Consider the following 43,414-nt stretch of genomic DNA (forward strand, 5'->3'; position numbering starts at 1 on the left):
TCCAACGGTGGTGGTGGCTAATCATCCGTTAGGCTGTGTTGAAGGGGTGATTCTTGCTGAACTCTTGCTGATGATGCGGGAGGATGTTCAAATCCTTGCCAACCAATATCTCAAAACCGTTCCAGAGTTAGATACGCTCTTTATTGGTGTGGATGTGTTTGATTCCCAGCAGGCAGCAAAGTCCAACATGAAGGCGCTACGTGATGCAAACAAGCATCTCGCTCAAGGAGGGTTACTCTTAGTTTTTCCTGCTGGTGAGGTATCGCAACTTGTTGATAGAAAGCAAAAACGCTTAGAAGATAAAGAGTGGAGCCGTTCTGTCAGCGCTCTGATCCGAAGACATAAAGCGCATGCACTTCCTGTGTTTATCGACGGGAAGAACTCACAACGCTTTTATCTTGCCGGCAAGATTCACCCTCTCTTGCGCACGCTGATGTTAGGGCGTGAATTGCTCAATAAGAAGCAGCAAGCGATTCCGATTGCCATTGGTCAGCCAATCACATTCAAAGAAGTACAACATTTGACGGATGAACAGCTGGTCAGCTATTTGCGTTTAAACACGTATTTACTCAGCGCTGAACCACCGCTTCACCACCAAATGGATCACGACACCAATCCCCCTCTCGCCGCGATTGCAGAGCCATTAGAAAAGCAAAAGTGGTTATTGGATCTGGCGATGCTCCCAGAAGATGCTTTATTGCTTCGCCAAGGTAATTTTAGTGTCTATTGCACCACTGCCAAATACATTCCTTCGATTCTGCATGAGATCGGCAGGCAACGAGAGATCAACTTTCGCGCCGTTGGGGAAGGGACGGGTTATGCGATCGACATCGATCGTTTTGATCACCATTATCATCATCTGTTTGTCTGGGATGATGAAAACCAGCACCTGGTTGGGGCATATCGCCTCGGTTTAGTGGATAAACTGCTGGAAAAATCTGGATTGGATGGGCTCTATTCGCGCACATTATTCGACTATGATGCGCCCTTTCTTACCCAGTTAGGCCAGTCGATTGAGATGGGACGCTCTGTGATCACCTCCCCCTACCAGCGCAGCATGAATGCACTTTTGCTCCTGTGGAAGGGAATTGCGACCTTTGTCTCTCAACATCCGCAATACACGCATTTGTTTGGGCCGGTCAGCATCAGCAACGATTACAGCCCCACCGCAAGGCAACTGCTCGCTCAATCCATGACACTGCACCATTATGATGCTGCCAGCGCCGAGCTCGTCAAACCACTTAACCCCATTCCCGATCATCATCCCAAATGGAACACCAACATGCTAACGGCTCTTGGTGATTTGCAACTGCTGTCTCGAGTGATTTCTCGTATTGATGAAGGCAAAGGGGTGCCCGTTTTGCTAAGACAATACTTAGGGCTGAATGGCAAATTGGTGTGTTTTAATATCGACCCTGCATTTAACAATGCGTTGGATGGCATGATTGTGGTTGATCTGCGTGATGTGCCTGAAAAAACGCTAGGCAAATACATGACGCCAGCTAAAGCGCGGCACTACCTCTCACTTCATCAAGCATGAATTGATGGCTTTTGGTCACGTATGCATTGCCATGTCGTGACCTAAGCAGCAGTTTTACAATCAGAGTAATCCTCTTAAAGTACGAGCGCCAGGCGGCCAAACAACTGAACAGATCGGTCAAATCACCGATACTCCGTGCATACTTTGTTCAATATGACAGATATTCGTCTCATCACAGCCCATTAGACTGGTTTTTATTCTATTGACGAAAAAATCATCTAATTTGAATCTGTTGGCAAACAACAACACAAACGAGGACGTCATGCCGACAATCAAGCCCAACCGATCTTTTCTGAAACGTGCGATTATCGCTTCCACTGCCCTGCTCTCTTTTTCACTTTTTGCTGCAGAAGAAGTGTATCGCTTAAAACTGGCTGAAACTTGGGGACCGAATACACCGATCCTTGGTGACGCATCGAAAAACATGGCTAAGCTCGCTGAAGAAATGTCAAACGGTCGCCTACAGATTCGCATCGATTCGGCCAACAAACACAAAGCACCATTGGGGGTGTTTGATATGGTCAAGTCTGGTCAATATGATCTTGGCCACTCCAGCTCTTATTACTGGAAGGGGAAAGTGCCCAACACGCTCTATTTCTCTTCGATGCCCTTTGGCATGATCACCACAGAGCAGTACGCGTGGTTCTATTACGGTGGTGGCATGGAACTGATGCAAAAAGTTTATGCTCCGCACAATTTGCTCTCATTTCCTGGCGGAAACTCAGATATCCAAATGGGTGGCTGGTTTAAGAAAGAGATCAATTCCGTTGAAGATCTGAAAGGGCTAAAAATGCGTATCCCCGGTTTTGCGGGTGAAGTGCTGGCACGCGTTGGCGCTAAACCGACCAATATTGCGCCGGGAGAACTCTATACATCACTCGAACGTGGCACCATTGACGCATTGGAGTGGGTGGGTCCGGCGTTTGACTTGCGTATGGGTTTTCACAAAATCGCCCCCTACTACTATACCGCGTGGCATGAGCCGGGCTCAGAAACGCAGTTTTTAGTGAATAAGAAGACCTGGGAGACATTACCCAAAGATCTGCAAGTGATCCTAGAAACCGCCTTCCGCGTGGCGGCGTTTGATATGTACAACCAAGCGATCGACGCCAATGCCAATAGCTGGGCTACCATGCAAAGCGAATACCCAGACATCAAGGTGCGTGATTTTCCGCCAGCGGTGTTACAAGCCATGCGACAAGCAACCAATGAGTTGCTAGAGGAAGAGGCCGCCAAAGATCCACTCGCGAAAGAGATCATCACTTCACAAGAAAACTACCTGAAGAAAGTGCGAGCTTGGACGGCGATCTCCGCCAAAGCATATCTCGACACCAACCCGCAGTAGTTCACTCACCTAGCCCAAAAGAAGCACCATGTGTGCTTCTTTTCTTCACTGTGTTCTGTCAAAAAATTACAGCCAAACAAAAATAGTGACCTTTATCACAATATCCTACAAAGCCACCCAAAACCCAATTGTGACAAAAGTCACTCAAAATCTTAATTAGAGCTCAAAAAGAAGATTTTAATGATCATCATCACAATTTATTTTTATTTCAAATCCAACAAAACAAGATATAGATCACCAATAAAAGGTTTGACAAATAACCAAAGTGCAATTTGTTATTAACTTTCAACTCAATAAAGTGAGAAAACTCACGTAAAAAACGCTTGCGAATGGAAAAATTAGGAGGGGGATCACGAAAAACCCGCTATCAGTTCTAATGGAAAAAGATGTGGTAGATTGATTGAGAACTAAGCAATCAAACGGTTTTGGCGAACCGTTACTACAACATTCATCAGAACATCAAACGGGGAGTTCGTATGATATCACCAGATGCAAAGATCAAGATACAACATTTTGGTCGTTTCTTGTCTAACATGGTTATGCCCAACATCGGGGCATTTATTGCGTGGGGCTTTATTACCGCCCTATTTATTCCAACTGGCTGGCTGCCAAATGAAACGCTGGCAGCCATGGTTGGACCAATGATCACTTATCTACTGCCACTGCTCATCGGTTATACCGGTGGTAAGCTTGTCGGTGGAGATCGAGGGGCGGTTGTCGGTGCGATTACCACAATGGGTGTGATTGTCGGCACTGACATCCCGATGTTCATGGGGGCGATGATGGTCGGCCCTATGGGTGGTTGGGCGATCAAACGATTCGACAATTACTTTGATGGCAAAGTCAAAAGTGGCTTTGAGATGTTAGTGAACAACTTCTCGGCCGGCATTATTGGCATGCTTTGTGCGATTCTCGCCTTCTTCTTTATCGGGCCATTTGTCAAAGTCCTTTCTGGCGGGTTAGCGGCTGGCGTCAACTTCCTTGTCTCTGCGCATCTCCTTCCTTTGACCTCTGTTTTTGTTGAGCCTGCGAAGATCTTGTTCCTCAACAATGCCATTAACCACGGTATTTTTTCTCCACTGGGCATCCAACAGGCTTCAGAAGCTGGCCAATCGATTTTCTTCCTCATTGAAGCAAACCCTGGTCCTGGGCTCGGCATTCTTCTCGCCTATATGGTGTTTGGTAAAGGTACAGCACGCCAGACGGCAGGTGGTGCTTCGATCATCCATTTCTTTGGTGGGATCCACGAAATCTATTTCCCTTATATTTTGATGAATCCACGCCTGATCCTTGCCGCAATCGCGGGTGGTATGACAGGGGTATTTGTCCTGACGGTATTCAATGCTGGGATTGTTTCACCCGCCTCTCCAGGTTCTATTTTCGCGATTCTCCTAATGACGCAAAAAGCCTCTATCCTCGGCGTATTAGCGTCCATTGCTTCAGCAACCGGTGTCTCTTTTGCTGTCGCTGCATTACTGATGAAAACACAAACATCGACAGAAGAAGAAGGCGACGAAGCCGCATTGGAAAAAGCCACTTCACAGGTGAAGAACATGGAATCGGCGTCAAAAGGGCGTGCTAATGTCACTAACCAAAACAAAAGTGATGTAGACCTAGCAACCGTGCACAGCATTATTGTGGCGTGTGATGCAGGAATGGGCTCCAGTGCCATGGGGGCGAGCATGCTTCGTAAAAAAATTCAGGATGCGGGGCTCAACATCCATGTAACTAACCTTGCGATTAACAGCTTACCAGAGAGCGCCGACATAGTGATTACGCATAAAGATCTTACGGATCGTGCACGTCAGCACGCACCGAATGCTTACCACATTTCACTAACCAACTTCCTAGACAGTGAAATGTACAATCAACTCGTAACTAAGCTGTTTGCAGCGCAACAGCAATCGGCAGCAAATGATGACAACATCGTCAAAGTGTCTGTATTGGCAGCCAACGACGGTACATTTGACGTGCAACCACCCTCAGTCTTTCAGATCCAGCGTGAAAACATTCACCTAGGCCTGAAAGCGAGTAGCAAAGAAGAAGCCATTCGTTTCGCTGGCAACAAACTGGTTGAGCTTGGCTACGCAGAACCTGAGTATGTCGAGGCGATGTTTGAACGCGAAGCCCTCGTCCCCACCTATCTTGGCGAATCCATTGCTGTGCCACATGGCACTGTGGAAGCGAAAGATCGCGTGAAAAAAACAGGCATTGTCATTTGCCAATACCCATCGGGTATCCAATTTACTGACGACAAAGACGATGTGGCCAAACTTGTCATTGGTATTGCTGCCAAGAACGATGAGCACATCCAAGTCATTACCACTATTACCAACGCACTTGATGAACCAGAAGCGATTGAGAGACTCACCAGCACTGATGATATCGAAGAAATTCTAAATATCCTCGGTGGAAAACAAGCCGCTTAATTCGTTCAACTTTTTGCTCCTGAGCAAAATCGAGGTCAACTGCTCCCCTATACGGTTGACCTCACCCTAAGTTCATCATGCATTTTAAATTGGTAGGTAAGTATTATGAAAAACGCAGTACATTTTGGTGCCGGTAACATTGGTCGCGGCTTTATTGGTAAATTATTGGCCGATGCCAACGTTTCAGTGACGTTCGCTGATGTCGATGCTCCTTTGGTTGATCAGTTAAGTCACAAGCAAGAGTACAAAGTCAAAGTGGTCGGCAGTAAATGCCAAATTGATACCGTTACCCATATCACCGCCGTTAATTCGGCCAGTGAAGAGGTGATTGATCGCATTGTCCAGACGGATTTAGTCACCACTGCAGTGGGACCGAATGTGTTGGATATCATAGCCAAAACCATTGCCCAAGGGATTGCAAAACGCTTTGCCGCTGGCAATCTGGCACCACTTAATATTATTGCTTGCGAAAATATGGTTCGTGGTACTACCCACTTAAAAGGAGAAGTGTACAAACATCTCGATGCATCCTTACACGCCCAAACTGACGAGCTCGTTGGCTTTGTCGACTCAGCAGTGGATCGCATTGTGCCCCCAGCAGAAGCCGCTAACGATGATCCTCTGGAAGTCACCGTTGAAAGCTTCAGTGAATGGATTGTCGATGAGCAGCAATTTAAAGGCGAAGTGCCATCCATTGCCGGGATGGAAAAGACCCATAACCTCATGGCTTTTGTAGAACGCAAACTGTTTACCTTAAATACTGGGCATTGCATTACGGCGTACTTAGGTTGCTTACAAGGCCACCGAACTATTCGAGAAGCGATTGAAAACCCTGTCATTCGTGACCAAGTCAAACAGGCGATGATGGAAAGTGGTGAAGTGCTGATTCGTCGCTACGGTTTTGAGCGTGAGATGCACCAAGCCTACATAGAGAAGATCTTGGGGCGTTTTGCCAACCCATTCTTAGTGGATGAAGTGGACCGCGTTGGTCGCCAACCTATTCGCAAACTTGGTATGAATGATAGATTAATCAAACCATTACTGGGTACAATTGAGTTCGACACGGCAAATCAGCATCTCTTAAAAGGCATCGCTGCCGCGTTAAAATATCAAAATGACAGTGATCCACAGGCCGTGGAATTACAGCGCTCACTGCAGCAAGTTGGCGTGAAAAAAACGCTGGCAAAATACACAAGTCTTGCAGAGGACAGTGTTGAGGTTGCAAAGATTGAAACTCTTTACAACCAACTTTAATCAGTAGGGGAGCTATGCTCCCCTCAAATATAAAAAAGATATATTGATTCAGTTTATGGCAGAGCATACAAACGAAAGTGACATCATTGAACGATTAAATCACGCCCCCAGTGTACGCGGTTTTTTTGTTGAGACCGTCGACATCCTTACCGAGGCCGTCGATGGCTTGGTACAACGAATTTTTCGCAAAGATAATTTTGCCGTGCAATCTGTCGTTGGGCCGCTTTTGCAGGACTCGGGTCCATTAGGTGATGTTTCTGTACGCTTAAAACTACTCTTTGGTTTAGGCGTGTTATCAGATCATCACTACCACGATATTGAAGACATTATTAAGCTCAAAAACAAACTCAACAGCGATAGCACAGAATACGAGTTTACCGATCCCCAAATACTCGAACCGATTAAGAAACTTCATCTAGTGCAGAAAATGGGCATGGTGCAACTTGAAGTCGATAACCCTGATGACGATATCGAGCTGAGTTTTTATCAGCTTCAACTGCAAAGAAAGCAACAAATCATCCGCTCTGGTCTCTCACTCGCCATTGTCGAAATCTGTCATGCATTGGGCAAGGACAGCCCATTTTAGTCTTGCCTCTTTTAAAACTGACTTTCCTTTACACCTCTGCGTTAAAACAAAAAAAGCCGAGGTGACAACACCTCGGCTCATCGCATTCTTTCAAAACGATTATTCTACCGTAACCGCTTTCGCTAGGTTGCGAGGTTGGTCAACGTCCGTTCCTTTGATCAACGCCACGTAGTACGAGAGCAATTGCATTGGAATGGTGTAGTAGATTGCTGCGGTGATTTCACTCACGTGAGGCATAGTGATGATCTTCATAGTTTCATCGCCCTCGAACCCTGCGTCCGAATCCGCAAATACATACAAAAGACCACCGCGTGCACGCACTTCTTCCACGTTAGATTTTAACTTCTCGAGAAGATCGTTACTTGGCGCGACCACCACCACAGGCATGTCTGCATCAATCAATGCGAGAGGACCGTGTTTAAGCTCACCCGCCGCGTACGCTTCAGCGTGAATGTAAGAGATCTCTTTCAGTTTCAAAGACGCTTCCATCGCGATGGGATAGAACTCACCACGACCAAGGAACAAGGTATGGTGCTTATCTGCAAAATCTGTCGCCAAGGCTTCAATGTCTTTTTCAAAAGAGAGTGCTGCGTTGATTTGCTTAGGCAACGCGTGCAACGCTTCTATGATCTCTTTTTCCTTTTCTTTACTGATACGGCCTTGCTGTTTACCCAGCGCCGTCACCAGCATAAGTAGAGCTGCCAATTGGGTTGTAAACGCCTTGGTAGAAGCGACACCAATCTCTACCCCAGCACGAGTCATAAAGGCAAAGTCAGATTCACGAACCAAAGATGACCCCGCCACGTTACAGATGGTCATGGCCGCCATATATCCTTTCTCTTTTGCTAGGCGCAACGCAGCAAGAGTATCCGCCGTTTCACCCGATTGAGATAAAGTAATAAGCAGGCTGTTTGGACGAGTCACAAACTTGCGGTAGCGGAATTCTGAAGCGATTTCCACATCACAGCTCACGCCTGCAATGTCTTCGAACCAATAACGCGCTGTCATGCCCGCATTGTAAGACGTGCCACATGCGACGATCTGAACATGCTCAACTTTGCTTAAAATCTCGGCTGCATTAACACCAATGGCTTCGGTCACCACGGAATCTGCGGTAATACGCCCTTCCATGGTGTTGATCAGTGCCGTCGGCTGCTCGTAAATTTCTTTTTGCATGAAGTGACGGTATTGGCCTTTATCACCCGCATCATGCTCAGCGTTTGATTCGGCAATCTCACGCTCAACACGCTCACCCGATGCATCATATACCGCAACCTCACGGCGCGTAATTTCTGCAACGTCTCCTTCTTCTAGGTACATAAAGCGGCGAGTTACGTTAAGCAGCGCCAGTTGGTCGGAAGCAAGGAAGTTTTCACCAACACCAAAACCAATCACAATCGGACTACCAGAACGAGCCACCACGATGCGAGAAGGATCTTTACGATCCAATACCACAGTGCCGTAAGCACCTTCCAATTGTTTAACGGTTTTTTGTACGGCTTCAAGTAATGACGCTGCGGTACGCAATTCCCACTCAACCAAGTGAGCAATCACTTCAGTATCCGTTTGAGATTCAAACACATAGCCACGAGATTGCAACAACTCACGTAGCGTTTCATGGTTTTCAATAATGCCGTTGTGTACCACGCTGATGTCACCCGACTGATGTGGGTGCGCGTTGATCTCAGAAGGCTCTCCATGAGTCGCCCAACGCGTGTGCGCGATCCCTGTCCCGCCAACAACCTCGGCTTGCTCCACAGCATCCGCCAATTCTTGTACTTTACCCAAGCGGCGAATTCGAGTTAGGTTGGATTGGCTATCAACCACTGCAACACCCGCAGAGTCATAACCGCGGTATTCTAAACGACGTAGACCTTCAACCAAGATCTCTGCGACATCACGCTGTGCAACAGCACCAACGATTCCACACATGTTTTATCTCCATTTTTATTTTTTGCTTCCTCGTACTTCGCAAGCAAAAGTCGTTACGAGGAAAAAGATTAGGCACAGATGACGCGCACGCCATTGGCTTCCATTTCGGCTTTGTGTTCTGGCAGCAAGTCATTGTTGGTGATCAGAATATCGATCATTTCCCACGCCAGTTCGAGATTCGGGATTTTGCGCCCCACCTTGTCGGACTCAACCATGACAATCACTTCTCGTGAGACTTCCGCCATCACTTTACTCAGGCCGACAAGTTCATTAAATGTGGTGGTCCCACGGGTCAGGTCAACACCATCTGCGCCGATGAATAGCTGGTCAAAGTCGTACGATCGCAACACCGATTCGGCCACTTTGCCTTGGAAGGATTCAGAATGGTTGTCCCAAGTTCCGCCAGTCATTAAAAGCGTAGGTTCACTTTCCAGCTCGTTCAACGCGTTGGCTACGTGCAATGAGTTGGTCATCACCACCAAACCACGTTTGCTGTTGAGTTGCTGAATAAGCGCCCCGGTTGTGCTACCGCTGTCGATCACGATACGGTTGTGGTCTCGAATCAGCTCCGCGGCTTTCTCTGCGAGTTTTAGCTTTCGATCCGAAACGTTTTGACTCATTTCTTCATGAATCACTTCTTTGGGGATCGCAATCGCGCCACCGTAGCGGCGCAACAATTGGCCATTCTTTTCTAATGACGCCAAATCCTTTCGAATCGTGACTTCTGAGGTATCAAATTTATGAGAGAGCTCGTCAACACTGACCTCTCCTTTCTCATTAACCAATTTAGAAATACTGTGTCTTCTCAGCTGAGTGTTTCGTTTCGACATTTAATTTTTAACTTTAAGTTTCGAATTGAAAGAAATTATAGTTGAAGTGAAACTTTCTAGTCCATTTATTTCGATCCAAAAAATTAATAAATAGCGCTGAAACCTTGTCCTAAGACAATTCTTAGACAGTGATATTGACTGAATTCAGTGGTAGAATTCGCCTCCGAAAAGAAAATTTATTACAGAATTGACCGTTATTTTTTTGCAACTTTCTTCATATAAAGTGGAGAAAGTCACAAAAATAGAGAATTTTGAATTATTGAGTTGGTCATAAAATGACTAAACTTGATGAAAGACTTTCAACCCTGATGTCATTAAGTTTTTTGTAGATAGGCCCGCTGAGAAGCTAAAAAAGTGGGACATGTAAAGGCATTAGGCTACACACACCGACTTTCAAATTGTAACTATATTGACCGGAGAGTATCTTCCATGAAAAAGACCAAAATCGTATGTACGATTGGCCCAAAAACTGAGTCTGTAGAGAAACTGACTGAACTAGTCAACTCAGGTATGAACGTAATGCGCCTGAACTTTTCTCACGGTGACTACGTAGAGCACGGCACTCGTATCGCGAACTTCCGCAAAGTAATGGAAAACACAGGTAAGCAACTTGCTATCCTACTAGACACTAAAGGTCCTGAAATCCGCACTATCAAACTAGAAAACGGCGACGACGTTGATCTAGTAGCTGGTCAAGAGTTCACTTTCACGACTGATACTTCTGTTGTTGGTAACAAAGACATCGTAGCAGTAACTTACCCAGGTTTTGCTGCGGATCTATCTGCTGGTAACACTATCCTAGTTGACGATGGTCTAATCGAGATGGAAGTTATCGCAACGACTGCGACTGAAGTTAAATGTAAGGTACTGAACAACGGTGCTCTAGGCGAAAACAAAGGTGTTAACCTACCAGGCGTTTCTGTAAACCTACCTGCACTATCTGAAAAAGACAAAAACGACCTTAAATTTGGTTGTGAGCAAGGCGTTGACTTCGTTGCTGCATCTTTCATCCGTAAAGCATCTGACGTGAAAGAAATCCGTGAAGTTCTAGCAGCAAACGGCGGCGCGAACATTCAGATCATTTCTAAGATTGAAAACCAAGAAGGTGTTGATAACTTCGACGAAATCCTAGAGCTTTCTGACGGTATCATGGTTGCTCGTGGTGACCTAGGTGTAGAAATCCCTGCAGAAGAAGTCATCTTCGCACAGAAGATGATGATCGAAAAATGTAACCGCGCACGTAAAGTGGTTATCACTGCAACTCAAATGCTAGATTCTATGATCAAGAACCCACGTCCAACTCGTGCAGAAGCGGGTGACGTTGCGAACGCAATCATGGATGGTACTGATGCAGTCATGCTTTCTGGCGAAACAGCGAAAGGTAAATACCCTGTTGAAGCGGTAACTATCATGGCGCAAATCGCTAACCGTACTGATTCTGTACTAAAAGCAGAGCTAGGCTCTCGTCTAGACAGCCCACGCCTACGTATCACTGAAGCGGTATGTAAAGGTGCAGTAGACACAGCTGAGAAACTAGCAGCACCACTGATCATCGTTGCAACTGAAGGTGGTAAGTCTGCACGTTCTGTACGTAAGTACTTCCCAACTGCAAACATTCTTGCGCTAACGACCAACAAGAAGACAGCAGCTCAACTTGTACTGACTAAAGGTGTTACACCTGTTGTTGTTGATTCAATCGACAACACGGATGCGTTCTACGTAACCGGTAAAGAGCTTGCTCTTGAATCTGGCCTAGGTAGCAAAGGCGACATCGTTGTGATGGTATCTGGTGCTCTTGTTGCATCTGGTACAACGAATACTGCGTCAGTACACGTACTATAAGAATTCGTTACAATTTGTAAAAAATAAAAAGAGGGCCTCGGTCCTCTTTTTTTATGAAACGGCTTGCGATAACAATCAGTACGCTATATTATCAACCAGAATTGCGTACCGTTAAAATAATCACATTCTTACTATACAGAATATATTGTTATCAATGAGGTTTTCTTGTGTCTAGCCCGACCCTAACTGACAAAGTATCAAAAATGATCTGCCAGGATATTCTTCATGGCGAGCTGAAACCAGGACAAAAATTAGTCGTCGCGGATCTAAAAGACAAGTACAACGTTGGGGCATCACCAATCCGCGAAGCACTCGTGCAGCTCTCTTGGAGCAAATACGTCAAACTTGAACCACAAAAAGGCTGTTGGGTTGCCCCTGTCTGCGAAAACGAACTGCGCGATCTTTATGAAAGCCTACGCGTCGTGGCTCCTGTTTTGCTGAAAAAAGCAATCGCTTGCGGAAATGAAAACTGGGAACTTGAAGTACTAACGGCTTATCACAAACTTTCCCGCGCCCAGAATTTAGACACCACACCAGATTGGACAGAATGGGAAGAGCGCCACAACCATTTCCACACCACGTTACTTGCAGGCGCTGAAGCAAGAAACATGTTTGATTTCTTTAGAGATCTCGCCAATCAAATTAAACGTTACCGCTATTTTGCTCTCTCCCAACACCAAGGTAATAAGCACTCTCTGTTTGATATTGAAGAGCATGAGATGATCATGAAACTTGCTTTGGCAAAAAATTCTGAAGAAGCGGCGCGCCTTTTAGACAGCCATCTTGATAGTTCGATGAAAATGATTGAAACCGCTATCCAAGCCGCTTAGTTTCATTTTGCAGAAACAAAAAATCGGGGATATTCCCCGATTTTTTTGCGTGATGCCCAAACAACTTGAAGCTGCTTTTTCAAGTTGATGCGTTTGCATCTACCAGCCAAAGAACTCTTTGTGATGCGTGTTGAGCAAAAGGATCAACAATAAGAAGTAAATTGCGCTCAATTTAAATCCAAGTACCACTAGGGTTCCAATGGTCAATCTAACTAAAAAATGATTTAACATACTCTGCCTCTGGCGCCCGAACTGAATATTTCCTTATAAACACGCAACGCGCGACGTTTCCGTTCAAGACAAGGGCAAACTGCACTGGACCGTTCTTACTGTTTATCGCCACCAAACATGACGGCAATCACAGCAAACTCACTTAGGGGTGACAGTTTACTTAATAACCATTTTAGTTCAATTTTGCTCACATATTAGACTTTAGTCTAACTGTATATATCTCGTTACAATTCCATAGTAGCGGATTAAGCGAGATCTTCATCGTTGTAGCAGAGGGAGACTTTATTGCGACCTGAGCTTTTAGAGTCGTACAAAGCAATATCAGCACATTTGTAACTGAGGGTGCTGTTGGAGGTGAGTTCGGTGTAGCCCACGCTAATCGTGACATCGACTTGTTTGGAAATCGACACCGCGACACGCAGACGATTTAGCACTACTTCCGCAGCTGAAACGGTGGTATGTGGCATGATGATGGCAAACTCTTCACCACCAACACGCGCTAAGACATCGGTGTTTCTCAAGCCATTTTGAAGAATCTTAGCCACTTCGCGTATCACGCGATCACCTTCATCATGGCCTTGCTCATCATTCACTCGCTTGAAATAATCGATATCAACTAAGGCTAAGCACGCCATAGGGGTCGCTGGATAGCGCTCGATCAAACTGGTATGTTGAGAAAGCTGCTGTTCAAACTTACGTCGGTTCCAGATTTGTGTCAGTTCATCACGCTCACTTAAATTTCTCAAACGCTCTTCAAGTTCTTTGCGCGCACTGATATCCACCAGCGAAGTAATGTAGTAGCTCACTTGATTGAGAGAGTTTTTCACCGCCTGAATACGCATAATCACCGTGATGATATGGTTGAGTTTGGTTTGGCAACGGATCTCCCCTTCCCATACCTCGTTCTTTTGCAACTCGCCCCATGCTTTGATCACAGTTTCTAATTCATCATTCAAAAAGATCAGTTGTTGAGCGCTTTTTCCTTCAATCTCATCTCCCTGATGACCAAACATCACTTCAAATTCATGATTCACGAGAATGATGCGGTGAGAGGTGTCTGAAATCATCACAGCGGTCATGCCATTCAAAGCCGCTCTGGCCAATTTACTTTCCAAATTGCGCTGGCGATAGTGCAGAACAATCGTCAGAGAAGGCAGCGCCACAACCAAGATCAAACACAGCACAAAGAGTGCTTCACGCGTAAGATCATTCACGGCAATTTTCGAGCGTTCCATTAACTGCTGCTGATCCATATCGATCAGCAAGTAGAGCTCCCTGTCTTGGCCAAAGCGAACACCGTTATGAACCACTAAATCGTGCTCATCATAGCTGTAACCCGCTTTCTGGTGTCTAAACTGCAGCCAAGCTTGCGGATATTGATCGCTAAAACGGAAGGCCGCGCGCTCTGGCAGTAGGTCACCAAACTGCTTTTCTTCTTCCTCACTGATGACGAAGTAACCACGATCGTTGACGATTTCAATGTCAAAATCTTTGACGGGTGAGTAATTCAACCGATCAGCGATGTAATCCACATTCAGATTTAGCGCCAAATACCCTTTGCGCTCACCGCGTATCGTGACTGGAGTAAATATAGAAATAACAGGCACATAAGGTTTAATTAACTGCTCATCTCGCGTGTCTAGCGTGATTCCCCATGCTCCAATCTCGCTATTTTCGAGTGCCTTGGCATAGATAAAATAGGTTTCGTTTGCGTCGTTTTGCATCTTCGCCGCAGGGAAAAAGTAATTACTGCTGACGTCGTAATTGAGACGCAACTGCTCCATCCCTTCCGTGTCCAACAAGCGGATTTCGGTATACCACTTTTGGTTGACCACCACAGATTCCCACAAAGACATTAGTGCCTTTTCCGATTGAGGGTTGGGATCAACGACGAAATCCGTCAAGGTTTGGTTATAGGTCAGTAGTTGTAATACCGAGGCGACTTGATCATACAAGTTGTTGTATTCACGCTCGGTGTAGGAGAGCTGATTGAGCGCCTCTTTCGCGGTGTTTTCAATATTCGCCTTGAGCAGATCTTGGTATTTATCCTGATAGTAGATAGCAATGAGTGCAGCGAAAAACGCGCTGGTAAGAACGAGAATGCCAAGCAGCTTTCTGATTTTCACTCGCTAAACCTACCTATGATATGGGGAAAAAGACCGCGCGAGTATAGCACAGTTCATTATCTCTTTAACCAACGCATCGGCCTACAGAGTGGTGGTGAAGTCACATAATTAAATGGCCACACTAGGTGGCCATATCTCTGTAAATTCAACAAACTAGGCTTTAAGAGCACGCTCTCCGCGAGCAATGCCGACCACACCGCTGCGAGCAACTTCGATCACTTCCGTGACTTCAGAAATGGCCTGAATGAAAGCATCCAGTTTTTCACTGGTTCCTGCAAGTTGTACCGTGTACTGCGAGGCCGTAACGTCGACAATCTGACCTCGGAAAATATCCGCAGTACGCTTCACTTCTGCACGAGCAAAACCACTGGCTTTCACTTTCACCATCATCAGTTCACGTTCGATATGATCGAACTCCGTCACCTCTTGTACTTTCAGCACATCAATCAGTTTATGTAACTGCTTTTGAATTTGCTCTAACTGCATCTCGTCGGTCATCGTGGTAATGTTCAAACGAGACAAGGTTTCATCGTCCGTTGGTGAAACGGTCAAGGATTCAATGTTATAGCCACGCTGAGAGAACAGCCCTACCACACGAGACAAGGCACCCGGTTGGTTTTCCATTAACAACGAAATAATGTGTCTCATATTAAGTTCTCTCCGTTTTGCTTAGCCACATTTTGTCCATGCCTTCGCCTTTGATTTGCATCGGGTAGACGTGCTCAGTTTCATCCACATTGATATCGACAAACACCAAGCGATCTTTCATGTCGAGGGCGCGTTTCAGCTCTGACTCGAGTTGATCGGGGGTTTCAATACGAATACCTACATGGCCATAAGCTTCTGCAATGGCTGCAAAATCGGGAACCGAACTCATGTATGAGTTAGAGTGGCGACCTTGATAGATAATGTCTTGCCACTGCTTCACCATTCCAAGGAAACGGTTATTCAAGTTAATAATTTTGACCGGAATGTCATATTGCATCGCAGTCGACAGTTCTTGAATGTTCATTTGGATACTGCCATCTCCCGTCACCACCACCACTTCTTCTTCTGGCATGGCGAATTTCACCCCCATACCAGCGGGCAGACCAAAGCCCATGGTGCCTAAACCACCAGAATTGATCCAACGGCGCGGTTTGTTGAACGGGTAGTAAAGCGCGGCAAACATTTGATGCTGGCCGACATCTGACGCAACGTAAGCATCCCCATTGGTCAGCTTATGCAGTGTCTCGATCACTTGTTGTGGCTTGATGCGCTCCGAAGAGGTATCGTAGGCGAGGCAATCGCGTGATTTCCAGCCTTCAATTTCATCCCACCAGCTCGCTAAGGCTTGTGTATCGTTTTCAGCACCTTGCTCTTCAAGAAGTGTCACCATGGTCTCAAGCACTTGCTCCGCTGACCCCACGATGGGTAGGTCAACTTTGACGTTTTTCGAGATCGAAGAAGGGTCGATGTCGATGTGCATGATCTTCGCATTAGGACAGTATTTTTCTAAGTTGTTGGTGGTACGGTCATCAAAACGTACCCCGACACCAAAAATAAGATCGGCGTTATGCATCGCCATATTGGCTTCATATTTACCATGCATGCCAAGCATGCCTAGAGCGTTTTTGTGAGTTCCCGGGAAAGCTCCAAGCCCCATTAGTGTGCTGACAACGGGCACATTTAGTGTTTCAGCCAGCTTGAGGATCGACTCATGCGCACCTGAGATAATCGCCCCACCACCGATATAAAGAACGGGCTTCTTAGCTTCAAGTAATGCCTTTAGCGCTTTCTTGATTTGGCCTTTATGGCCCGAAGTGGTTGGTTTGTATGACCGCATGCTGATTGACTTAGGATATTCATAAGGCAGTTTGATCTGCGGGTTCATCACATCTTTTGGCAAGTCGATCACCACAGGACCAGGGCGACCTGTCGTGGCAATGTAAAATGCTTTCTTGATGGTCTCAGGAATGTCTTCCGCACGCTTAACGAGGAAACTATGTTTAACCACAGGGCGAGAAACACCAACGATATCGCACTCTTGGAAAGCATCATTACCAATTAAGCTATTTGGTACGTTTCCTGAAATAACGATCATCGGGATGGAATCCATGTAAGCCGTGGCAATTCCGGTGATGGTGTTCGTTGCGCCAGGTCCTGAACAGACTAGGACAACGCCGGGTTTGCCTGTGGCACGAGCATAACCATCAGCCATGTGGGTCGCGGCTTGTTCATGACGAACTAATACATGTTTGATTTGTTCAGTTTTGGCGTGAAGAGCATCATAAATATCCAGTACTGAACCACCGGGATAACCAAAAATTTGCTCTACGTTTTCTTCGATCAGAGATTGAACAACCATCTCTGCGCCTGACAACATTGCTGTCATAGTGCTTCTCCTTAGCCAGTTTCCATTAAATAAGGTCAATCTAATGGGCTGGTTTTACATAGTTTAGGGCTTATTTGTAGCCTAATTCGAAAAAACTTCATTTTTGCTATGTCCTGCCTTTGTCATAACAAAGAGCAAGGTAACGCAACAAATGTAACTTTTTATTATCAGCAGGTCTAATGAGAGATAGATCGAAATTTAAACAAGATGCTATTTATTAGCACTTAATAAGGAATAGATCGCGGCCAAAGGCCGTTAAACAGGATGATCACCATATTTCTTCGTTAAAAAAGAACAAAAATTCACAGCTCACTCAGTTCTCACGGTGAGAATTCTGTTTTAGACAAGACAAGGCAACGCCTGCTTTATGGGCGTCAAAGACGAAAAAACCTCACTGGCGTTTCACACTCAGTGAGGTTCATCAAGGATCAATGTGACGTCAATGTTCGACAGAAAAGCTTATTTCTCTTTCTTTTCTGAATACATTTCTTCGATTTCGTCTTGATACTTGTCGTTGATCACCTTACGGCGCAATTTCTGCGTTGGCGTCAACTCACCTTCATCCATAGAAAACGCTTTCGGTAGCAACTTGAACTTCTTCACTTGTTCAAATTTCGCCAGCTCTTTCTGCAGATCGTTAACGCGCTTCTCCAGCATTTCCACAACTTGGTGATGCTTAATCAATTCAACGCGATCGTGATACTTAATATTGAGCTCTTTGGCGTACTCTTCCAAAGAGTCAAAACAAGGCACAATCAACGCTGAAACGAATTTGCGTGTATCGGCAATCACCGCGATTTGCTCAATGAAATGATCTTTACCAATCGCACCTTCAATCATCTGAGGAGCAATGTATTTGCCTCCAGACGTTTTCATCAGCTCTTTGATACGATCGGTAATGAACAGGTTGCCGTGCTCATCAATATGACCCGCGTCGCCCGTTTTGAGAAAACCGTGTTCATCAAACGTTTTCTCCGTTTCTTCTGGGAGCTTGTAGTAACCACGCATCACCATCGGACCACGAACCAAAATTTCGTTGTTTTCGCCAATTTTTACTTGTGCGCCCGGCATCGCCATGCCGATAGAGTCGGGGTTAAAGCACTTGTCATCCCAGCATGAAATCGTTGCTGTGGTTTCAGTCATGCCGTAGCCCAGCTTTACGTTGATACCGATCGCATGGAAGAAACGGCCAATGGTTTCATCCAGTTTTGCACCACCACATGGCATAAAGTTGATGTTGCCTCCCAGCAGGGCACGCAGTTTTGACAACACCAGCTTATCCGCCAACGCATGGGCTTTTTTCAGCATCAATGAAGGCTGGCGACCTTCTTGGTGGCACACGGACATCTTCGCCCCCATGTTCACCGCCCAGGTGAACATGATTTTGCGCATCAGCGGTGCGCGAGACACTTTCTCATGGATGGCAGAGAAGATTTTCTCGTAAAAACGCGGTACGGCACACATCACCGTTGGCTTGATATCACTCAGAGCGTCACGAACTTGCATGGTATCTTGCAAATAACAGTTTGTACCGCCTTTATACAGAACGTAAAAGGTCCACGCGCGCTCAAAAACGTGTGACAACGGCAAGAAACAAAGCGAAACGTCGTTTTCTGTCAGGCTTAAGCGTCGATCATGCCCCTCTAATTGAGCGGCAATGTTGGCGTAATCTAACATCACCCCTTTCGGCTGCCCCGTGGTGCCTGAGGTATAGATTAATGTCAGCAAATCCTCAAAGTTTGCTTGTTCTAAACGTCGTTCAAGCTCAGCGCGAGCCTCTTGTTGACCTTGTTGAATGAAGGCTTTCCAATGGATCGCAAAGTGATGTTCGCCTAAATCAATATCGTCTGACATGGCGACAATCAAGTTCAGTTGCTCACACTCATCGAAGATTTTCACTGCGGCATCAAATTGTGGCTGTTCACCCACGAACAAGACTTTAACGTCGGCATTTTGCACAATATAAGCCGCTTGAGCTGCCGTATTGGTTGGGTAAATCGGAACCGTGACTGCACGTAATTGTAGGGCCGCAAAATCGGCCACCGTCCACTGCGGCATGTTATTAGAAAAGATAGCGATCTTATCTTGGACTTCAATGCCCTGCGCAAGCAACGCTAGGGATAATTCATCAATTTGCTGACCAAATTGCTTCCAGCTAATACCTTGCCAAACTGCACCAACTTTATGCTTGAGCGCAACTCGCTCCGCACCTTGTGCAATCTGCTTACGAATTCGTTTTACGATGTGAAAATCTAAATTGGCCATGTCTCTTACCTTTGGCTTACACATGTAAGCTCTATTTGCGGGCACAGTGTAGCGGTGGGAACAAAAAACGCAACTGATGAGGGTCAAACTTATGCTCAATTAGAGAGAATCATCAATAACAAGATAAAAAAATGCCCTCACGGCCAAGGCTCAATGAGGGCATTCAACTTGTAACAGGCCGTGTCGGTTATACCGCTGCAACCACTTCGCCACATGTCACCATCAGCAGATCACGCAGCCAAATGTGGCCTTTGTCTTTTTCTGATGACTCGTGCCAGCTTAAGAAACCGCTGATTTCACGATTTTCAAACGGGAAGTCAAGAATCTGTAGCTGCGCGTTGTTTGCCGCATTTTCCACAATCCAGCGAGGCGCGATCGTCACAAGCTCAGATTGACCAACCACATACAGAACGTTGCTCAAGCTTGTGCCTTCGAAATACGCGGCCACATCCAGATCGCGATACGCTTGCTCAGAGAAGCTGCGTTGGCCGTGAATTCGAGACAGTTTAGCGTGACGCTCTTGCATCAACTGCGCTTCTGTCACTTTACCTTGAATGCGAGGGTGCTGCTTAGACGTCACAACTACGAGTTCATCTTTAAAGATCTCTGTGCTTGAGAAGCCTTGCTCGTCAAAACGTGCGTAATCAATCACAAAGTCGATTTCTTGATAGCGCATACGCTCAGAGAGCATGCGATCAAACTCTGCATCCAAATGCAATTGTACATTCGGCGCTTTGTTATGAATGTCTGCCATAATGCGTGGTGCAAAACGCATATCACATGGGCTGCAAATCGCCAGTTTGAACAGGCGAGTTGAAGACTCAGGCTGGAATACAGAGCTTGGTAGTTCATTGCGGATCAATTGCAGCGCTTGGCGAACTGGACCAAATAATTGGCGAGCACGTTGGGTCGGTTGAATACCACGACCTTGACGCATGAAAAGCTCATCATTAAACATCACTTTTAAGCGAGCAACTGCGTTGCTCACTGCAGGCTGTGACATGCCTAAATTATGTGCTGCGCGAGTAATATTTTGCTCTTGCATAACGGCATCAAATACCGTCAGTAGGTTGAGATCCACTCCGCGTAAAGTACTTTCCATTCGATAGCTGGCAATCGCGCTCATCGCATCTTTTTTGTCTAACATCTAGTGCGCCTCTCGTGTAACGGTCAACAAATTTGAATTTGATAGTCAGGAATAGATAACCTGTATTTCTTATATTTATCGCCCCCATCACTCTCAGGGCGCACTTCACTATCATTGAATTCATTGATGTTTAGCAACTAGATTGATAATTAATCACAATATTTTAGCCAATTATCATTTTTGTTGATTAAAAACATATATTTAAGCGAAACCTAAAAAACTATAAAAAACAGGAATACCCTCATAAGTAGCAATTATTGAGCTAAGTGATGTCTCATCACTTAACCCACTTAAAGCATTTGTTACAACTATTGTTTAACCACAAAACCCAACAATCTCGTCAATATTAGCGCTATGAAATTGACACGTAACTGGGAAAGTCGACTTGTTGCCACAGTTGCTCACACAGCGATTGATGGCATGACCAGTCTCCTTTGAGTATCCATTCGACGATCGCTGGCGCTACTTGAGGATAAGTGACTTTTTCCGCCAACGCATCTTGCAACCAACGCCGCACAACTTGGCTGTCCAAGGTGTCCATCACCGTAGCTAAACCAAGGGTTTCTAAGGTCGCCACGTTGCTTTGTTGCTCAAACTGCCCTTCAAGCGGTTTCACCAATAATTTTTTGCCTAATGTCAACGCTTCTGAAGGCAGCTCAAAGCCCCCATTCGCGATCACCCCTTTACAACGATGTAAATCTAATTGAAATGAATGATGATCGAGCGCACGAAGTGAAATATTGCCTTCCATTTCTTCCGCGAGTACATCTGGGTGATAACAGATGAATGACTGCGATTTAAAACGCCACAACAACTCGCAAATGGATTCCAACTGTTCAAAGGGTAAATAAACTAGAATCGCATCGCTTTGCTCAGTTGCGTAACAAAGCGTGTAAACAATCGGCGGTAAGATCGGTTGATCAAAATGGTACCAATGCAAACCTAAATAAATATTAGCAGGAGCAAAATGACGCAGCACTTGCTTATCGAGCCATGACGCCCCCCGCAATGGCACAGAATAACGAAATGCATTTTGATGACTAAGCCCAATGCAGGGCTTATTTTGTCGTTTAGCTGCCCACGCTGAAACGGGCTCAAAGTCACTGATCACCAAATCATACTGGCTAAGATCTTGCTGCTGCACTTCTTGATTCATAGTCAATAAACTGTTTTCGAGCGCAGTTTGCCAGTAATCCACACGGCCATTTTTCGTCGCAAAGGTGAGCCCTCGACACGTTTTGTACTGGCCAAAGGCTTCCATGGAGAAATAGCGCTTCGGATCTCGACCAGAAAAAAGAAAATCCACTTGGCAATGCTGCGCCGCAAAGGCGTTTGCCATTGCCCGAGCTCGGGCGATATGACCATTCCCCGTGCCTTGTACCCCATACAGAATTTTCATAGGCTCACTCCATCACAAGAATCAAGGCCAAAGTGGCACAGGCATGACCGAGCAGAGCACCAATCACAACATCACTAAAAAAATGTACACCCAGTAAAATGCGCGACAACCCAATGAGGGCCGCCCAGCTAAATGCAAACCATGTCAACTCTGGGAAGAAGTAACTAGTGATGGTGGCCATGACAAACCCTGCGGCGGTGTGACCCGAAGGCAAGCTGTAGCGATCCGAAGGGGTGATAAAAGCGGGCAAATAGGCACTGTATTCTTCTGGCCGACGGCGCTTGAAACTGTTTTTGAGTCCCCAATAAATGGGCAACTCGATGATAAAGGCCAGTAAACCACAGAGCAAAAACCACGTACCTAGTGAAGGAATAGCCAACCATGCGGCCAGTCCAATCAAGGCGTAAAGATGCCCATCACCACTATGGGAAATTGCTTTGCTTATGGTCGCTACTTGGTAATTGAATCTATGTTTTAAGCAAAAGCTAGAAAGCGCAAAGTCGAAGTCTGCAATACGTTGTATCGGCAGACGCAGCGTGTTGATCGATTTCATTGTTGCCATCCTGAATGTCGTTCTCCTGCTACTAAGCTAGGAAATCAGAGTGACAATCCCATGAAAGGAATTTGGCGATTTAGTGACAACGCCCTGAATCCTTGATAAGGCTTGGGCGATCAAGAAGATAGCGAAAGGAACAAAGGAAGCGGAGAAGAACGAAGAGAGCACAAACAGAGTGCTCTCTTTGACATCAATAAAGAGAAGAGATCGCCATCGCGAAAATTAACTGGGATCGATCGACTGTATATACCAAATGTTTTTGTCTTTTCGACATGCCATCAAATTGCCTGAGCGAGCCTGATTGGCACCATTGAGCTGATACTGTAAATCACGACATTGATAACTGCCTGTCCACAATATTGTTTGACTTGCTGATCGGGTTTTCGGCGTTAACGCTGCATTGGGCTTCACCGATAAAATGTCACGAGGTTCGATACGGCTTTGTACATAACCTTGATGTACGTAGCCTTCTATCATTCCCTGCCTCTCGACTAACAACCAAGGTGCACCGGGGACTTTTGCCAACGCGATGAAGACATCTCCCGTTTGTAGCTGCCCTACTTTATTCGATTTCGCAGATGGACCTGAGCGTAAGTTAACAACCGTGGTGGCACTGAATGGCAAATCCAGTAGAGACAGTTCCCCTTTTAATGTTACTCCGGGGTAAACGTCAGTCCCGACAAGAAACGTTTTGGTTTTAGGATCAGAAGAAGCAATACGCCATTGTGACGCCTTCAACCCTTCTTTCTCCTCCCCACCAGCCATTTCAGAACTCTGACTTTCCAACAAAGTCGCCATTGCGGTTAGGAAGGTTTTCTGTTCCTGAGAGCTCAACGTCAACTCAAGCTGCTGTTGTAATACTTCTGCATTTTTAGATAATTGTGCCGAAGAAACACTGCCTACTTTTCTTTCGGTACTGGTCAATTGACAGCCAAGTAACGTCAAGCAGCTCAATGTTAACACTGCATACCAAGCCGATTTATTAGACATTATCTTCTCCCTTCTCTTCATCACTTAAACTCTTGTTCCATCGAGCGCTAAGCGCCAGCCAACCCGGAATTAATCGGTACACCTTATTTTCTTAGTGCCCAATAGTGCTAGGCGAACACCGTTTCGGGCAAGCATTAGAAAAGTATGAAAGCAAACGCTTTAGCAGTGATGTCACATTACGTAGCGACAACTCATTAACTCTCTCACTTAATCTTTGCTATCCAATACTCGGCCAGAGCAGAAATGCCACAGACAATGACGTCACTAGAGGAGTCTGACGTTGTTTTTTCCAACAAGTCGTATTTTTATCGCTCAACTGATCGGATATGAATAAAAAATCAACTTTAGGGTTGACGCGCCACACTGAGTGCGGTACTAATCTGTTAACTTAATTTTGTGGAACGCTTAACAAGATGACAGCACATTTTTCTTTCCTACTGAACCTCCTCCTCATCGTGACAAGATCGCGCGGGTAGGCTGTGGAAGAAAAATAAACCACACAGAATAACAAACAGCCCGCACATCGATGCGGGCTTTTTTATATCCAAACACAACATTGACCAGAAGAAATCGATTAACTGTCGAGAAAAGGAAGCGAACATGAACGATCAGGTAATTATATTCGACACCACGTTACGTGATGGCGAACAAGCGTTATCAGCGAGCCTAACGGTAAAAGAGAAGTTGCAGATTGCTTATGCGCTTGAACGACTTGGCGTTGATGTGATCGAAGCAGGTTTCCCGGTTTCTTCTCCTGGTGATTTTGAGTCCGTACAAACCATCGCTCGTAACATTAAAAATAGCCGCGTATGTGCCCTTGCTCGCGCCGTAGAAAAGGACATTGATGCCGCTGCTGAAGCCTTGAAAGTGGCAGAGGCATTCCGTATCCACACTTTTATTTCTACCTCCACCATTCACGTACAAGACAAATTACGTCGTAGCTACGATGATGTGCTTGAAATGGGCGTTAGAGCGGTGAAGCATGCCCGCAAATACACGGACGATGTGGAATTTTCTTGCGAAGATGCCGGACGTACGCCTATCGACAATCTTTGCCGCATGGTAGAAGCCGCGATAAATGCGGGCGCACGTACCATTAATATCCCAGATACCGTGGGCTACACCGTACCAAGCGAATTTGGCGGTATTATTCAAACCCTATTTAACCGCGTACCGAACATCGACAAAGCGATCATTTCGGTTCACTGTCACGATGATTTAGGCATGTCTGTTGCCAACTCCATCGCCGCTGTTCAAGCAGGTGCACGTCAGGTTGAAGGGACGATCAATGGCATTGGTGAACGAGCAGGTAACTGCTCTTTAGAAGAGATCGCCATGATCATCAAAACTCGTCAAGAGCTGCTAGGGGTTCGAACAGGCATCAACCACGAAGAAATCCATCGCACCAGTAAGTTGGTCAGCCAACTTTGCAACATGCCAATCCAAGCCAATAAAGCCATTGTCGGTGCCAACGCCTTTAGCCACTCTTCCGGTATCCACCAAGATGGCATGCTAAAGAATAAGAACACTTACGAAATCATGACGCCAGAATCGATTGGCCTGAAGAACCAAGCGCTGAACCTAACCAGTCGCAGTGGCCGTGCTGCGGTGAAGAGCCACATGGATGCTATGGGCTATAAGGAAGATGAGTACAACTTAGATGCGTTATACCAAGATTTCCTAAAACTAGCGGATCGCAAAGGACAAGTCTTCGACTATGACCTAGAAGCACTGATGCACTTCTCTAACCTGCGCGAAGAAGATGATTATTACAAGCTGAACTACCTAAGCGTGCAATCAGGCAGCGTAATGGCGACCACCAGCATTAAGTTGTTGTGTGGTGATGAAGAGAAATGCGAAGCGGCCGTTGGTAATGGCCCTGTTGATGCGTTATACCAATGTATCTACCGTCTGACAGGCTACGACATCGTATTGGACAAGTTCGATCTCACCGCCAAAGGGGAAGGTGAAGACGGCTTAGGCCAAGCAGACATTATTGCCAATTACAAAGGCCGTAAGTACCACGGTACGGGTATCTCAACGGATATCGTTGAAGCATCAGGTCAAGCTTTACTGCACGTGATCAACAGTATTCATCGTGCCAACGAAATTGCCGAAATGAAACAGAAAAAAGTCGCAACCGTATAGCCGTATTCCGAGTGCTTAATTGTGCTCGGAATGCCCATAATTCGCTGCAACACAGCACAATAAAATTCAATAATTAAAGGATTAACATGACAGACAAAACTTACAAAATCGCCGTTTTACCCGGTGATGGTATTGGCCCAGAAGTAATGGCTCAAGCACACAAAGTGCTGGATGCGATTGAGCAAAAACACGCGATTCACTTCGAACGTGAAGAGCACGACGTTGGCGGTATTGCGATTGATAATCATGGCTGCCCACTCCCCCAAAGCACGGTGACCGCATGTGAAGAGTCAGACGCGGTGCTGTTTGGTTCAGTAGGCGGTCCTAAGTGGGAACATTTGCCACCTAACGACCAACCAGAGCGTGGCGCACTTCTGCCACTACGTAAGCATTTCCAGCTGTTTTGTAACCTTCGCCCAGCTCAAATTCACAGTGGCTTAGAAGCATTTTCACCATTGCGTGCCGACATCTCTGGCCGTGGTTTTGATATTGTCGTCGTGCGTGAACTAACGGGTGGTATCTATTTCGGTCAACCCAAAGGCCGTGAAGGTGAAGGCGCCAACGAAAAAGCGTACGACACGGAAATTTACCACCGCTTTGAAATCGAACGCATCGCGAAGATTGCCTTCGAGTCGGCTCGCCTACGCCGTAAGAAAGTGTGCTCTATCGACAAAGCCAATGTACTGCAAAGTTCTATCTTATGGCGTGAAGTCGTCGAAGAGATCGCTAAAGACTACCCAGATGTTGAGCTATCGCATATGTATATCGACAACGCAACGATGCAGTTGATCAAAGATCCTGCGCAGTTTGACGTCATGCTGTGTTCTAACATCTTTGGCGACATTATTTCGGACGAGTGCGCGATGATCACTGGCTCTATGGGCATGTTGCCATCAGCCAGCCTAAACGAAAGCAAATTCGGCCTGTATGAACCTGCAGGTGGCAGCGCGCCTGATATCGCAGGGAAAAACATCGCTAACCCAGTCGCGCAAATCCTTTCAGCCGCTCTCATGCTACGTTATAGCCTTGGTGAGGAGGCCGCAGCACAAGACATTGAAAACGCGGTTTCTCAAGCGCTAGCCGCCGGTGAACTGACTGCCGATCTTGCAGGTAACAAACCGGCACTATCGACCGCTGAAATGGGCGATAAGATCGCACAATACATTCTAAATTCATAAAAACACGGAAGTTCGAGCAATGGGCAAAACACTATACGAAAAAGTTTATGAGGCACACGTAGCGGTTGCTGCAGAAGGTGAGACGCCGATCCTGTATATCGACCGTCACCTAGTGCATGAAGTGACTTCTCCACAAGCGTTCGATGGCTTACGTGAAAAGGGGCGCCAAGTGCGTCAAGTGAGCAAAACGTTCGCGACCATGGATCATAACGTATCCACCACCACCAAAGACATAAATGCGTCTGGTGAAATGGCCCGTATTCAGATGGAAACCCTGATCAAAAACTGTCAGGAATTCGGCGTCACCTTGTACGACATCAACCATAAATATCAAGGCATTGTGCATGTTATGGGGCCAGAATTGGGCATCACCTTACCGGGCATGACCATTGTCTGTGGTGATTCTCACACCGCAACACACGGTGCGTTTGGTTCGCTGGCATTTGGTATTGGTACTTCTGAAGTCGAGCACGTGCTGGCAACACAAACCCTTAAGCAAGCGCGCGCCAAAACCATGAAAATCGAAGTTCAAGGCAAGGTCGCTGACGGTATTACCGCCAAGGACATCGTCCTTGCCATTATTGGCAAAACCACCGCCGCGGGAGGAACGGGCTATGTGGTGGAGTTCTGCGGTGAAGCCATTACAGACCTTTCCATGGAAGGTCGCATGACCGTGTGTAATATGGCAATTGAGTTGGGTGCCAAAGCAGGCTTAATTGCACCAGACCAGACCACCTTCGACTACATCGAAGGTCGTAAATTCGCGCCAGCTGGCGCAGATTGGGATGCTGCGGTTGAATACTGGAAAACACTCAAAACCGATGAAGACGCTAAGTTTGATGCCGTGGTGACGTTAAACGCTGCCGATATCAAACCTCAAGTAACGTGGGGCACGAACCCAGGCCAAGTGATTGCCGTGGATGAGCCCATTCCAGCACCAGACAGCTTCAGCGATCCCGTTGAAAAAGCGTCCGCTGAAAAAGCACTGGCGTACATGGGACTGGAAGCCGGTAAATCACTGTCCGAATACAAAGTCGACAAAGTCTTTGTCGGCTCTTGCACAAACTCACGTATCGAAGATATGCGTGCCGCTGCTGTCGTCGCCAAAGGGCGCAAAGTGGCGTCACACGTTCAAGCGCTGATTGTTCCGGGGTCTGAGCAAGTCAAAGCGCAAGCCGAGGCGGAAGGTTTGGATGTCATTTTTAAAGAAGCGGGTTTTGAATGGCGACTACCTGGTTGCTCTATGTGCCTAGCAATGAACAATGATCGTCTAGGGCCACATGAACGCTGTGCGTCAACGTCAAACCGTAACTTTGAAGGCCGCCAAGGCCGTGATGGCCGCACACATCTAGTCAGTCCAGCGATGGCTGCTGCTGCGGCAATTGCTGGTCATTTTGTTGATATTCGAGATTGGAAATAAGGGGAACACACATGCAAGGTTTTAAACAACACACCGGTTTGGTGGTTCCTCTTGATGCCGCGAACGTGGATACCGATGCGATCATTCCCAAGCAGTTTCTACAAAAAGTCTCTCGCTTAGGTTTTGGCAAACACCTCTTCCATGATTGGCGTTTTCTTGATGATGCGGGTGAACAACCCAATCCAGAATTTGTCATGAACCAAGCGCGTTACCAAGGTGCCTCTATCCTGCTGGCACGAGAGAACTTCGGTTGTGGCTCTTCACGTGAGCACGCCCCTTGGGCACTGGCTGACTATGGCATTCGTGCGATGATTGCCCCGAGCTTTGCCGATATTTTCTACGGCAACTCGATCAATAACCAAATGGTGCCCGTTCGTTTAACCGAACAAGAAGTCGATGAACTGTTCCAATATGTGCAAGAAACGGAAGGAGCACAAATCGAAGTGGATCTTGAAGCGCTGAAAGTGCGCGCAAATGGCAAAGAATACTCGTTTGAGATCGATGACTTTCGTCGTCACTGCTTGTTGAATGGTTTAGACCACATTGGTTTGACCCTACAACATGAAGACAAAATCGCCGCTTTTGAAGCAGATATTCCTGCATTTCTGCGCTAATTACTGCATTGAGCTAGATAACAATGGGAATAGCCTGCTATTCCCATTTTGTTTGCTGGCGATGAAATTGATCGTCGTTTGTCACGGTCCTATATCAAACTAAAACACCATGCTTTGTTGAGGATATTTCCCGATGCGACGATATTTACTGCTGATTTTCACCTTGTTTTCTGTTGCGAGTTACGCGGCACCGAAGTCGGATCTTTGGCCTTATTGGCAACCATCCGACGAGCAAAGCACCATCAAAGTTTCCCATCAAGCTTGGCAAACACTGCTCGATCGCTATTTGACTCGCCAAGGAGAAAATACTCTTTTTCGTTATGCCCAAGTGTCGACACAAGACCACCAGGCTCTTAAACAATACCTTGCTACGCTAGCGAAGCAAAATCCACTGACGCTCAACCGTGCAGAGCAATATGCCTATTGGGTGAATCTCTACAATGCGATCACCGTTGATCTTATCCTCGACAATTATCCGCTCAAGTCTATTACCAAGTTAGGCGGTTTGTTTAGCTTTGGGCCGTGGAATGAAGAAGTCATCACCATCAATAGCAAACCCTTAACACTAAACGACATCGAACATCGTATCTTGCGCCCGATCTGGAATGATCCACGCACCCATTATGCGGTCAACTGCGCCAGCCTAGGCTGTCCTAATCTACAACCGCAAGCCTTTAGGGCCGATAACACACCAGCTTTGCTCGATGCAGCAGCGAAAGAGTTTATCAATAGTGCCAAAGGCGTATCACGACAAGGTAATAAAGCGCAGCTCTCTTCAATATACGATTGGTTTGCGGATGATTTTGGTGGTAAAGCGGGATTATTTTCCCACATTGGCCGCTATGCGCCACAGTATCAAGATTTTTCTGGTCAAATCGAGTACGACTATGACTGGAATCTCAACCAAGCCCAATAAACGCAGAAAGGCCGATATACGGCCTTTCTCTTTTTATATGAATGAGAACAAACAGGCGATCTCATCGTCCTGTTTTTTGTTGGCTACTTGAAGCCTTTTTCTTTCTTAATAAGATCGTAAGCACTTTGAATTTCTTGCGATTTTTCTTTCGCCATATTCATCATTTCTGGCGGTAGACCTTTCGCCATCAATTTATCAGGGTGGTGCTCATTCATTAACTTACGATAAGCGCGTTTCACCTCTTTGCCATCGGCATTAGCGTCAATGCCCAAGATCTTATAGGCATCCGCGAGACGGTCAGTTTGCGACGCTTGCTGCCAGCCACCGTGAGAAGATGAGTGATGAGATTGATGCTGTTGTCCCCCAAATCCGCCCTGACGCTGGAAACGAAATGCCGCTTCTTGCATCTGCAAACGACGCTCGAGCTGTTCAGACGAAAATCCTAAACCTCGCGCAATCTTGTGCAATACATTCCGTTCACTTGGATGCACATCGCCATCGGCAAAAGCCGCAGAGATCTGTAATTCCAAAAAGAACTGCAATAAATCAAAACGGCCACTAGTGGCAATTTTAACTCTCTCTAAGACTTGTTCCAGAGGGAAATCACGCTCTTTTCCTTCACGAAACGCATCTTGCGCTGCTCTGCGCTGTTCGCCATGCAAGCTCATTCGATCCATCATTGCACTGGCGAGTTGGATCTCTTCCTTGGTGACTTGGCCTTTTGCTTTAGCCACATGTCCCATAACAGCAAAAGCGGACTTAAAAAACTCCTCTTGTCGCTGAGCTTGACTTGGTCCTTGCCCAAAACCTGCGGTTTTAAAGCCCGCTTGACTCAAGCGTCGTGCTTTGTCGAACTGGTGACCAATAAATAAACCGAACAGCGCCCCAAACACCCCGCCGAACAAAAAACCAAAAAAGGCACCAAGAATTTTGCCAAAAATCTGCATTTGTGAGTTCTCTATCTATGAATTTTTCCCGTCATTGACGGTCATATAGTGCTGGAAGCACGGATTTCCTTTATGATAAGGCAATCATTTTTTCACCATGGCCATCATCGAGCCATCGAGCAGCAGTGACATAGGATAGTTCCTTTAATGCAACATTTCTCCCGGACATTTTTAGCGGCTTCAATTGCCACCGCTCTGTTTGCCCCCTACGCTCAAGCTGAAGCGATATTAAACAACAGTGTGCAGGAAATGCCCACTACAGATCAATGCTTGGTCGACACTGAAAAAAATGATGCGAATGCTGAAATCGTGATTCAAGCGGATAACCTGCAAGCCATCAATGGCGACAAAGCCATTTACTCGGGCGATGTTGAAGTCACTCAAGGCAACAAAAAAATTACGGCAGAATCCGTCACCTTGCATCAACAAGAAAACATTGTTGTGGCAGAAGGCAATGTCACTTTCAATGATGGTGAAGTCAAAGCAAGCTCTAGCAAAGTCACCAATAATATGACGTCAGAGACCTTCTCGCTAGAAAATACTGAATATCAGTTTCTTTGCCAGCAAGGACGAGGCCAAGCGGCCTACATCGCCAAAACAGGCCAAGCGGTTTACGAATTAGAAGATGGCTCTATCACCTCTTGTCCTGAGGATGACAACGCGTGGCGTTTGGTCGCATCCAGTATTGAAGTTGATCAAAATGAAGAAACCGCAACGTTCTACCACCCACGGTTTGAAGTGCTCGACGTACCGGTTTTTTATGCTCCCTACCTCACTCTACCGATCGGCAACACTCGTAAAACGGGTTTTCTTTTTCCGTCAGTGAACTATGGTTCTAGCGATGGTTTAGAAATCGAAGTTCCTTTCTACTGGAACATTGCACCCAATTACGATTTAACGCTCACGACACTCTACATGCAACAGCGTGGGGTGAAGCAAGATGCAGACTTCCGCTATCTAAGCGATGGCTGGGGTTCTGGTGAACTCAAAGGTGAATACTTACCTGGGGATGAAAAATACAACGATGAAGATCGTTGGGGTTATCAGTACAAACATGATGGCATCATCAATAAGCAGTGGTTGGTTTCTCTCGACTACTCTCAAGTCAGTGATATCGATTACTTCCGCGATTTGAGCTCCGATCTAGGTAACCGAGAAGACGGCCAATTGATGCAACAAGGCAAAGTGGCTTACCGTTCCGATTTTTGGGATATGTCGCTGCAAGTGCGAGACTTCCAAATCTTATTGCAAGATAACAATCAACCTTATCGACTGCTGCCGCAGGTGAAGTTCAACTTCTACACTCCACTGCTTGGTAATTACCTCAACTTTGACGTTAAAAGTGAGTTAACACAATTTGATATTCAAGATGCCTCGAAACCGAATGCACTGCGTGCGCACGTCGAGCCTGGGTTAACCATTCCCCTCTCAACCAGTTGGGCGACATGGACGACCGAAGCACGCCTTTTAGCCACCTACTATCAGCAAGATCTTGATAGATTAACCGACCCAACGCTGAAGTCTCAGTTGGATGAAACCGTTGCGCGTGTCATTCCTGAATACCGCTCTCATGCTCGTATTTATCTTGAGCGTGAAGCGAAACTCTTTGAAGGCTACACGCAAAGTTTAGAGCCACAAATTCAGTACCTCTATGTACCAGAAGAAGAACAGGGCAATATCTACAACTATGATACGACGCTGCTACAAACCGATTATTACGGCCTCTTCCGCAGTCGTAAGTACAGTAGTATCGACAAAATCGCCGCAGCAAACCAACTGAGTTATGGTGCCAGCACTCGCTTCTTTGACGATGAGTACAAGGAGCGTTTGAACATCTCATTCGGTCAAATTTACTACATTGACAAGAAAACCAAATTGACAGGCAACCAAGAAGAAACGTCAAACTATTCCTCTTGGGCCGTAGAGACCGATTTCAACTACGAAGACTTTTTGTTCTATCACGGTGGGATCCAATACGACATCGATCTCAATGCGATGCAGTTGGCTAACAGCACCTTGGAATATCAGTTTACCGATGGCTTTATTCAAGGTAATTATCGCTATGTCACCAAAGATTACATCGAAGATACCATCAGCTTTGATGAGTTAGACAAGATTACCCGCAAAGGAATCTCGCAAGCGGGGATTGTCGGAGCCTACAACATTAACCGCCATTGGTCTGCAAGCGGTCAGTATTATTACGATTTGACCGAAGAGATCGACTTGGAATGGATGGCCAGTTTGCGATACCAATCAGATTGTTGGTATATCGGTTTTACTTACACCAACCAATTAGTGAAATGGCGCAATGACGTGGTCGGCGGCGATAGTAACAATCCGGTCTACGATACCAACATTAGCGTAAACTTTGGTATTCAAGGGTTTGCTACTAAGAACAAAGCAGAAACCGCTGCAAAAGAATTGGATAGCACAGATAACGCGATTACCTACGGTCGCCCTTTCTATCTGAATAATTAGTACTTTTGATGACCTTATCGAAAGAGACAAAACGTTATATGGATTACAAAATGAACATTTGGAAAACCCTTTTACTTGGCATGCTGGTCACTGGCAGCGCCGTTTCTGCTCCTGTTGAGCTAGATAAGGTCGCCGTGATCGTCAACGATGGCGTGATCTTACAAAGTGATATTGATACCGCGACCAAAACCTTGCGCGCTAACGCAAAAAAAAGCGGACAAGCCCTACCCGATGCTGACGTGCTAAACGAACAAATCGTCGATAAATTAATCATCGACACACTGCAAACACAAGAAGCCGACCGCATTGGCGTACGCATTGATGATACACGTCTCAATCAAGCGATTGAGGAAATTGCACGCAACAATAATCAAACCATCGACGAACTCTCGGCGGCCATTGCCAGCGAAGGGGTGAGTTACGCAGAGTTTCGCGAACAAATTCGTAAAGAGATGGCGGCATCTGAAGCACGAAATGCCTTAGTGAGACGTCGTATCAATATTTTGCCGGCAGAAGTGGATAACCTCGCTGAACTGCTGTCGAAAGAAACCAACGCTAGCGTTGAGTATCGTATTGGCCACATTCAGTTGCGTTTTACCGATGGGCAAGACAAATCGGCCTTAGAAGCACAGGCAAAAGAGTTGGTTGAAAAGCTCAAGCAAGGGGCTGATTTCAGCACCATGGCTTACACTTATTCCAAAGGACCCAAAGCACTGCAAGGCGGTGATTGGGGGTGGATGCGTAAAGAAGAGATGCCAACCATTTTTGCTGACCAAATCAAAATGCAAAATAAAGGCAGCATCATTGGCCCATTCCGCAGTGGTGTAGGCTTTCATATTCTCAAAATCGAAGACGTGAAAGGCTTAGAGACGGTTGCTGTAACAGAAGTGAATGCACGTCATATTCTTCTTAAACCAACCGTGATTTTAAGTGACGAAGGTGCGCAGCGTGAACTGAATGAGTTTATCCGTCGAATTCGCGCAGGTGAGGCAACCTTTGGTGAGTTGGCGCAGCAATACAGCCAAGATCCAGGCTCAGCAGCGCAAGACGGTGAGTTAGGCTATCAAACACCTGATTTGTATGTACCCGAGTTTAAGCACCAAGTTGAAACATTGCCGGTAGGAACCATCAGTGAACCCTTTAAGACCGTGCATGGCTGGCATATTGTTGAAGTGCTTGACCGCCGTGAAGTCGACCGCACCGACTCTGCGATGAAAAACAAGGCCTATCGCATCCTCTTTAATCGTAAATTCAACGAGGAAGTCGGCGCGTGGATGCAAGAGCTTCGAGCAGGTGCGTTTGTCGAGATCATCAACGAGGAAGAAAACGATGGTTAAACGCTTAGTGGTGACGGCTGGAGAACCTGCTGGCATTGGTCCCGATCTCGTTCTCGCCTTGTCAAAAGAGCATTGGCCACACCAGTTAGTGGTGTGTGCAGATAAAAAAATGCTCGCCCAACGTGCAGAGCAATTGGGGATTAACGTTACCCTGCTTGATTATGATGCTTCAACTGCACCATCCCCCCAGCAAGCGGGGACATTAGTGATCGAGCATATTGATATGCCAAGCACTTGTATGGCAGGGCAGCTCAATGAAGAGAATGGTCATTATGTATTAAAAACGCTGGAAAGAGCCGCTTTAGGCTGTATGAAAAGCGAATTTGATGCTATTGTCACCGGCCCTGTTCACAAGGGGGTGATTAACCGAGCTGGAGTTGCTTTTAGCGGCCATACCGAGTTTTTTGCCGAGCTATCAAACACGCCTCTTGTGGTCATGATGTTAGCTACGGAAGGATTAAGAGTCGCATTAGTGACTACTCACATACCTTTAGCGTACGTATCAAAAGCAGTGACAGCGGAGCGTTTGGAAAAAATCATCGATATTTTGCATCGCGACTTAGTAGAAAAATTCGCCATTGCCGAACCTAAGATTTACGTGTGTGGCTTAAACCCGCACGCAGGAGAAGACGGATGCTTAGGCAGTGAAGAGATTGAAACCATCACGCCGACGCTGGAAAAAATTCGTCAAGAAAAAGGAATCCATCTGCTAGGCCCATTGCCAGCAGACACCATTTTCAATGAAAAATATTTAAACGATGCCGATGCTGTTCTAGGAATGTATCACGACCAAGTCTTGCCTGTGTTGAAATACAAAGGATTTGGTCAGTCGGTCAACATTACTCTTGGTCTACCCTTTATAAGAACATCGGTAGATCACGGAACTGCACTCGATTTAGCCGGGACTGGCCAAGCGGATACAGGGAGCTTCCGAACAGCACTTCAGCATGCGATAGAACTGGTAGAGAAAAAACAATGAGAAATGATGTCCATATGGGGCACAAAGCGCGTAAACGCTTTGGTCAGAACTTCCTTAACGATCCATACATTATTGATGGTATCGTCTCGGCCATTAACCCGAGACCGGGACAAAACCTGGTTGAAATCGGTCCTGGTTTAGGCGCGATTACCGAGCCAGTTGGCCGCGAAGTGGACAAATTCACCGTTATCGAACTTGACCGAGATTTGGCGGAGCGCCTTCGTACCCATCCCGAATTGGCAGACAAACTGACGATTCATGAAGGGGATGCGATGCGTTTTGATTTCACTCAATTAGTGAAACCAAACAATAAATTACGTATTTTTGGTAACCTACCTTACAACATTTCAACGCCGCTAATGTTCCACCTGTTTGAATTTCACAAAGATATTCAAGACATGCACTTTATGTTGCAAAAAGAAGTGGTGAACCGCCTTGCTGCAGGTCCGGGTAGCAAAGCCTATGGTCGTCTGACAGTAATGGCACAATACTACTGTAAAGTGGTCCCTGTGTTAGAAGTACCACCAACTGCCTTTGTACCACCACCAAAAGTAGACTCAGCGGTGGTTCGCCTCGTTCCTTACGAGACCTTACCTCACCCAGCGAATAACCTGCAATGGCTAGAACGCGTTTGTCGCGAAGGCTTTAACCAACGCCGCAAAACCGTGCGTAACTGTTATAAGTCGCTGATGAGTGAACAAGTTCTTGAAGAGCTCGGGGTAAACCCTGGCATGCGTCCAGAGAATCTGACGCTGCAGCAATTTGTGGCGATGGCAAACTGGCTGGATGCTAACCATAAATAAATCTATCGCTATGAGAGTGAGCATAGACTCACTCTCTGCTTTTCCAAACACGGAGTCAGCATGGACGTATCTCAACCCCGTATTCACATTCAAGTTCACACCAAATACGTCGAAGAACAATCCAATCCTGAACTTGCTCGCTATATCTTCGCTTACATCATTACCATTAAAAACCACAGCTCTGAGACCGTACAGCTGCTTAGTCGACGTTGGTTGATCACCGATGCCAATGGCAAACAGATCTCTGTCGAAGGTGATGGCGTCGTCGGCCAACAACCGTTTATCGATGCTGGTGATGAGTACACTTACAGCAGTGGTACCGCATTAGACACCCCAGTTGGCGTCATGCAGGGTCAATACATCATGCACGATGCTCAAGGCAAAGAATTTGTTGTCGAAATCGAACCTTTCCGCCTCGCGGTTCCAAACATTCTCAACTGATTTGAGGCAATAATTTGGCAAACTATATTGTTGGAGACATCCAAGGCTGTTTTGATGAACTGATGCTGCTGTTAGCACAGTGCCAGTTCGATAAAAACCAGGATACACTCTGGGTCGCAGGTGACTTGGTCGCTCGCGGACCAAAATCATTAGAAACACTGAGATTTATCAAATCACTCGGCGACAGTGCCAAAGTGGTTCTCGGTAACCACGATCTCCATCTCATTGCCGTATCTCTCGGGATCCGCAATAACAAAGCCAAAGACAAAACTGCGCCAATTTTTGAAAGTGAAGATGGCAGTGAACTACTCCACTGGCTGCGCCAGCAACCACTTCTCGCAGAACACGCAGAATTTATCGTTTGCCATGCGGGCATCTCGCCTCAATGGGATCTTAGCACGGCACGCCAATGTGCTGAGGAAGTGGAAAGCCTGCTACGCAGCGAAAATTACCGCTGGCTGATTGAGAACATGTACTGTAACCAACCCGACCTCTGGCAGGACAATCTCTCCGGCTTGGATCGCTACCGTTACATCATCAATGCCTTTACACGCATGCGCTTTTGCTTCACCGATGGGCGTTTGGATATGGATTGCAAATTGCCACCATCAGAAGTAAAAGAGAGCGAACTGATGCCTTGGTTTAAATTGCCACAGCGTCGAACACTTGAGAAACCCGTTTTATTTGGTCATTGGGCGGCTTTAGAAGGCTATATTAGCGAAGAAGTGATTGGTCTGGATACAGGCTGCGTTTGGAATGGCAGCCTTACTCTAATTCGCTGGGAAGACAAACAAGTATTTAGTCAGAAGGCACTAGCAAACTAGCAAATCTCTCTTTCTAAAATAACAAAATCCATCGCGTAGCCATTTTTCTCATCAGCAGAATAATGTTCGCGATGGCTCTCGTACCATTGCGCCCCCCAATCAGGAAACTGAGTATCACCATCAATAGTGGCATCGATAAACGTCAGATAAAGTTTGTCTGCTTTTGGTAAACACTCAGCGTAAATTGAACCGCCACCTATGATCATCACTTCATCCACATCCCCCGCCAACGCTAAGGCATGCGCAATCGAGCTGGCCATGGTGACCCCCTCAATAACCAAGCTTTCATCACGACTAATCACAATATTCAATCGCCCTGGCAACGGACGTCCAATCGAATCATACGTTTTACGCCCCATCACGACCGGTTTCCCCATCGTGCAGCGTTTGAACCAAGCAAAATCTGCGGGAAGATGCCAAGGCATCTGGTTATCTTTACCAATGATTCTTTGCTTTGCCATGGCGGCAATCATACTGATGATCATCTCTCTTCCTTACACTATTGGTCTGCGGCGGTAGAATAACAGCCCAGGAACGGCAAGGCCAACCGCCAATCCCGCAATGATGAACATCGCTTTTAAAAAGTTTTCCATACAAACCGCCACCAACTCTGGGGTATAGCCAAGATGGTTGATCTCCACCATTGCGATCATGGCTTTAAAAGTAAAGACACCGGGAACCATTGGAATCAATGCCGCGACAGTAAACACCTTCGGGTGCGCTAACAAACGCCGTGACCAGTACACACCAATCATCCCGACTAAGGTAGCTGCAAAAAACGTCGCCCATTCAATCGGGATACCAAATTTCATCATTAAATATCGACTGCCATGACCAATGGCTCCGCCGAGCGCACAATAAATTAACGCTCTCGGTGGCACATTGAACACCAATGCAAACCCAACCGCTGGAATCGCGGCAAAAAACATATCGTTGAGTAAACCGATTAGCAATTCCATTAGCTCGACCATCCCCAAATACCCGTTACACTCATCGCCGCGACAATCCCTAAGCTGGTCGCCAACGTCAGTAAACTCGCCATAACGAAGCGAGCAATACCCATGTTGATATGGCCTTTAAGCATATCTGCAACCGAGTTAATCAATGGAAAACCAGGAACCAGCATTAACACAGAAGACGCCATCACCACCGTCGGCAAGTTGCCAATTTCAAGAATGACTGCTTGTGCAGAGATAAGAGTGGTCACAAACGCCGTTGCGGCAAAGTTCAAGAGTGGGTTGAAATGACGATGTCCTATTTCTTGACGAACGATCATGCCGCAAGCCGAAGCCAAAAATGTCATCGCAAACACGGCCCAATCCCCCCCCGCTAAACGAGCAAAAGAGGCGCAAGAGATGCCGATCATAAACACCACTAACCAGCGGTTGTAACGCTCTGGACTGATATTATTCAGTTTTCTCTGAGCCATCATCGGATCAAGCATCCCTTTTTCCATCATGATGCAAATCCGCTGAATTTCGGTGACCGCTTTCATATTGATACCACGATCGACGCAGCTCCGCGTGGTGGTAATGCAGTGACCATCCATCACAGTGGTGACAACCAATGCGTTGGCAGAGAGCGCCACTTCGACTTCGCTGACGCCAGATGCAATACCAATGCGGCGCATAATATCGCCCACCAAGGTACTTTCCGCTCCATGCGCTAATAACATCTGCCCCGCTTGTGCGACCAACCGAGAGATGGCTCGCTGTGTTGATGCCATAACAACTTCCTAATTCCTTTTGATCGGACCTGTTAATTGAAACAAAAGGCAAAAGCGCCTCGAAAAACAAATATTCTGCCCGAAAAAAAACGGACTAAACATGATTTAGATGCAAAAAAGCCGCAAATAATATTGCGGCTTTTAATCGTAATATCTCGATTACTCACGAACGTAGATAACGTGACCGTCATCTTCTTCATCGTCCCAGTCATCCCAATCGTCGTCATCATCTTCAGTGATAACTTCGCCTTGATTTGCATCAGGGTGGTAATCCCACATGAAGTTCACTTTCTCTTCTTCAGAGACTTCTTGCTCTTCACGTGGCAACTGTTCCATAAAGTCAGCGAGTTTGTAACAAAGCTCTTTAGTGCCCTGACGATTTACCGCAGAGATCTTGAAGTATTGCTCTTCCCAGCCTAACGCATCAATCACTTCTTGAATGATCTCATCCGCTTGCTCTTCGCTAACAAGATCCACCTTGTTAAATACTAACCAACGAGGTTTATTGGCCAACTTCTCGCTGTATTGCTCTAACTCATCAAGGATGGTCAGTGCATTTTGTACAGGATCCGATTGATCAATTGGGAAAATATCGATCATATGCAGCAATACGCGACAACGTTCTAAGTGTTTAAGGAAACGAATCCCCAAACCAGCGCCATCAGCCGCACCTTCAATCAACCCTGGAATATCAGCAACAACAAAGCTTTTCTCAGGAACAACACTCACAACACCCAGACTTGGGATCAAGGTAGTGAACGGGTAATCCGCGACTTTCGGTTTCGCTGCAGAGACCGCGCGGATAAAGGTTGATTTACCAGCATTCGGCAAACCTAACATACCCACATCAGCCAATAACAATAGCTCCAAACGCAGTTCGCGAATCTCACCTTTTGTACCCATGGTTTTCTGACGTGGCGCGCGGTTCACTGACGATTTAAAACGCGTGTTACCTAAACCATGCCAGCCGCCTTTGGCGACCATGACTTTCTTTCCGTGCTCAGCGACTTCCGCCACGATTTCATTGGTATGAATATCGACTGCACGTGTACCAACTGGCACGCGTAAAGTAATGTCTTTACCACGTTTACCGGTACAATTACCACCACTACCATTTTGGCCACGCTCCGCTTCATAGAAGCGTTGAAAACGGTAGTCAATCAGCGTATTTAAGTTTTCGTCAGCTTGGATGTATACATCACCACCGTCACCACCGTCGCCGCCATCTGGGCCACCTTTGGTCACGAATTTTTCACGCCAGAAACTTACAACACCGTTTCCGCCGTCGCCAGCTTGAACTTTAATTACCGCTTCATCAACGAATTTCATTTCTTACTCCGGCTACTTTCGCCCGTAAATCAATATCACTACATTTTAGCAGATGACAGATTGAAGACACCATGAGAGGGTGTTTTGAATATGTCGACTGCAATAAAAAACCCCACCATTACGGCAGGGTTTTTCGATTCAGCTAGAAACCTAAATTACTCAGCTTCGATGCTTACGAATTTACGGTTTTTAGGACCTTTCACTTCGAACTTAACTTTACCGTCAGTTAGAGCGAATAGAGTGTGGTCTTTACCTAGGCCAACGTTGTTACCAGCGTGGAACTGAGTACCGCGTTGACGAACGATGATGTTACCTGCAAGAACAGATTCACCACCAAAACGTTTTACACCCAGACGTTTGCTTTCTGAGTCGCGGCCGTTACGAGTAGAACCACCAGCTTTTTTGTGTGCCATTGTTAAACTCTCCTAATAGATTACGCGTTGATACCAGTGATTTTCACTTCCGTGAACCACTGACGGTGACCTTGTTGCTTACGAGAGTGCTTACGACGACGGAACTTAACGATTTTAACTTTATCGCCACGACCGTGTTGTACAACTTCAGCAACTACTTTACCGCCCTCAACTAGAGGAGCACCAACTTTGATGTCTTCGCCGTTAGCAACAAGAAGAACTTTATCAAATTCAACAGTTGCACCAGTTTCAACGTCTAATTTCTCTAAACGAAGAGTTTGACCTTCGCTTACACGGTGTTGTTTACCACCAGATTGGAAAACAGCGTACATATTTTACTCCGCTCTTTCCGCACAGCCTATGCCTATATTTTGTGCAATAAGGGTGTGCGCTAAACTAATCATCAATAGGGCGCAGATTCTACAGAAAGGAGCTCCCTATGACAAGCCATATTTTGAAAAAATTGGCGAAAAGCTAATCGCCAAATAAAAGTGCGGCAATCATGCCCTTTAGTAATGTATTAATCAATGTTTTTTAGTGTATTATTCGACAATTATACAAATCGATTAAGCCTTGCAGGGTCTAACTTCAGCCGGATATACGATGGATTTTAAAACTATCCAAGCGCTTACTGCCGATGACATGGCAAAAGTGAATGAAACAATTCAAGCCCAACTCAATTCTGATGTCTCTTTAATCAATCAACTTGGTTTTTATATCATCAGTGGTGGTGGCAAACGTCTTCGCCCTCTTTTGGCCGTGCTTTCAGCGCGAGCGTTAGGCTATCAGGGTAATGCTCACACAACAGCAGCCGCTTTCATCGAGTTTATTCATACCGCAACCTTGCTGCACGATGATGTGGTGGATGAGTCGGATATGCGTCGTGGCAAAGCCACCGCTAACGCTGCATTTGGCAACGCTGCCAGCGTTTTGGTTGGTGACTTCATCTACACGCGCTCTTTTCAAATGATGACAGAGCTAGGATCCATGAAGATCCTGAAGCTCATGAGCGATGCCGTTAACATTATTGCGGAAGGGGAAGTATTGCAGTTAATGAACTGTAACGATCCTGATACCACTGAAGAAAGCTACATGCAGGTGATCTACTCAAAGACCGCACGCCTGTTTGAAGCCGCAACGCAGATTGGTGCCATACTCAACGATGCTCCGGCGGATGTCGAAACCGCACTGCAAAATTATGGTAAGTATCTCGGCACCGCGTTTCAGTTGATCGATGATGTGATGGATTACACCTCAGATGGCGAAGAAATGGGTAAAAACGTTGGGGATGATCTCGCAGAAGGCAAACCCACTCTCCCCTTGTTACATGCCATGCGTCATACCAATGCAGAAAACGCGCAGATGATCCGAGAAGCGATCGAGAATGCCAATGGGATGGAACGTCTAGATGACATTCTAGCCGTAATGCAACAAGCAGGTTCGTTGACCTACACTGAAGCAAAAGCCATGGAAGAAGCCGATAAGGCTATTGCGGAGTTGCAGGTGTTACCTGAGTCTGAATACAAGCAAGCATTGATTGCACTTGCACATATGGCGGTCAAGCGCAGCAAATAGTAAGAGCAAAGAAAGGGAGCAATGGCTCTCTTTACTCTTTGTTGAGTCGAATGCTATCAACCACACACAACAAGTAGGGTGAGGCGTTGCCGCCTCATCCCTCTTACAGAACCGTACGTACGGGCCTCGTATACGGCTCATGCACACTTCCATTCAGCATAATTGCTGAACACGTATCCTGTCCTAACATGCTCGATATTGAACAAACCAAGATCGTTAAACCATTGATTTGGCATCGCATAACTGGCTAAGGGACTCTGCGCATTTTTCCAGCTACTCATTTGAATTGACCTGAACGGCGGCTTGTAACCAAGCTGTTTCAGCTTGCGGTGCAGCCGTAACGGTTTCTTCCATAATTTTAACTGGATGCTGCGCAGTCTGCGCCTTAACCATCCTGCTATTCGCGAGAACTCCCTGCTGGTATTGGCGATCCTGAAGTACTGACTGAACCCTCGTAAAACGGGATTTAGCTCGTTGATGACTTGCACTAGCGGCTTTCCGCCATTGCGTTTGCTCATCTGCTTCAACGTCTGTTTGAACAGAGCCAGTTTCTTGGGCTGAATACGGGTGTATTGTTCCCCGATTTCAACGCCAAGGAACTTCACCCCAT

General features: G+C 46.3%; 37 protein-coding genes (1 of these 37 running past the window's edge). 19 read left to right on the forward strand and 18 right to left on the reverse strand.

Translation table 11 applies throughout. The annotated features are described in order from the left end of the window. The 5 genes from CIK04_RS05930 to CIK04_RS05950 all read left to right on the forward strand — a co-directional run. A protein-coding gene (locus tag CIK04_RS05930; protein WP_097352408.1) for a lysophospholipid acyltransferase family protein crosses the window boundary here: on the forward strand, positions 1-1,540 show its 3' portion. Its footprint begins 218 nt before the window's first position; the window shows 1,540 of its 1,758 coding nt (coding positions 219-1,758); its start codon lies off the left edge, out of view; the stop codon is at positions 1,538-1,540. Positions 1,541-1,802: 262 nt separating this feature from the next. Further along, on the forward strand, positions 1,803-2,885 hold the full coding sequence (locus CIK04_RS05935; RefSeq protein WP_045595017.1) for a TRAP transporter substrate-binding protein: 1,083 nt from the start codon (positions 1,803-1,805) through the stop codon (positions 2,883-2,885). Between the two features lie 476 nt (positions 2,886-3,361). After that, positions 3,362-5,314 (forward strand): PTS mannitol transporter subunit IICBA, encoded by a 1,953-nt coding sequence (locus CIK04_RS05940; protein WP_097352407.1) that lies wholly within the window; start codon positions 3,362-3,364, stop codon positions 5,312-5,314. Positions 5,315-5,419: 105 nt separating this feature from the next. Continuing rightward, positions 5,420-6,568, forward strand: a complete 1,149-nt coding sequence (locus CIK04_RS05945) for a mannitol-1-phosphate 5-dehydrogenase (RefSeq protein ID WP_039540747.1) — start codon at positions 5,420-5,422, stop codon at positions 6,566-6,568. 55 nt (positions 6,569-6,623) lie between these two features. Continuing rightward, the gene (locus CIK04_RS05950; RefSeq protein ID WP_045629372.1) at positions 6,624-7,154 is read left to right on the forward strand and encodes an MltR family transcriptional regulator; all 531 of its coding nucleotides are present in this window, start codon (positions 6,624-6,626) and stop codon (positions 7,152-7,154) included. 99 nt (positions 7,155-7,253) lie between these two features. Here CIK04_RS05950 and glmS read toward each other — a convergent pair whose 3' ends face one another. Continuing rightward, positions 7,254-9,086, reverse strand: a complete 1,833-nt coding sequence (glmS, locus tag CIK04_RS05955) for a glutamine--fructose-6-phosphate transaminase (isomerizing) (RefSeq protein ID WP_039540753.1) — start codon at positions 9,084-9,086, stop codon at positions 7,254-7,256. A gap of 68 nt (positions 9,087-9,154) precedes the next feature. Continuing rightward, on the reverse strand, positions 9,155-9,916 hold the full coding sequence (locus CIK04_RS05960; RefSeq protein ID WP_097352406.1) for a DeoR/GlpR family DNA-binding transcription regulator: 762 nt from the start codon (positions 9,914-9,916) through the stop codon (positions 9,155-9,157). A 429-nt stretch (positions 9,917-10,345) separates the two neighbouring features. On the opposite strand from CIK04_RS05960, the gene pykF reads away from it, so the two are divergent. Together pykF and CIK04_RS05970 are read left to right on the forward strand one after the other, a co-directional pair. Further along, positions 10,346-11,758 carry a pyruvate kinase PykF gene (gene pykF, locus CIK04_RS05965; protein WP_026050472.1) on the forward strand — a complete coding sequence of 471 codons (1,413 nt, stop codon included), beginning with the start codon at positions 10,346-10,348 and terminating at the stop codon, positions 11,756-11,758. 167 nt (positions 11,759-11,925) lie between these two features. After that, positions 11,926-12,588 (forward strand): GntR family transcriptional regulator, encoded by a 663-nt coding sequence (locus CIK04_RS05970; RefSeq protein ID WP_017421257.1) that lies wholly within the window; start codon positions 11,926-11,928, stop codon positions 12,586-12,588. 476 nt (positions 12,589-13,064) lie between these two features. On the opposite strand, the gene CIK04_RS05975 is transcribed toward CIK04_RS05970, so the two are convergent. From CIK04_RS05975 to CIK04_RS06010, 8 genes are all read right to left on the reverse strand, one after another. Then, on the reverse strand, positions 13,065-14,945 hold the full coding sequence (locus CIK04_RS05975; RefSeq protein ID WP_097352405.1) for a diguanylate cyclase: 1,881 nt from the start codon (positions 14,943-14,945) through the stop codon (positions 13,065-13,067). Between the two features lie 153 nt (positions 14,946-15,098). Then, positions 15,099-15,593, reverse strand: coding sequence for an acetolactate synthase small subunit (ilvN, locus tag CIK04_RS05980; protein WP_011078726.1), 495 nt, complete (start codon positions 15,591-15,593; stop codon positions 15,099-15,101). Between the two features lies 1 nt (position 15,594). Next, complete coding sequence (locus CIK04_RS05985; protein ID WP_097352404.1) at positions 15,595-17,319, reverse strand: acetolactate synthase 3 large subunit; 1,725 nt, start codon at positions 17,317-17,319, stop codon at positions 15,595-15,597. A 459-nt stretch (positions 17,320-17,778) separates the two neighbouring features. Further along, on the reverse strand, positions 17,779-19,584 hold the full coding sequence (locus tag CIK04_RS05990) for a long-chain fatty acid--CoA ligase (protein ID WP_038940601.1): 1,806 nt from the start codon (positions 19,582-19,584) through the stop codon (positions 17,779-17,781). A 187-nt stretch (positions 19,585-19,771) separates the two neighbouring features. Continuing rightward, positions 19,772-20,731 (reverse strand): transcriptional regulator LeuO, encoded by a 960-nt coding sequence (gene leuO / locus CIK04_RS05995; RefSeq protein WP_011078729.1) that lies wholly within the window; start codon positions 20,729-20,731, stop codon positions 19,772-19,774. 352 nt (positions 20,732-21,083) lie between these two features. Next, positions 21,084-22,130 carry an MJ1255/VC2487 family glycosyltransferase gene (locus tag CIK04_RS06000; RefSeq protein WP_097352403.1) on the reverse strand — a complete coding sequence of 349 codons (1,047 nt, stop codon included), beginning with the start codon at positions 22,128-22,130 and terminating at the stop codon, positions 21,084-21,086. A gap of 4 nt (positions 22,131-22,134) precedes the next feature. Beyond that, a complete protein-coding gene (locus CIK04_RS06005) occupies positions 22,135-22,683 on the reverse strand; it encodes a phosphatase PAP2 family protein (protein WP_045629365.1) in 549 nt (182 codons plus the stop codon). A 225-nt stretch (positions 22,684-22,908) separates the two neighbouring features. After that, complete coding sequence (locus CIK04_RS06010) at positions 22,909-23,676, reverse strand: SH3 domain-containing protein (protein WP_097352402.1); 768 nt, start codon at positions 23,674-23,676, stop codon at positions 22,909-22,911. Between the two features lie 600 nt (positions 23,677-24,276). On the opposite strand from CIK04_RS06010, the gene leuA reads away from it, so the two are divergent. From leuA to CIK04_RS06035, 5 genes are all read left to right on the forward strand, one after another. Then, positions 24,277-25,824, forward strand: a complete 1,548-nt coding sequence (gene leuA, locus CIK04_RS06015; protein WP_097352401.1) for a 2-isopropylmalate synthase — start codon at positions 24,277-24,279, stop codon at positions 25,822-25,824. 86 nt (positions 25,825-25,910) lie between these two features. Further along, positions 25,911-27,002: a 3-isopropylmalate dehydrogenase gene (leuB, locus tag CIK04_RS06020; RefSeq protein WP_038963720.1), complete on the forward strand. Its 1,092-nt coding sequence runs from the start codon at positions 25,911-25,913 to the stop codon at positions 27,000-27,002. Positions 27,003-27,021: 19 nt separating this feature from the next. Continuing rightward, on the forward strand, positions 27,022-28,422 hold the full coding sequence (leuC, locus tag CIK04_RS06025) for a 3-isopropylmalate dehydratase large subunit (protein ID WP_097352400.1): 1,401 nt from the start codon (positions 27,022-27,024) through the stop codon (positions 28,420-28,422). An 11-nt stretch (positions 28,423-28,433) separates the two neighbouring features. Further along, on the forward strand, positions 28,434-29,036 hold the full coding sequence (gene leuD, locus CIK04_RS06030; RefSeq protein ID WP_017789459.1) for a 3-isopropylmalate dehydratase small subunit: 603 nt from the start codon (positions 28,434-28,436) through the stop codon (positions 29,034-29,036). Positions 29,037-29,169: 133 nt separating this feature from the next. Next, a complete protein-coding gene (locus CIK04_RS06035) occupies positions 29,170-29,952 on the forward strand; it encodes a DUF547 domain-containing protein (RefSeq protein ID WP_097352399.1) in 783 nt (260 codons plus the stop codon). Between the two features lie 83 nt (positions 29,953-30,035). On the opposite strand, the gene djlA is transcribed toward CIK04_RS06035, so the two are convergent. After that, the gene (gene djlA, locus CIK04_RS06040) at positions 30,036-30,899 is read right to left on the reverse strand and encodes a co-chaperone DjlA (protein ID WP_011078738.1); all 864 of its coding nucleotides are present in this window, start codon (positions 30,897-30,899) and stop codon (positions 30,036-30,038) included. Between the two features lie 147 nt (positions 30,900-31,046). Between djlA and lptD the strand changes: the two genes are divergently transcribed. From lptD to apaH, 6 genes are read left to right on the forward strand one after another with little or no spacing between them, the layout of a single operon-like run. Then, positions 31,047-33,377 (forward strand): LPS assembly protein LptD, encoded by a 2,331-nt coding sequence (lptD, locus tag CIK04_RS06045; protein ID WP_097352398.1) that lies wholly within the window; start codon positions 31,047-31,049, stop codon positions 33,375-33,377. Positions 33,378-33,427: 50 nt separating this feature from the next. Beyond that, entirely contained in the window at positions 33,428-34,714 is a 1,287-nt protein-coding gene (surA, locus tag CIK04_RS06050; protein WP_011078740.1) for a peptidylprolyl isomerase SurA, read from the forward strand. Beyond that, positions 34,707-35,693, forward strand: a complete 987-nt coding sequence (gene pdxA / locus CIK04_RS06055; RefSeq protein WP_097352397.1) for a 4-hydroxythreonine-4-phosphate dehydrogenase PdxA — start codon at positions 34,707-34,709, stop codon at positions 35,691-35,693. The genes surA and pdxA overlap by 8 nt, the downstream gene beginning before the upstream one ends. Beyond that, positions 35,690-36,496: a 16S rRNA (adenine(1518)-N(6)/adenine(1519)-N(6))-dimethyltransferase RsmA gene (rsmA, locus tag CIK04_RS06060; RefSeq protein WP_011078742.1), complete on the forward strand. Its 807-nt coding sequence runs from the start codon at positions 35,690-35,692 to the stop codon at positions 36,494-36,496. Before pdxA ends, rsmA begins: the two co-directional genes overlap by 4 nt. Positions 36,497-36,556: 60 nt before the next feature. Further along, positions 36,557-36,937 carry a Co2+/Mg2+ efflux protein ApaG gene (apaG, locus tag CIK04_RS06065; protein ID WP_038940590.1) on the forward strand — a complete coding sequence of 127 codons (381 nt, stop codon included), beginning with the start codon at positions 36,557-36,559 and terminating at the stop codon, positions 36,935-36,937. A 14-nt stretch (positions 36,938-36,951) separates the two neighbouring features. Then, on the forward strand, positions 36,952-37,761 hold the full coding sequence (gene apaH, locus CIK04_RS06070; RefSeq protein WP_097352396.1) for a bis(5'-nucleosyl)-tetraphosphatase (symmetrical) ApaH: 810 nt from the start codon (positions 36,952-36,954) through the stop codon (positions 37,759-37,761). Here the strand turns inward: apaH and folA are convergent. The 6 genes from folA to rplU all read right to left on the reverse strand — a co-directional run bounded on the left by folA (position 37,758) and on the right by rplU (position 41,561). After that, positions 37,758-38,246: a type 3 dihydrofolate reductase gene (gene folA, locus CIK04_RS06075; protein WP_039449626.1), complete on the reverse strand. Its 489-nt coding sequence runs from the start codon at positions 38,244-38,246 to the stop codon at positions 37,758-37,760. The genes apaH and folA overlap by 4 nt on opposite strands. A gap of 9 nt (positions 38,247-38,255) precedes the next feature. Further along, a complete protein-coding gene (locus CIK04_RS06080; RefSeq protein WP_038940587.1) occupies positions 38,256-38,732 on the reverse strand; it encodes a threonine/serine exporter family protein in 477 nt (158 codons plus the stop codon). After that, positions 38,720-39,487, reverse strand: coding sequence for a threonine/serine exporter ThrE family protein (locus CIK04_RS06085; RefSeq protein WP_039449624.1), 768 nt, complete (start codon positions 39,485-39,487; stop codon positions 38,720-38,722). The genes CIK04_RS06080 and CIK04_RS06085 overlap by 13 nt, the downstream gene beginning before the upstream one ends. 159 nt (positions 39,488-39,646) lie before the next feature. Next, on the reverse strand, positions 39,647-40,816 hold the full coding sequence (cgtA, locus tag CIK04_RS06090) for an Obg family GTPase CgtA (protein WP_038963713.1): 1,170 nt from the start codon (positions 40,814-40,816) through the stop codon (positions 39,647-39,649). 155 nt (positions 40,817-40,971) lie between these two features. After that, a complete protein-coding gene (gene rpmA / locus CIK04_RS06095) occupies positions 40,972-41,229 on the reverse strand; it encodes a 50S ribosomal protein L27 (protein ID WP_011078749.1) in 258 nt (85 codons plus the stop codon). A 20-nt stretch (positions 41,230-41,249) separates the two neighbouring features. Beyond that, positions 41,250-41,561 (reverse strand): 50S ribosomal protein L21, encoded by a 312-nt coding sequence (gene rplU, locus CIK04_RS06100; RefSeq protein WP_000271393.1) that lies wholly within the window; start codon positions 41,559-41,561, stop codon positions 41,250-41,252. Positions 41,562-41,832: 271 nt separating this feature from the next. Here rplU and ispB point away from each other — a divergent pair, with 271 nt between their 5' ends. Next, positions 41,833-42,804 carry an octaprenyl diphosphate synthase gene (ispB, locus tag CIK04_RS06105; protein ID WP_026130536.1) on the forward strand — a complete coding sequence of 324 codons (972 nt, stop codon included), beginning with the start codon at positions 41,833-41,835 and terminating at the stop codon, positions 42,802-42,804. A gap of 137 nt (positions 42,805-42,941) precedes the next feature. On the opposite strand, the gene CIK04_RS06110 is transcribed toward ispB, so the two are convergent. Continuing rightward, the coding region (locus CIK04_RS06110; protein ID WP_325205697.1) for a group II intron maturase-specific domain-containing protein at positions 42,942-43,414 on the reverse strand (473 nt) is incomplete at its 5' end.

It is taken from the genome of Vibrio sp. 03_296 (genome assembly GCF_002265885.1).

Bases quoted from the DNA above. Each gene is read 5' to 3' on its own strand.
- CIK04_RS05935 (WP_045595017.1), top strand. From the start codon at position 1,803: ATGCCGACAATCAAGCCCAACCGATCTTTTCTGAAACGTGCGATTATC.
- CIK04_RS05940 (WP_097352407.1), top strand. From the start codon at position 3,362: ATGATATCACCAGATGCAAAGATCAAGATACAACATTTTGGTCGTTTC.
- CIK04_RS05945 (WP_039540747.1), top strand. From the start codon at position 5,420: ATGAAAAACGCAGTACATTTTGGTGCCGGTAACATTGGTCGCGGCTTT.
- CIK04_RS05950 (WP_045629372.1), top strand. From the start codon at position 6,624: ATGGCAGAGCATACAAACGAAAGTGACATCATTGAACGATTAAATCAC.
- glmS (WP_039540753.1), bottom strand. From the start codon at position 9,086: ATGTGTGGAATCGTTGGTGCTGTTGCACAGCGTGATGTCGCAGAGATC.
- CIK04_RS05960 (WP_097352406.1), bottom strand. From the start codon at position 9,916: ATGTCGAAACGAAACACTCAGCTGAGAAGACACAGTATTTCTAAATTG.
- pykF (WP_026050472.1), top strand. From the start codon at position 10,346: ATGAAAAAGACCAAAATCGTATGTACGATTGGCCCAAAAACTGAGTCT.
- ilvN (WP_011078726.1), bottom strand. From the start codon at position 15,593: ATGAGACACATTATTTCGTTGTTAATGGAAAACCAACCGGGTGCCTTG.
- CIK04_RS05985 (WP_097352404.1), bottom strand. From the start codon at position 17,319: ATGACAGCAATGTTGTCAGGCGCAGAGATGGTTGTTCAATCTCTGATC.
- CIK04_RS05990 (WP_038940601.1), bottom strand. From the start codon at position 19,584: ATGGCCAATTTAGATTTTCACATCGTAAAACGAATTCGTAAGCAGATT.
- leuO (WP_011078729.1), bottom strand. From the start codon at position 20,731: ATGTTAGACAAAAAAGATGCGATGAGCGCGATTGCCAGCTATCGAATG.
- CIK04_RS06000 (WP_097352403.1), bottom strand. From the start codon at position 22,130: ATGAAAATTCTGTATGGGGTACAAGGCACGGGGAATGGTCATATCGCC.
- CIK04_RS06005 (WP_045629365.1), bottom strand. From the start codon at position 22,683: ATGAAATCGATCAACACGCTGCGTCTGCCGATACAACGTATTGCAGAC.
- CIK04_RS06010 (WP_097352402.1), bottom strand. From the start codon at position 23,676: ATGTCTAATAAATCGGCTTGGTATGCAGTGTTAACATTGAGCTGCTTG.
- leuA (WP_097352401.1), top strand. From the start codon at position 24,277: ATGAACGATCAGGTAATTATATTCGACACCACGTTACGTGATGGCGAA.
- leuB (WP_038963720.1), top strand. From the start codon at position 25,911: ATGACAGACAAAACTTACAAAATCGCCGTTTTACCCGGTGATGGTATT.
- leuC (WP_097352400.1), top strand. From the start codon at position 27,022: ATGGGCAAAACACTATACGAAAAAGTTTATGAGGCACACGTAGCGGTT.
- leuD (WP_017789459.1), top strand. From the start codon at position 28,434: ATGCAAGGTTTTAAACAACACACCGGTTTGGTGGTTCCTCTTGATGCC.
- CIK04_RS06035 (WP_097352399.1), top strand. From the start codon at position 29,170: ATGCGACGATATTTACTGCTGATTTTCACCTTGTTTTCTGTTGCGAGT.
- djlA (WP_011078738.1), bottom strand. From the start codon at position 30,899: ATGCAGATTTTTGGCAAAATTCTTGGTGCCTTTTTTGGTTTTTTGTTC.
- lptD (WP_097352398.1), top strand. From the start codon at position 31,047: ATGCAACATTTCTCCCGGACATTTTTAGCGGCTTCAATTGCCACCGCT.
- surA (WP_011078740.1), top strand. From the start codon at position 33,428: ATGAACATTTGGAAAACCCTTTTACTTGGCATGCTGGTCACTGGCAGC.
- pdxA (WP_097352397.1), top strand. From the start codon at position 34,707: ATGGTTAAACGCTTAGTGGTGACGGCTGGAGAACCTGCTGGCATTGGT.
- rsmA (WP_011078742.1), top strand. From the start codon at position 35,690: ATGAGAAATGATGTCCATATGGGGCACAAAGCGCGTAAACGCTTTGGT.
- apaG (WP_038940590.1), top strand. From the start codon at position 36,557: ATGGACGTATCTCAACCCCGTATTCACATTCAAGTTCACACCAAATAC.
- folA (WP_039449626.1), bottom strand. From the start codon at position 38,246: ATGATCATCAGTATGATTGCCGCCATGGCAAAGCAAAGAATCATTGGT.
- CIK04_RS06080 (WP_038940587.1), bottom strand. From the start codon at position 38,732: ATGGTCGAGCTAATGGAATTGCTAATCGGTTTACTCAACGATATGTTT.
- CIK04_RS06085 (WP_039449624.1), bottom strand. From the start codon at position 39,487: ATGGCATCAACACAGCGAGCCATCTCTCGGTTGGTCGCACAAGCGGGG.
- cgtA (WP_038963713.1), bottom strand. From the start codon at position 40,816: ATGAAATTCGTTGATGAAGCGGTAATTAAAGTTCAAGCTGGCGACGGC.
- rpmA (WP_011078749.1), bottom strand. From the start codon at position 41,229: ATGGCACACAAAAAAGCTGGTGGTTCTACTCGTAACGGCCGCGACTCA.
- rplU (WP_000271393.1), bottom strand. From the start codon at position 41,561: ATGTACGCTGTTTTCCAATCTGGTGGTAAACAACACCGTGTAAGCGAA.
- ispB (WP_026130536.1), top strand. From the start codon at position 41,833: ATGGATTTTAAAACTATCCAAGCGCTTACTGCCGATGACATGGCAAAA.